This window comes from uncultured Pedobacter sp., assembly GCF_913776295.1.
Taxonomy (GTDB): domain Bacteria; phylum Bacteroidota; class Bacteroidia; order Sphingobacteriales; family Sphingobacteriaceae; genus Pedobacter.
The window spans coordinates 115,343-158,428 of sequence record NZ_CAJYOJ010000013.1; the positions used below are offsets into that span (position 1 = coordinate 115,343).

Sequence of the window (43,086 nt, forward strand, 5' to 3'; positions counted from 1 at the left end):
CTGGCCTTTACTTTGGTATTATATGGTGCTATAAAAGTAATCAAACTCCAGTTTCCCGATCCTTCTTTAATGAGGTTACTTCAACCTTTTGGAAATGCATCGCCAATGGGTCTTGCATGGACCTTCCTTGGTTTTTCTAAAGGTTACAATATTTTTATGGGCATTGTTGAAGTTTCAGCCATCATGCTTTTATTCCGTAGAACGGTAGTGGTGGGTGCCTTTCTTGCTTTGGCTGCAACGGTACATGTCATGACGATGAATTATTTTTTCGATGTTCCTGTGAAAATACTCTCAACGGCATTGGTGGTGATGTGTCTTTTTATATTGGCCCCTCATTCCTTAAAGCTATACCGCTTCTTTATTAGGTATGAAAGTCAGCAGCTTGAGAAAATGTATCGCCCGAAGTTTAAAAAGCAATGGCTTTACTTCACAGCTTATGGCATAAAATACCTGTACATCACAGCTTCTATAGCATTTTTGATATCATCATTGCTTGAACAAAGAAAAACTTACGGTAGTGCGGCACCTAAGCCATTTATGTACGGTATTTACAATGTTGAAAGCATGAAAGTTAAAGGTAAAACCCTGGCGCCTTTAACTACCGATAGCACGAGATGGAGACAAATGATTATCAATTATTCTGGTTATGCACGGATAAAAAAGATGAACGATAGCTCTGCTAATTTCACTACGGTTTTTGATCAGAAGAAAAAAGAATTGATACTCCAATCAACCGAGAAAGACTCCACAAAATATGTTTTAAACTATACTGTCATCGGAAAAGATAAGCTGATTTTATCGGGCCTAAGGGAGAAAGATTCTGTATTGGTAAGTTTTAAACAAAAAGACCTTAAAGAGTTTAAGCTCATTAACAGGGGTTTCCATTGGATAAGTGAATATCCTTATAACCGGTAATCATTTTACGCCCGATTAATTCTTCCTGTACCGTACTTAAAGCGAAATTTATATATTCGCATTATGTCTTCACACCATATTGTAAAAGAAAAACAGGAGCCAGCTTTATATATTGATGAGCTTGGGAATTTTAACGAAGAATTTTTGGGGCAGCTACTTGAATGGAGCCCTACACTTTTGGTTAATGGAGAAAATTACGATAAAATTTTTTCTTTGGGTTTAAAGGTAGATGTTTTGGTAAATGGGAATGGACAGGAAGCACAGGAAGACACCAAGGTTGTTCAGGGACCCGTTGATGCTTTAATGGTAGCCATCAACTATCTGTACGAAGAGAAATACCCAGCGGTAAATGTAATTACGGGGAAATTTGATCTGGAGAAATTTGCTGGATTTGAAGATAAAATTAACCTGGTGGTATTTACTGAAAGGGCAAAGCACTATCCCATAAAATCTGGATTTTCGGTTTGGAAACCTGCTGGAAGTGAATTTCTGATTCATGGCAACAGGTATCTTGAGGTTACCAACCTTGCGCAGAATGAGGAAGAAATTTTTACTGTAGTTAAAGATGGCTTTGTGGAGTTTACCTTTTCAGGACAACCGATTTTCATTAGCGAACCGATATGATCACACTTAGAAAAGCAAAAGAAGATGACATAGCAATCATCAGGGATATTGCTGCAGCCACCTGGCCCTCCACCTATCTTGATATCATCGGCCAGGCGCAGATTGATTATATGTTGGATAAAATGTATAGTAAAGGTGAACTGCTGAAACAATTGATGGAAGGACATATTTTCCTTATTGCAGAAGAAGGCGAAAATCAGGTTGGATTTGCAGGGTATTCCATCATTGATCATGAGAAACGCATTTACAAATTGCACAAGCTTTATGTGTTGCCATCTGCACATGGTAAAGGCATTGGAAAAATCTTAATTAATGAGGTTGTTAACCAGGTTAAAAATGCCGGGGGAAGTGCCCTGCAATTGAATGTGAACAAACATAATAAAGCCAAAGATTTTTACCTGAAAGGAGGTTTCACCATTAAAGAATCGGTAAAACTTGATATTGGTGAAGGCTATTTTATGGATGATTATATAATGGAATATAGGTTTTAAATATTCTCCAATTACCGTCATCCTGAACTTTATTCGGATCTTAACAATAGATGCTGAAATAAACTCAGCATGACGTATGGCTTGAAATATAAAGTAATAAATTCAGGGGTGACGCATAGTCGAAAGGACGGGTAAAAATTACCCCTAATTCTTCATCCTTCCCTGCTCTGCTTCGGTACCTGTTGAGCGGCGACGGGCCGGTTTAATCTCATTTTTGCCAAAGCGATAAGTAAAGCTGACCCGGCCGATTCGGGTTTCATTTTTTTGATGTAATGAGTAGGTTAAACCAGGATAAGCACTTGATAAATTACTTTCAGACATATTAAATACATCCGATAAGGCTAATTTTAAACTTGCTTTTTTATGGAAGAGTGATTTGCTTAAGCCTGCATCAATATAATACCGTGCTTTTAATCTGAGCGTTCCATAATCCAGCGGAGATTCATAGCTGCCGTTTATCTCTCCGGTAAAGCCATCCAGGATGGTAAAGGTTTGCTGAGATTTAAACTGGAAAGATGTTTTCCCGGTTTTTAAAGCACTCCCGGCCAGATCTGGCGCTTCAAAACTTAGGTAAAAAACATTTAGGTTATTATTGGTCTGCCACCATTTTGTAAGTTGAAGCGGCACATTCAGATTAGCATTGTAGTTGCTGTTGGTGGCAATGTTTGCATTGGTTTGATATAACGATCGGCTTGCTGCGTCGGGCAAAATGACCTCTGCAATTACATCATTAACCCTGCTATAACCTATTGATAACATGTACTTTTGCAATAGGGTGTAACTCAGCTCAAAATTGTGGGTATACTGTGGATTTAAAAAAGGGTTTCCTTTGCTATAGGTAAACTCATCCAAATAATAAATAAATGGATTTAAAGCATCATAACTCGGGCGGTCTATCCTTCTGCTGTAAGAAAACCCTAGCTGATTGTTTTTTGACAACTTCTGTTGCACAAATAAAGTGGGGAAGAAATCCCAGTAACTTCGTTCCACAACAGTATTCTTAGTGATCAGGTTCCCTTTCGAATTGGTTTGCTCAACCCTCAATCCGATTTGCACGCTGGTATTTTTAAACTGTTTGTTTATATTGGTATAGGCTGCATTTACATTTTCGTCGTAAACAAACTGATTGCTTCTCCTGGTATCATTCGCCCAGGCACTGTTAACGAACGTTTCTGCCTGTAGATCGTTATCCGTCTTTACCCAACTGCTTTTTAGCCCGGCTTCAAGTTTAACCGTTTTGGTTAGCGAAACATTATAATCGATTTTAAACGCCCTGATATCAATAATAGAAGGAGTATTGTTCCGGGTATAAATGATTGGGCGGATTCTATCACCATTCTGAAAACGGTAATCGTTTTCATAATCAGAGCCATCGTTCCCTTTGTACCTCGAATAATCAACATCTGCTGATATTTCTGAGCCGGCGGTATCTAGAACAGATTTGTAATTTAGATTATAAGAAACATTATTGTATTTGTTTGTCTGCAATGAATTGGTGATCAAAGTGGAGTCTATCTTTTGAAAAGATGGACCGATTAAGGTGTTATTGGTTGACGTTTCATTACCATGGTTAAAATAGCCGTTAACCAATATACCGATGGTGTTTTTCTTGTCGATGAAATAATCCAGTCCGGCCTTCAGGTTATTGTTATATTGTTTTCTATTGCTCTGGCCTACCTGCATAAAGTAAGTATCGGGTGTACCATTCGAAATCCGATCAATAGCAATCAGGTTATCGCGCTCAAATTTGCCATAGCTATAATTCCCAAAAAGATTAACTTTTTGTGTACGGTAGTTGAGGTTTAAACCTGTATTTGCCCTTAGGTTTTTACCATAACCTAAAGATCCGTTTATGCTACCGTTGGTTCCGCCGTTTTTATTTTTTTTGGTTTTGATATTAATGATTCCTGAGTTTCCTGAAGCATCGTATTTAGAAGATGGATTGGTAATCAACTCAATGCTTTCAATGTCGGAACTCTGCATATTGCGCAGCAGGTTGGCCACGTCTGCACTGCTCATGTAGGTTTGCTTGCCATCCAATTGGATTAATACGCCCTGCTTGCCCATCATCGAGATCTTATCGTTTTGATCTACCGTTACACCCGGAGCTTTTTGTAAAACTTCCAGGGCAGTGGAACCGGTCATGATCGAACTGTTAGAAACGTTCATCACAATCTTATCCATTTTTCTTTCAATCAATGGCTTGGTTACCGCTACATTTACCTCTTTTAAGTTTTGTGTATTTGCAACAAGCTGTGCCGTTCCGAAATCTGCTTTCTGATGGTCTTCTGTTAAAACAATGGTTTTACTTTTAAGCGTTTTATAACCCATGTTACTGGCTTTATAATAATAGCCCCCCTTGCCCGAAATAGTGAAATTAAATATTCCGCTTGGATCGGTAAATGCTGTTTTAACTACACTGGAATCGGATGCTTTAAAGAGTACAACGGTAACGTAATCTGCAGGTTTTTTAGTCTCATCTATAATGACCCCGGTAATGTTTGGTTTAGGATTGGTTTGTCCAAAACCTATTGTGATAGTAAAGAGAAGTATAAGGGTAAATATTATTTTGTATAGTGTTTTCATGTTTAGGTATTTATTCTCTAAAAAACGGGCAAAAAAATCCTGTACCGCATTGCATGCGCTTTCAGTTAATTACCTGCTTGTTTTAAGTTTAGCCGGAAGCGAAACGTTCCGATTGTTTAGTTATAGATAAGACGACCGTTTTTAGAAAAGGTTACAGGGATTTTGAAAAAGTTTGAAGTTGACAGTCCGAAGTTCAGTGTACTGAGGCTTAGAGATTAAAAAACGAAGAATAGCTCCATTTAAATTAAGTTTGCGCTATTTGCTCAACCCATTCAATCAATTAAGCAATGTGCCAATTGGCTGCTGATATTACCTTCAAACTAGATAAACCAAAGCAAAAAAAAGCCACTGGCCAGCAAGTAAATACCTGCCGAACAGTGGCTTAAATTTTTAGATTAGAAATATTATTTCACTCCAAGTACATCAACACCCTGTTCGAAAACTACATCGACCGGTATATTCTTTTTGGTTAAACGATCAAGATCTTTCTGCAATTCCGGATGGATAATCGCTTTCTCTTTTTGTGCCTTTTCTACCGCCGCTTTATCGCCATTACCTTGAAGGGTAAGGATGAACCCACTCAAATCATTCATTGCCGATGCAAATTTTTCGAAGTTTACCTTGTAAGTACCTTTAGGTGTACGCTCAAAAGCGCCTTTTTCCTGAAAATAATTGAAGCACTGCATGTTTGCCTTTCCATGTGCCTCAGAAACACCAAAGCGGACTGAGCGTAAAATACCAGCCATAAAGGTGGTGTAATAATCTTTTATATCCCCTTGCAATTCACCCTTTTTAAGCAGTCCGGTTACCATATATAAACCTAATATATCGGCTTTGCCCTCTTCCAGCCAGCTGTATTGCTCTTTTAATGCTGCACGAACAAAACCTTTTCCGGTGATGGTTTTTTTGATGCCTAAACCATGCGCTACTTCATGAAACATAACGTTGGCAAAAAAGGCATCAAACTTAATGTACTGCTGTTGGTCGGCTTCAATTAATTCTTTTGATATGGGTACCAGGATCTTATCAAATTTGGCCTGCATGGCGTTTTTCAACTGCGAACGGCGGGTGCCTTTTTCCTGTTGAATCTTTTCGTCGTTTGGAAGATTAACAGCGATCGTTTTCGATCCGGCATTACAATCACCGGCATAATAAACTACATCATAAGCATTTAGCTCAGAATCGGTTCCAGGGGTTTCTGTTTTGTATTTTGCCGCAACCGGTAGGTTTTTTTGTAAGTCAGGAAGCATTTTTACATATTTCGCCAAACGTTTGCTCCACTCTTTGTCTTTGATTAAAACATAAGCTTCGTAACTGGTACGGGCATTAAAAAGTTTGTCTTCATAATTTTCAATCGGGCCGATAATGATATCCAAGCCATTGGTTTTCATATCCAGCCAGGCATAATCACTCGCAGTAAAATTATCGGTTACCAAAGCATCCGCTCTTAAGTTCAGATATTTTTTTAAACCGCCATCCTCCGCAATCAGAGCGGCCTGTTTCAATAATGAGCTCGCTTTTTGTAATTCGGCAGCAAATAATACGTGATAGGGTACCGTTGATAATTTGCCGGTACTGTCTTTTTGAACAACAGAATAGGCGCCAAATTTATCTTTAAGGTCTGATTTTTCAATGGCTTCCTTTGTAATGCCGTATGGATAAAAGAATGATCCTTCCGGTTTCGGGCCAACACCTTCAACAAATGGTTTATCATTATTTAATCTGTCCCAGGGGCCATAATTGATATTAACAAAATCGCGTGTTTTTTCATCTTTAATAGTAGCCAGCAAACTATCTCTTTGCGGATAGGCCTGTTTCCAGTAAAGTTGATCCATAATTTCAGCTGCCTGAATTAATAAGGGCAAAATTTTACGGTCGTTTACACTAAGCCCGTTAATATTGGTCGTTAACTTTACCCTCTCGTAAATGGGTAGCCGCTGCGCAACATAATTGATGAGGCTATCTTGTTGCACCACCACAGCCTTTTCACCTTTAGATTTACTGTTACCAGTGCAAGACGATAAAGCGCCTACTGAAATAGCGACTGCCGATAAAAACAGGGCTGATTTGTATAAATTCTTCATATTAAAGTATATGGCTGCTAAATTAGTAAATTTTGAAAGCTTTGTATAAAGTTTGATGCATTGGGCGAAGTTTACCATAACTTTGTACCTTCGATCAGCCAACTTTTTATGCTATGTTGTTTTCCAAATTATCAAAATCATTTTCTATTTCTGCTCTCTCTCTGGTACTTATTTTATCTGCATGTGGAAGCAGCAAATACGCTGCAACAGAGAAAATTTACAAGGAAAAGGCTAAAGATTTTTCAAAAATAATAAATGCTACGCCCCCGGTTGGCCAGCTTTACGATTCGTTGGGTGCTGCCAATCAGGAATGGATTGGTTCTGTGAATTTTGGTATACGGAAACCAAATTTTGTAGTCATCCACCATACTGCCCAGGATAATTTGGCACAAACCATCAAGACATTTTTCTCAACCAAGGCAGGTACCAGCGCACATTACGTAATTGGTCGCGATGGTAAAGTTGTACATATGGTTAACGATTACTTACGCGCAAACCATGCCGGTGTAAGTAAATGGGGAAAAGATACCGATCTCAACTCTTCATCCATTGGCATTGAACTAGATAATAATGGCTTAACCGATCCCTGGCCTGATGCGCAGATTAACAGCTTGTTAAAATTGCTTGCAACTTTAAAAAAAACATATAACATCCCAACGGCGAATTTTATTGGTCATGCAGATATTGCACCAGGTCGTAAAAACGACCCCAGAAATTTTCCCTGGAAGCGACTGGCAGATAAAGGTTTTGGATTTTGGTATGATGAGGTTTTAAAAAACCCACCGGTGGACTTTGATACAGAAAGAGCCCTCAAATACATTGGTTATAATACCGCCAACTTACCCGCTGCCATTACAGCTTTTAAAATCCATTTTATCCAGAGTGATATTAAACCTACGTTAACCCCGGTAGATATATTGGTGTTGTATAATGTTTATACGAAATATTAACAGTGGAACGATTGGCGGCTAGCTTAAATAAGTCTGGAACTCGTAGGCCAGGGGGCAGAAGTTTAACCGATCCTTTCCGAACTTTTCGTACGCAAGTTAACCGATGAACTACTGGCTAATGAACCACTGAACAAAAAAAGCACAGACAAACAACATTAAGCTGTATTCATCTGTGCCTGTTTTCAGCCCAAAAAAATAAAATTAATTAGGCTTCTTAAACGTATCTTTAAGTGTTACTGTTCTGTTGAAAACCAAATTATCGGCTGTTGAATCTTTATCTAAACAGAAATAACCTTTGCGGATAAACTGATAGCGGCTTTCTAAATTGGCATCTGCCAAAGCAGGTTCGATATAAGCCTGAGGTAATACCGTTAAACTTTCAGGGTTTAAATAATCTTTAAAATCACCTTCTTCAGCATCCGGTGTTTCAGATGTAAATAAGCGATCGTAGAGGCGAATTTCGGCCGTTTTGGCATGCTGAGCACTTACCCAATGGATCGTTCCTTTAACATTGATGCCGCTGGTATCACTTCCGCTTTTCGACTCCGGAATATAGGTACAACGAATTTCGGTCACATTTCCGTTTTCGTCTTTCACAAAATCTTCGCACTTAACAATATAGGCAAATTTTAAGCGTACCATTGCACCAGGAGCCAGGCGGAACCATTTTTTTGCAGGCACTTCCATAAAATCTTCACGTTCTATCCAAAGCTCATTGCTAAAAGGGATCACTCTTGTGCCACCGCCGTTTTCAGCTTCGGGATTATTTTCACCGATTAAATCCTCTGTGCCTTTTTCATAATTCGTAATGACCAATTTTATCGGGTCTAAAACTGCCATTACGCGATTAGCCGTTTTATTTAAATCCTCACGGATGCAGAATTCCAATAAACTGAGTTCAATTAAGTTTTCGCGCTTGGCAATACCAATGCGTTCGCAAAACTCACGGATACTTTTTGGGGTAAAGCCTCTTCTACGCAAACCACTAATGGTTGGCATGCGCGGATCGTCCCATCCATTTACCAGGTTTTCGTTAACCAATTGAAGAAGCTTACGTTTACTCATTACCGTACTGGTCAGATTTAAACGGGCAAATTCATATTGTTTTGAAGGGAAAATCTCCAATTTTTCAATAAACCAATCGTACAATTCGCGGTGAGAAACATATTCTAACGTACAAATGGAGTGGGTAATATGTTCAATACTATCGCTTTGTCCGTGAGCAAAATCATACATGGGATAAATGCACCATTTATTGCCTGTACGGTGATGTCCGGCATGTTTAATACGATAGATAATCGGATCGCGCATTAACATGTTCGGACTGGCCATATCGATTTTAGCCCTCAGAATATAGGCACCATCAGGAAATTCTCCATTTTTCATTTTAGTGAAAATGGCTAAATTTTCTTCGATGCTGCGGTTGCGATACGGGCTATCCTGTCCGGGCTCAGTTGGTGTGCCTTTTAAAGCTGCAATTTCATCTGCAGAACTCTCATCAACATATGCCAGGCCTTTTTCGATCAGCTTAACGGCAAAGCCATACAGCTCATCAAAATAATCTGAAGCATACAATTCATTTTTCCAGTTAAAACCCAACCATCTGATATCTTCTTGCTGACTGTTTACATATTCTGTTTTTTCGGTAACCGGATTGGTATCATCAAAACGCAGATTGGTATAACCGCCATATTTTTGTGTTAGTCCGAAATTTAAGCATATTGCTTTCGCGTGGCCAATGTGCAGATAACCATTCGGTTCAGGCGGAAAACGCGTAACCAAAGTTTCGTACTTACCACTATTTAAGTCGTTCTCAACAATTTCTTCAATAAAGTTCAATGACTTCTCTTCGCTCATAAAAACCTGTAAATTAGGAATGCAAATGTAAAAAGATTAGCGCAATTCTACTTGTTTTAGTTAATGATTAATTTGAGACTCAAAATCGATACATTTACATCAACTTAATATGAATGATGAGCAAAGTATTAAATCGGCCTATCCGCATTTTAGTAGCTAAAGTTGGATTAGATGGCCATGACAGGGGGGCTAAAGTAATTGCAACTTCCTTACGGGATGCTGGCATGGAGGTAATTTATACCGGCCTGCGCCAAACACCGGAAATGGTAGTGAATACGGCGCTCCAGGAGGATGTGGATGCCATCGGAATTTCTATCCTGTCGGGGGCACATATGACTGTTTTTCCAAAGATTATCCATTTTATGAAAGAAAAACAGTTAGATGATGTGTTGTTAACCGGCGGCGGGATTATCCCTGAAGCTGACCGGTTAAAGCTGGCAGCTATGGGCGTAGGCGAGCTATTTCCACCAGGTACAACAATGGCAAGTATTGTAGAATATATTCAGAATTGGGTAACAGAAAATAGAAATTTTTAAGCTATGGCATATCAAAATTTAATCTCAGAACTAAAGGAAAACATTTTATACGTCACCATCAATCGCGAAAAGGCGCTAAATGCTTTAAACAAGGATACTTTGGCGGAACTGGCGGATGTAATTGCTTATGCAGATAAGAGTGATGCGGTAAGGGGGGTTATTTTGACCGGTGCAGGTGAAAAGGCTTTTGTTGCAGGGGCTGACATTAAAGAATTTTCTGATTATAGCGGTAAACAGGGAGAAGATTTAGCCAAACTTGGTCATAATCGGGTTTTTAATGCTATTGAGAATTCCTCAAAGCCATTTATTGCCGCAATCAATGGTTTTGCTTTAGGTGGTGGATTGGAGTTGGCCATGGCCTGCCACATGCGCATCGCTTCAGACCATGCGAAATTGGGTTTGCCCGAAGTTACTTTGGGTTTAATTCCTGGCTACGGAGGTACCCAGCGCCTCACACAATTGGTTGGAAAGGGGAAAGCAATAGAAATGATTACAACCGCAAACATGATTACCGCTTCAACCGCAGAAGGAATAGGCCTTGTCAATTATGTTGTTCCACAGTCTGATTTGATCAGTAAGGCTGAAGAAATATTAAATATAATTAAGCAACGTGCACCACTGGCTGTTTCAGCTGCAATTACGGCTGTTATTGCAGCCGTAAATAACAACAACGGTTATGCCATCGAAATTGAGGCTTTTGGCAAATGTTTCGAAACAGCCGATTTTAAAGAAGGTGTAAGCGCATTTGTTGAAAAAAGAAGACCAAATTTTTCAGGAAAGTAGTAATGCCGTCATATTAATTTGACATATAACATAACAAAAATGTTGCATAACCTTTTTAAAGTGAGTTTTTTTGAGTAATTATGGCATTTAATTATTAACTCAATATGTTATTTATGCATATGGGTTTTGATGATCATAACGCTACTCATGAAAAAGAAGATACTCATTGTTGACGATGAAATTAGCATCGGCTTATTGCTCTCCAATTTTTTAACTAAAAAAGGATTTGAAGTTTCAAATGTAGCAAGTGGTAAAAAGGTTTTGCAAGCGCTTGAAAAGGAGCGGTTTGATTTGGTATTATGTGATTACCGTTTAGGTGATACAAACGGCAAAGAGATTTTAATTTACATTAAAAAGAATTATCCCAACACCATTGTCATCATTATCACAGGTTATTCGGATATCAAGCTCGCTGTAGAACTGATCAAGTTGGGGGCTTTTGATTATATTGTGAAGCCCCTTTATCCGGATGAGATTTTAAATACCATCAATAAAGCCTTGGAAACACAGGGCCAACTTCAATCTACAGATTTGAAAAACGCTGATAGCCATATTAGCGCCGATCTGCTCAATTGCCCGGAGTATATAAATGGGGAGAGCGATGCTTCAATGTTATTGCTCAAACAAATTCAGCTCATTGCACCAACAGCTTATACCGTTATTTTGACGGGTAAAAGTGGAACAGGAAAAGAATGTGTTGCCAAAACCATACACCTGAATAGTTCTCGTTGCGAGCAGCCATTCGTTGCTATGGATTGCGGATCTTTAACCAAAGATTTGGCCGCCAGTGAATTTTTCGGACATGAAAAAGGAGCATTTACCGGAGCAGCCTTCGTTAAAATCGGCCACTTTGAACAGGCTAATGGTGGTACATTGTTCCTTGATGAGATCGGTAATCTGTCGTACGAGATCCAGGCAACATTGCTCAGGGCAGTACAGGAACGTAAAATAAAGCGGATTGGAAGTACAAAAGAGATTGATCTGGATGTGCGGCTTATTGTAGCTACCAATGAAAATTTAATGGAAGCGATTCAGAAAGGTGCGTTCAGGGAAGATTTATATCACCGTTTTAATGAATTTTCGATACACGTGCCTGCATTAAAAGATCGTGACCAGGATATCCTGATTTTTGCAGAGCATTTTTTGGCCAGGGTAAACATAGAATTGAATAAAAAAATCAAAGGCTTTTCTGATGATGTGAAGGAATGTTTATTGGCCTACCACTGGCCTGGTAACGTACGCGAACTGAAAAATGTAATCAGGCGCATCGCTTTATTAACTGACGATGATTGGATAAAAACCCATGTCTTACCATTTGAATTTGGCATGACTGATTATCGGAAGAAACCGAATGAAAGAAAAGCTATCCTTTTGCCGCTCACGTTAAATCACAATCAATCACTTAATTTGAGGCATGCAGCTAAAGAAGCTGAATATAATGCTATTTTGGAAGTGCTAAAAGCGGTGAATTTTAACAAAACCAAGGCCGCAAAAATTTTAAATATCGACAGAAAAACACTTTACAATAAAATCAAATTTATTGATGCCGACAAGAAAACATAAATTTTAAATCAGGAAAACAAAACCGGCTATTTTAGCATTTAAAGGATAACCTTATTGTCTAAAAATGTCAGTATTTTCTTATAAGCAACGTAATAACATCAATCTGGTTATTATTATTGCGCTTGGGTTGTTAATTGCGTATTCCCTGCAAAGTATCTTTAGTGCTATTTTAAGTACTTTGGTATTATATACGATCATGAGGCCTGCCTATATTCATTTGGCTGAAAATAAGGGATGGAATAAAAGAGTAACCGCTATATTCCTTATTGCCATCTCCGTTATACTTATTGTGATGCCTTTTTATGCATTAAGCACCATGGTAATCAGTAAAATTTCTGAACTGAGGAACAATGAGGTTTTTTTCAGGAATTTACTGATTAAATTGCAGCATCTTATTCCCGTTAAAATTAATCAGGATCTTATCCAGGATGGATTAAACCGTTTAGGCAATTGGGCCACCGATCTTTTTCCCTCTTTGCTATCCAGTGCAGTAAATATCGTATTAAGTTTATTAGTAATGTACTTTTTACTCTACTTTATGCTGATCGAGCGGGAAAGATTTGAATTCTCGCTCATTAAGTATGCGCCACTCAGGGAGCAGAATGCACTTCGATTCGGCGATGAAATGAGGAATACTACCTATGCGAATGTATTGGGACAAGGATTAATCTGTCTTGTACAAGGTTCGCTCGTAAGCCTTTCTTTTTATGTTTTGGGTTATAAAGATCCGATGTTCTGGGGTGTGATTACCACGTTTATCTCTTTTGTACCTGTTTTAGGGCCACCTGTTGTTTTTGTGCCGGCTGCAGTTTTGCAGATTGCAAACGGCAATAATTTTGCGGGCTGGGCCATGCTTATCTTTGGTTTTGTTGTCATCATCAATATTGATAATGTATTGAGATTTATCATCGCAAAAAAAGTTGGTAACATTCATCCCATCATAACTGTAATTGGCGTAATTATTGGTATCCCTTTATTTGGAATACTGGGACTTGTTTTCGGTCCGTTGTTGTTATCTTATTTTATATTGCTGGTTAAGATTTACGAAACCAGCACGCTTGCCTCAGAAAGATTGGAAAGAATTAAAACAAATAACGAGCATGGCGAGTTATAATATAGCTTAACAATAAATAATGTAGTAGTGTTATATTGTACATGATTGTTAAACCCTTAAAATAAATTGATTATGAATGATAACTCAAAAGTTGTAGTTGCGCTTTTAGCTGGTTTAGCTGCCGGTGCAGCCCTTGGAATTTTATTCGCACCAGATAAAGGTGATGAAACCCGTGATAAACTTAGCCAATCGTTAAAAGATCTTGGCGACTCTATCAAAGATAAAGCAGCAGATGAAATTAATAATCTGGCTAGCCTCAAAGATAAAGTAGTTGACTCGATTAAAACTAAATTGAGAAGTGTAGAAGAAGAATATAGCGACGACGTAGAGCACGCATAATAAATAAATATTGCATAGCCGGGTCTGTGCCCGGCTAAATCTCATCTGAACTATGCAAGAGAATAAAGATAAAAGTATTGAAGATCTGATAGATGACGCCAAAGGCTTTTTAGATGCCAGGGTAGAGTATACCAGACTTTATATTGTAGAAAAAGCGTCGAAAATTTTTGCTGATCTGGTAACCAGTACCACTGTTATTGTTTGCTTTATTTTGGCCTTTTTATTTGGTTCTGTAACATTGGCACTATACGTATCCGACCTTCTGGGCAGTTATGCAGGAGGTTTTGGCTGTGTTTCCCTATTCTATATTCTACTGGCCGTTATTGTTTATTTAACGAAAGATAAATACATTGAGAAAGCCATTATCAATATAGCGATCAGGAAATATTTTGATAAACTTGCAGATAAGGAGGAAGATGAGAAGTTATAAAGACATCCGTAACCTGGAAGACTTGCAGGCCAGAAAATTAGAACTTAAGGTTGAGTATACACTTAAGCAGAATATGCTTAAAACAGATACTAAAACTTTCTTTAAACAATTTACGCTTAGTGCATTAATAAAGAAATATGCAACGCCTAATAACTTGTTCAAAGCAGATGAGAAATTAAATATCAGCGGTACAGCCATGTCATTGCTTTTACCTATGGTGATGAATAAAACCCTGTTCAGGGGTGCTGGTTTTTTAACTAAGGCAGCTGTGGGATTCATATCTGGTAAGGTTGGTAAATCGCTTGATGCAGAACATTTATCCGCAATTTTTAATTCTGTTAAAGGCTGGTTCGGTAAAAAGAAAGAGAAAAAAGACAAAAAGTTTATTGACTATGGGATTCCACCTGATAGTGAAACTTATTAGTTCATTGGTTCAGTTGCCATTTGTTTATTATTGAGCAAAATGTCAATGGCCTTAATTAAAGAAAGCCTCTAGATTTTTTAAATCCTGAGGCTTTTTAATATATTATTTACTTTGATCACGACAAGATCTGATTTAAAAAAGATGCTGACAGTGGGGCTGATACGAGACAATTGAAGGTCCTACTTATACTCGTAAAAAATTGTACATGTCGGATTGATTTTACAAATCCGTCTTTATCTTCAGTTCTTTCAATTGTTTTTCGTCAATAGTACTTGGACTATCAATCATCACATCTCTGCCCGAATTGTTTTTAGGGAAGGCAATTACATCACGAATAGAATCCAAACCAGCAAAAATTGAGGTTAAGCGATCGAAACCAAAGGCAATACCGCCATGAGGAGGTGCGCCAAATTCGAATGCATCCATTAAGAAACCGAATTGCTTTTGTGCTTCTTCTGCGCTGAAACCTAGATGTTTAAACATTAAGGCTTGCAATTCCCGATCGTGGATACGGATAGATCCGCCGCCTACTTCCGTTCCGTTAATGACCAAATCGTATGCATTGGCGCGTACTTCACCCGGATTGGTATCCAATAAAGCAATATCTTCAGGTTTTGGCGAGGTGAACGGGTGGTGCATGGCATGGTAGCGTTCTGTTTCTTCATCCCACTCTAAAAGCGGAAAATCCAATACCCAAAGGGCAGAGAACGTATTTTTATCGCGTAAACCTAAACGGTTACCCATTTCTAAGCGAAGTTCATTTAACTGTTTACGTACTTTATCGGTAGAACCGGCCAAGATCAATAATAAGTCGCCTTTTTCTGTTGTGAAAGCCTCACTCCATTGTTTAAGATCTTCCTCATTGAAGAATTTATCAACAGATGATTTTATAGTTCCATCATCATTATGACGCGCATAAATCAAGCCTGTGGCGCCAATTTGCGGGCGTTTGATGAAATCTGTTAATTCATCCAGTTGCTTGCGTGTATAGCCTGCTGCACCTTTAGCATTAATACCTACCACTAAGTCAGCGTTATCGAAAACAGGAAAGCCCTTACCTTTAACCAGGTGGTTAAGTTCTACAAACTGCATGGCAAAACGGGTATCCGGTTTATCAGAACCATACAAACGCATGGCATCTGCATATTGCATACGGGGTACTTCCGGTAAATCGTAGTTACGTACTTCTTTAAATAAAGTACGGATCAAGCCTTCAAAAGTATTTAAGATATCTTCCTGTTCAATGAACGACATTTCGCAATCGATCTGCGTAAATTCCGGCTGACGGTCCGCCCTTAAATCTTCATCCCTGAAACATTTTACAATTTGAAAATAACGGTCGAAACCCGAAACCATTAACAATTGTTTAAAAGTTTGTGGCGATTGAGGCAAGGCATAAAACTCACCTTCGTTCATGCGGCTGGGCACCACAAAATCTCTTGCTCCCTCAGGTGTCGATTTGATTAATACAGGCGTTTCCACCTCAATAAAATCTAAGCCATCTAAATAACGGCGAACCGATTGTGCCATTTTATGACGTAAAACGAGGTTATTACGTACCGGGTTGCGGCGTAGATCCAGATAACGGTATTTCATACGCAACTCATCACCACCATCTGTTTCATCATCGATCATGAATGGAGGTAATTTCGCCGCGTTTAAAATCTCTAAAGCAGTAACTTTAATTTCTACATCGCCGGTAGCCATTTTCGGGTTCTTGTTGCTTCTTTCTACAACAGTACCAACCGCTTTGATTACAAATTCACGACCTAAAGTGCGTGCAGTTTCACAAAGCTCACGATTATCGTCCATGTTAAAAACCAACTGAGTAATGCCATAACGATCACGGATGTCGATAAAAGTCATACCGCCTAAATCTCTTGATTTTTGTACCCAACCACATAGCGTAACACTTTCGCCTAAGTTATTTAGGTTTAATGCACCACAAGTTACTGTTCTTAACATATATATAATCTAAAATGAGCGGCAAAAATACCGATTTTGTTTTAAAGTTTAGGATAGAAGATTTAAGGAAATTTTACGATAAACCATTTGTCGATTTTTGATCGCAAAAGCACAAAGATCACAAAGAAAAATGATGGGACAATTTCTTCAAATCACGATTAGTCGTCATTCCCGCGCCGTCGAAACCACGCAGTGCTCAGCGAAGCTGATCTTAAGATACCACATTGCAAGTACTCATGAGTTTTTGCATAGTTATGCTTAGAAACAAATCATCTCATCTGATAATTATTGGATCGGGATGCCTAAACCGATCGCTGGCAGTTTTACAAAAAATAGCTGTTGTTTATATTGACTTTAATAAATCAATGATCGTTTTATGTTTTAATATTTTTCTTCCAGCACAATTTCCAGGGCAGTTACCTTCCATTCTCCCCTAACATTTTTCCAATGATAAACTTCTTCCGTTTGTACAGTCTGTTTTTTTGAAAAAATAAGAAGGTTTGGTTTTATAATGACCGATTTACGCGCGATTTTTTCGGTAAAAATCTCATGCTCAACTGAAGATTTAATCCTGTAATGGCTGGTTTGTATGGTTTTGGCCCCGCTGAGATATTTCTTTAAATCGATGGTAAAATCACGCTTATTTATCGCCGGTTTTTCAAAAGGTGTAAAACTCAAATCGTCAGTAAATATTGCTGTATATGCGGTAAAATCTTTATTTTCTAAAGCCTGATCTGCTTTTTTGTGTATTTCGTTTATTACTGAAATGATTAAGTCGGTTTCCATAACATGAAGTTAAGGGTTTGGATCAGGGATTTCAAATTTATGATGATTTCGAAGCTGATTTTCAACAAATGTTAAAGTGCAGCATCACTCATTTCTCATCAATAATAAGATGTTCTTTCTTTTTTTGGAAATGAAAGGCAGCATTTCATCAGTGCTGTAGTCCCGCCATACGCTTATAGTCCTCATTTCGTTGCTCTCCATTCCGGGCTATCCGCTGCTGTCGGATTTACTAACAAGGGTTTGTTTTCCAGGCACTGACCCGGGTTAAACAAACCCGATTGTCGGGAGGAGCTTCCGGTCCTTCACCGGAACTCGTACCAAAAGCGGGACTAAAATGGCCAAAAGTGCAGAACCACGCATTTCCTGATACTTATTAATCATTTTAACTTTTTGGAAATGAAAGGCAGCATTTCATCGGTGCTGTAGTCCCGCCATACGCTTATAGTCCTCATTTCGTTGCTCTCCATTCCGGGCTATCCGCTGCTGTCGGGTTTACAAACGAAGGTTTGTTTACAATAGCTATTTTAAACGTTATTTAAAGATTTGCGTTTCTAGCACATGCTTAGGTTAAATAAACCTGATCGGACGGACGCCAATTTCCTTCAAATTGGCTGGAGGGAGAGCAGGACTGAAAATGCCAAAGGCACAGAACCCCTCATTTCCAAAAACCTGAAATCAATAGTCATCTATTGAAATAGTGCTTTAAAAGAGTCTAATTTATATGTGTTCGTCATGCTGAATTTATTGCCGATTCAGAAGTGAAAATATCTTACCTGAGATAATTTAAATATACTGTTTTTCAAATATTTCCCCAGTATTAATATGAAATTAGGATATTTTGAAATTTTTTCTACCTTGATGCAACGTTTTAAAATCACTGATGTCTTATTATCAGAATATTCGAAATTTTGGAAGCCGTATACATCGATAAAAACCTCGAACTCGTAAAAAAATGCATGCAGGGCAGTCGCGCAGCACAGTTTGAATTATACAAGCTGTACGCAAAGGCCATGTATAATGTGGCGCTGCGCATTTTAAATTATGAGGAGGAGGCAGAAGATGTTTTACAGGAAGCATTTTTAGATGCGTTTACCAGAATTGTAGATTTTAGGCAGGAAACAACTTTCGGGCTTTGGTTAAAGCAGATCGTGATCAACAAGTCCATTAATTACCTGCGTAAGCGCAAGATGGAATTTGTAAGTACGGATGAAATATCGGAAGTGCCTGATGAAGATAGTTTTGATTATAGTGAAATGCAATTAAAGGCCGAAGAGATAAGACAGGCCATTACCCAGTTGCCAGACGGTTACAGGGTAGTATTGAGTTTATACCTTTTGGAGGGTTACGACCATGAGGAGATTGCACACATTTTAAAAATAAGCGAAAATACAAGCCGTACGCAGTACATGAGGGCTAAAAAGAAGTTAAAAAGTATTTTAGAAACGAAAGGGATGAGAGATGAACAATAGATTAGAAACATTTGTAAAAGAAAACCGGAAAGCTTTCGATATCATGGAGCCATCGGCAGAACTTTGGGCAAAAATTGAACAGGGTTTAGATAACAAAAAGAAAAAAAAGCCGGTAAAACTGTATTTATGGATGAGTGCAGCGGCAGCTATAGTGGTCGTTTTCGGTTTAGCCTGGTTATACGCAGGAAGATTACAAAACAAAGATTTAGAGATAGCCGACGTTAGTGCCTCATATGCCAAAAAAGAGATTCATTTTACTGGTTTGATTTCCGAAAAGAGAGATAGCCTGGCCATTTTTGCCTCTGCGAATCCAGAACTTTATAAAAAATTTACAGCTGATTTAAGAAAACTCGATGAAGATTACGAAAAATTAAAAGCAGAGTTGCCAACCTCACCCAACCAGACTTTTGTGGTAAAGGCTATGGTAAAAAACCGCGAAATACAGTTACAGCTATTAAAACAACAATTGTTGATTATTAACCAGGTTGACGATTATAAAAGAGTTAACCAGATTTAAAAATAGAATAAACAACTTTGATATCAATATCGGTCTTGATACTTGATTCACGGAACTTGATACCTGATTCACGCGACTTGATACCTGATACTCAGAAAGGAGCGCTCACTACATTGAAAGCTTATGGCCAGCCGGCAGGTTTTAGGCGTATAGATGTTTAATATTTAACAACATGAAAACAATAAAAATATTTTTAGCCTTTTTGGCTCTAATCGCCGTAAAAACCAATGCGCAAGGAGTGATGGTAAATGAATCTTCGGAAAAAGTATTTGTAGAAAACGCCGAAAGATCATCGATGGTAGCAATGGTGAATACAACAAAGTATCAGGAAACCGGGGGCGATGCCGAACGATCAAAATCATTTAGTAAGAGTTTTAATGTAGATAGAAACGATAAGGTGAATTTAAATAACCAATTCGGATCTATCGTAATTAAAACCTGGGATAAAAAAGAGGTGCGGGTAGATGTAGATATTAAAGCCTATGCTAACTCAGACAGTGATGTACAGAAATTAATTGATGGTGTGAGTATCGATGCCACAAAAAATGGTGATATGGTTTCATTTAAAACCAGCATGGGCGACAGAAACGGACGTTATGGGCGCGGAATAAAAAATGGCGTAACCACGTGGCGAAGGGAAGTAAAGGTGAATTATACGGTATTTATGCCGGCAGTAAATCCTTTGACTGTGCTACAACAATATGGAAATGTTGAAATGGGCAATTTCGCCGGACCAACCTCATTGAAAGTGGAATATGGCAATCTTGTAGCAGGCAACTTGAGTAATGCCAACAACTATATTAATGTTCAGTACGGAAAATGCGATATTCAGGATTTAAATGCTGCCGTAATTAGGCACGAATATAACGGACCTGTCACTATCGGTGCTGTGGGCACTTTAGAACTCGTTGCTGAATATGTAGCCGTAAACATCAATACCATCCGAAAATCTGCAGATATCAAAGTAGAATATGGCAAAGGCTTAACGGTTGGCACTATAGGCGGCAACTTGCTCTTGAATGCCGAATATGCCAAAGTTAACATCAATACGGTTAAAGGCAATGCGGTAATTAAACAAGCTTATGGCGACTTAAATATTGCATCAGCAGGAAAAATTGCAGTCAATGCAGAATATTCTAACGTTACTTTAGGTACGTTGAATGGTGATGCAAATATCAAAATGGATTACAACCGCTTAAATGTAAATGAAATTACTCCAGCCTGTAAAAATTTCACTTTCGGAGGTGAATATGCAAGCGTTGGATTGGGCTTCGCAGACCGTTATAATGGTAATTTCAATGTTTCGACATCTTATGCAGGCTTTAAATATGGTTCAAACATAACATCAAGTTTGGTGAGTAAAGATGATGAAACCAAAAAATATGCGGGAAAAATAGGTGGCGGCGGGGTTGCAAACGTGTCAATCAGATCTGAATATGGCTCCATTACCTTTAAATAAGATTTTCTAAACCAAACAAATCCTGAAGTCCTGCCGTAATGGCCGGACTTTTTTTATATTTATTGCTGATGAAAATTTATCTGATCATTCTGTTAAATATCTTTTCTTTTACCACGCTGGCTCAGGACGCCCCGGTCAGATGGGCTACGCAGGAAACTTTTTTCGAAGATTTGATTGGTAATAATTTACCCGCTTTTAATGGTATAACAATCAATAAAAAGCCATTCTCCAATATAGATCTAAAAAACCAGGTGGTAGTAATCAACTTCTGGTTTGAGAAATGCCCACCTTGTATAGCCGAAATGCCCGAGTTAAATAAACTGGTGGATAAATATGGTAAAAAAGCAGTCCGGTTTATCGGCATTACCCATGATCGCCCATCCAGTGCCAAACGATTTCAAAAACGGAACGACTACAGATACGAAATTGTATCGTTAAGTAAAGATGAGATCAGAAAACTAAATATTAATCATGGTTTTCCATCGAATGTATTGGTTGGAAAAGATGGCAAAATTATTTATGCCACAGCCAACATTTCCTTTTCTGATCCGCAATTTAAAGCTAAATCGACTCTTTTTGAAGAAAAACTGAAAGCGGTGTTAAACGATTAACAGAAATGATTTAAGAAAGACTTAAATTAAAGAACGTATTCGTCATTGATTGGTTTAACAGGCTCCGGAATATCTTCTTCTTCAAGCATTTGCAACAGATTGATCTCGATCGTTCTGGTAATTTGATTTAGCGGAACACCTGCCGAATTATTTTCGAAGGGGTTAACGAGGCTCATTCCATTAATCTGGGTAGATACAAATACGAAACCGATTAACCAGCCTAAAAATATGGCTGCTGGCCCTGCATCCTGACTGATGACCAAGGTAAATGTAACCACAAACAGCCAGATAAATACCTTTGTCAGGTAAGAATAAGTAGTAGGAAAAATGGTGTTTTTTATCCGTTCACTCATACCCATTGAATCCGAAAACCGGGTAAGCATTTCATTTATTTCGATAAAACGGAATCCATCAATTGCATTTGATTTTGATAACTTTTGCAAATCTCTCGATTGGATACTTAAAAGGGCATTGTGCTTATTGTTATGTCTTTTTATTTCCTGTAAATCTGCCTCGTCTAAATATTTGGTGTAAATTTCATCTACCGCCCCCCTCAAACTTGCTTTTAAAGCATATAAAAAGGCAATATGCCTGTAAACCATTCGTTTTACGCTTTCTTCATCACCGTCAACATAATTAATCAAAGCCCTTGCATAGGAGCGTGAATCATTTACCAAAGCACCCCATACCTTTCGGGCTTCCCACCATCTATCGTAAGCCTGGTTATTATTAAAACCGATAAAAAAAGCAATGGCTGTACCCAAAACCGTTGGAATAATGGATGGAATCGAAAAGTGATGCGCAATTAAATAAGCGCGTATAAAATAAGCTGCGGTACAAGACGCAATCATGATCAGATCAATGTGCCATGTATTTCTTAAAATTCTACTTAATCTGATATTTTGTATTAACAGCATATAATATGATGGAAAATGAATGAGTTACGGATGAAATTACAAAACTAAAGCCAAAATGTTTGATCATGTAACAAATTAAATGAGAGATGGTACAGGTTGCCAATTGTCATTCAAATGTTTATCTTGGAAAACCAAATATTTCTGACCATTTATGAGCGACAATTTACCCCAGAACAATATTTTTAAAGTAATCGGTGCATCCTCTCTGGGTACCTTGATTGAATGGTACGATTTTTACATTTTTGGCAGCCTTGCGGTGATCATTGGTCACCAGCTGTTTCCGGAAGATGCAGGTGCATCAGCTTTGATCAACACCCTGGCTATTTTTGCAGCGGGCTTTATTGTTCGGCCGTTTGGCGCGCTGGTTTTTGGCAGGCTTGGTGATTTAATTGGCCGTAAGTATACTTTTCTGCTCACGTTGGTACTGATGGGTGGATCGACATTTTTTATCGGTTTAATCCCATCATACAAAAGCGTTGGCTATGCTGCACCAATTTTGGTTCTGATATTAAGGTTAATTCAGGGTTTGGCTTTGGGTGGCGAATATGGTGGTGCCGCTACCTATGTAGCAGAGCATGCGCCAAAAAACAAACGCGGCTTTTTTACCAGCTGGATCCAGACTACCGCTACACTAGGATTATTCCTTTCGTTAGGGATTATTGTGATCACAAAAAATATCCTAGGTGCCGAAACGTTTGGAAACTGGGGTTGGAGAATCCCTTTCCTTTTATCAATTGTACTGGTTGTGGTATCGATTTATATCCGCATGAAAATGCACGAGTCGCCACTCTTTTCTAAACTGAAAGCGGAAGGAAATATATCTAAAAATCCTTTGAAAGAGAGTTTTAACAACAAAGCGAATTTTAAAATGGTACTCCTGGCACTGTTTGGCGCTACTATGGGGCAAGGCGTAATCTGGTATACGGGTCAATTTTATGCACAATCATTTTTGGAAAATACCTGTAAACTGGATTTCAACGATTCGCGATACATTTTACTCTGGGGAATTGCTTTTGCTACGCCGTTTTTTGTGGTTTTTGGTGCATGGAGTGATAAAGTAGGCCGGAAATGGATCATGTTAAGCGGTATGCTTTTGGGTATTCTTTTTTACCGCCCAATTTATCAGATCTTTTTAGATGATACCGATTACAGTAAAATTGAACAGGCCGACATTTTATCTGTTACACCGGCTCCGGTAACTACTGTTTTAATGGAAAGCTCAACCGATAGTTTACGAACAGTTTCTACTAAAGTTAGCCTTAAAAATGGAGGCGCTTTTAACAGGGTGCAAACAGATACCGTTTCTGCAACAAAAGGGATTCTTCTAGGCAAAGAAATCATAAAAGATAAAGTTTTGCCCACACCAATGTTCTGGAAATTTGTTGGATTGATCTTTTTCCAGATTTTGTTAGTCACCATGGTTTATGGGCCAATTGCAGCTTTCCTGGTCGAATTATTCCCTACCAAAATCAGGTATACTTCTATGTCACTGCCTTATCACATCGGCAATGGTGTTTTTGGCGGACTGGTGCCATTTATTGCCACATTAATTGCAAGTTTTTCAGGCTCAACACCCTTATCCGGCCTTTGGTATCCGATTGGGGTAGCGACACTAAGTCTGGTTATTGGCGCAATCTATTTATCAAATAAAAGAGACGAAAAAATTAACGACTAAATAAGATGAATACGTTAAAGAAATTTTTAGGCCTGGTTTGGATGGTTTTAGGACCATTAATGATGACTTTTTTGTTTATCCAGGCGATAGATAAGATTGGATTAACGCATAGCGATATCGAACGGACCAATGCGATATTACAGTGGGCAATTATCCTGTTTATTTTCCTCCCGATTAGTTTGGGTTTAATGATTTTCGGCTTTTATGCATGGAAAGGTGAGTATGATCGCCTGCCAGAAAGTTCTGAAGAATTATAGCTCTCTTATCTTATTCGCCGGTCCCTTCGGCGGCGGCGAGCCGAGGCAAGACCGGTGGTAAAGAAAAAGCATTACTCATATTGATTTTTGTTCAATAAATTACCGTCGGAATGATGATATTTTATTAGATTATATAAAAATAAGCTTTTTGATAGCCTGATACTATGCAATCGTTCCCGACATCGTTTGCAAAGTTTAATTTCGGAAAAAACTCATTCCGGTAAATTTTAATGGTTAAAATTGCGCATCATATATTTTTAGAATACGGCTGCGTAATGAAGTTTATCCTCTTACGTGGCCGGTTTTAGTTTTAGTCTAACCGAATTTGATATGAAAGCCATCACCTTATTCTTGTTGCTCGCATTTTCGTTTGTTGCAAATGCCGCTGATGTTAAACCCGATTTTATAGTGGCTGCAGATGGAAGCGGAAATTTTAAAACCGTACAGCAGGCTATCAACGCGGTGCCTGATTTTAGAAATAAAACAACTATAATCTTAATCAAAAAAGGCATTTATAAAGAAAAATTAATATTGGCTGCTTCTAAAAGAAATGTGAAATTTATTGGCGAAAGTTTAACTGAAACCATTTTAACTTATGATGACTACGCCCGGAAAAAAAATATTTTTGGCGAAGAAAAAGGTACATCTGGTTCATCAAGCTTTTACATTTATGGCGAAAACTTTTCTGCAGAGAACATTACTTTCGAAAATTCGTCAGGCCCTGTAGGGCAAGCTGTAGCCGTTTGGGCGGGTGGCGATAAATTAATTTTTACCAACTGCAGATTTCTGGGCTTTCAGGATACACTTTACACTTACGGGGCGAACAACCGCCAGTACTATAAAAACTGCTATATTGAAGGTACGGTTGATTTCATTTTCGGAGCCTCAACGGCCTGGTTCGAAAGCTGCACCATTTTCTGCAAAAAAGCAGGTTATATTACGGCTGCCTCAACTCCTGATACCACAAAATTTGGTTATATTCTCAACAAATGTAAAATCAAGGGTGATGCCCCAGTCAATAGTTTTTACTTAGGGCGCCCATGGAGGCCTTATGCCAAAGTGGCCTATCTTAATTGCGAACTGCCTGATTTGATCCGTCATGAAGGATGGAATAACTGGGATAAAGAGAGCAATGAGAAAACAGCTTATTTTGCTGAGTATAAAAGCACTGGAAGAGGAGCTGATTCTAAAAGCAGGGTAAAATGGTCGCACCAGTTAACAGATGAAGAATATAAGACCTATATTTTAGAAAACGTTTTCCATGGTTGGAATCCGGAAGCGAAATAAAAGTATAAGCAACTGATATTCTGTGTTTAACCCCCTGTTTACTGCATTGATTTTGCTTATTTTTCCGGCAACGATTGCATAGATTTCTCTTCTGTTTTAGCTGTAAACAACGTACACTTGTTATTACAATAACCAAGTATAATTTAACAGCACAAATAATGAAGCATATTTCGGGTGGTTTATGCCGTATAAAAGTAGTTCTCGCATGCTTAATTTTATCTTCTGCAACTGCTGGGGCTCAACAAAAGCAAAGCTTACCTGTTATTCAGCAGGTTAAATTTAAAGAAGATACGACGAGCATTGTTAATTTCGGGGCAAAGGGTGATGGAATTAACTTAAATACCGAAAGCATTAATAAAACCATTGCCAGTGTTAGCCAAAAAGGTGGAGGTGTGGTATTAATCCCTTCGGGTGTATGGTTAACCGGTCCTATCGAATTAAAAAGCAATGTAAATCTGCACCTTAAACGCGATGCCATCCTTCAGTTTACGGCAGATTTTAATCAATACAAACTGGTACAGGGAAATTGGGAAGGGCAGCCGGCGTGGCGGAACCAAAGCCCGATTTCAGGCATGAACCTCGAAAACATTGCCATTACCGGGACAGGGATTATCGATGGGAATGGGGGCGCCTGGCGTATGGTTAAAAGAGATAAACTTACTGAAACACAGTGGAAGAATCTCGTAGCATCCGGAGGCATCGTTAAAGCCGACGGAAAGATATGGTACCCATCTGAAAAAACCCTTAAAGGCTCGAATACCAAAAATGCCGGTGTAATTGAAGCGGGCAAAACTGCCGCAGACTATGATGATATCAAAGATTTTCTTCGTCCGAATTTATTGGTGTTGACGGGCTGTAAAAGAATACTTTTAGAAGGTGTTACCTTTCAGAATTCGCCGGCGTGGAATTTACACCCTTTGCTTTGCGAAGACCTCACCTTAAGAAATTTGCAGGTAAAAAACCCCTGGTTTGCACAAAATGGCGATGGTGTTGATGTAGAGTCATGCAAAAACGTGTTGATTGAAAGCAGCACCTTCGATGTGGGAGATGACGGGATCTGCATTAAATCTGGTCGTGATGAAGCAGGCCGTAAGCGGGGTATTCCTACCGAAAATGTAATCGTCAGAAACAATATGGTTTACCACGCACATGGCGGTTTTGTAATCGGTAGCGAGATGAGCGGTGGGGCAAGAAATATCTGGGTGTACGACTGTTCTTTTATCGGTACTGATATTGGCTTACGTTTTAAAACTACCCGAGGCCGTGGCGGTGTGGTCGAAAATATCTATATCAATAACATCAACATGATCGATATTCCTGGTGAGGCGATTTTGTTCGATATGTATTATGCGGCGGTTGATCCGGTTCCTTTGGCGGGCGAAAAACGGGAAGCCATTAAAACCATTACCGTTCCTGTTACCGAAGCTACTCCGCAGTTCAGAAACTTTTACATTAAAGATATAGTGGCCAATGGTGCCGAAAAGGCAATATTTTTTAGGGGGTTACCAGAAATGAATATTAAAGATATCCATTTGGAAAATGTAACCATTAAAGCCAAAAAAGGTATCGAAATTATTGAGGCTACCGGAATTTTTCTGAAAAATATCAACATCATTGCCGAAAATACCGATCCGGTGGTGATGATCCAGAATGGATCAAATATTAATATCAGCAGCTTAAAGTACCCTGATAACAGCAAATTGCTTTTTGACGTTTCCGGCGAAAAAACCAAAGCTGTAAAAATTGTTGCAACGGATGTTTCTAAAGCTAAAACAGCTGTCATTTTAGGTACAGGCGTAGCTAAAAAAGCACTGGAAATTTCAAAATAACAACATGATGAAACAATCAATCTTATATACAATAGTTGCATTTATTGGTTTTTCTATTTTAACACATCGTGGGTTTGCCCAAAAAAAGTTATCTGAACAGTTAACTTTAACTGCGATGGAAAAACTGTTTCAGGATACAACGCTGCTAAAAGGTGCTAAAGGCCCCAAATGGACTTACGACATGGGGGTTGTTTTGGAAGGCGCTGCTGCCGTTTGGCGCAATACCGGCAACGGACAATATTTTAAGTATATCCAAAGTTCGATGGATGCTTACCTGGATAAAGAGGGCAATATTGCCACTTACAAACCGGATGATTTTAATATCGATAACATTAAAAATGGTCGCTCGTTACTACTCTTATATAAAGTTACCGGACAGCAAAAATACCTGCTGGCAGCAAATAAATTATATGATCAATTGCAGAAACAGCCACGTACTAAGGAAGGTGGTTTTTGGCATAAGAAAATTTATCCAAACCAGATGTGGCTGGATGGTTTGTATATGGGCGAACCTTTTTATGCAGAGTATGCCAGGCTGATGAAGAAGGATGCTGCTTTTGACGACATTGCCAAACAATTTATTCTGATGGAGAAAAATGTCCGCGATGCTAAAACGGGATTACTTTATCACGGTTACGATGAAAGCAGAGCAGAACGTTGGGCCGATAAAAAAACAGGGCGTTCGCCAAATTTCTGGGCCAGGGCAATGGGATGGTACATCATGGCTTTGGTAGATGTGCTGGATAACTTTCCGACCGATCACCCAGAGCGAAAAGAGTTAATCGCTATTTTAAACCGTACAGCAACTGCTGTTGTAAAATATCAGGACTCGAAATCGGGTGTTTGGTTCGATATTTTAGATATGCCTGCCCGTAAAGGAAATTACCTGGAAAGTTCGGCTTCCAGCATGTTTGTATATGGCTTGGCCAAAGGCGTACGTAAAAGTTGGCTGGCGCCATCTTTTATGGCTGCGGCAAATAAAGGCTATGCCGGCTTGAAGAAAGAATTTATCGAGAAAGCAGGCGATGAAAGAGTAAACCTTACCAAAACAGTTTCTGTATCCGGGTTGGGTGGAAAGCCTAAATACCGCGATGGAAGCTTCGATTATTATATTAGTGAAAAGGTAATCACCAACGATCCGAAAGGCGTAGGCGCATTTATCTGTGCTGCTGCTGAAATGGAAACAGATCAGTTACCAAAACCCGGGAAAGGTTTAACTGTTACCGTCGATAATTTCTTTAACAATGAATATATGGTTGGCCCAACAGGAGATAAAATTCCGTTTCATTATTTATGGGAAGAAGACGATAACAATGGATTTTCTTTATTTGGAAAAGTTTTTGACGATGCGGGCGTGAAAACCACTACACTTAAAACTGCACCAACAACAGTAAATCTAAAAAGAACAAATATTTACATTATTGTAGATCCGGATACTGAAAAAGAAACGGCCAATCCTAACTATATGGATGCTGAGCATGCGAAGCAAATTGCAGCCTGGGTGAAGGCTGGTGGCATTTTGTTGTTGCTCCTAAACGATGCAGGCAATTGCGAAATTTCAAAATTCAATTTACTTCCCGAAACCTTCGGCATCCATTTTAACGAAGATAGCCGTAATAAAGTTCAGGGTACGAATTTCGAACAAGGGGCAATTAAAATCCCAGATGGTAATGCTATTTTCAAGACCGCCAAAAAAATCTATATCAAAGAAATATCAACTATTCAAGTTAAAAGTCCGGCTGTTTCTGCCTTAACTGATAAAGGCGATGTGATTGTGGCCATCGCAAAATATGGCAAAGGAACAGTTTTCGCGGTGGGCGATCCGTGGTTTTATAATGAATACATTGACGGCCGAAAATTGCCTGCTGAGTTTGAAAACTTTAAAGCTACGAATGATTTAGTGAACTGGTTGATTAAGCAGGTGCCGGGGAAGAAATAGGGTTTGTTAACCACAGATGAAATGGATGAACAAAAATAAGTATTGGTTCGTGTCTCCACGAACCATGGCATAAGAGAAAGAAAAGTACGCCGTTCTAATCTGTGTCTCCGTGGCAAAAACTAAGTATGGTGTAAAATAAAATTAGTGGTCTGTGATGACACAGGCTACGGCACAAACAAAATGATGAAAATAAAATTATGGTTAACCCTAATATGCAGCACTTTATTGCTGTCGTGTTATGCACAACAATCTGTTGATTCTACAGCAGATAAAATGCTGGTTTATCAATTAGGCAATGGTGGCTGGCCCAAGCAACTGGAAGATAAGAGCGTGGTAAATTATGGCGCAGCTTTAACACTTGGCCTTTTAGCCAAAATAAAGGCAACTAAAGATTTGCACGCCACTTTTGATAATAAAGCCACCAGCAGAGAGATTGTCTATCTGGTTAAAGCTTATAAAAACACGCAGAACAAAACCTATTTAGCTGCTGCTGAAAAAGGTCTTGATTATATTTTTTCGGCACAGTATGCCAATGGTGGCTGGCCACAATATTATCCTGATCAATCTTCCTACCGCTCAGAAATTACTTACAACGATGATGCAATGATCAATGTTATGAATATTTTACAGGATGTTGCCACGCAAACAAACGATTTTGACTTAGTAAATCCTGCTTACATCAAAAAGGCCGAAAAAGCGGTTGCCAAAGGCATCGATTGCATCTTGAAAACACAGGTAAAACAAAATGGTGTGCTAAGCATTTGGGCTGCGCAATATGATAAGGACACGATGCTACCTGCAAAAGCCAGGGCTTTTGAACCGGCCTCATTGAGTACAAGCGAATCGGTAGGGATTGTCAGCTTTTTGATGCGGATCAAAAGTCCTTCAGCTGCAGAAAAAGATGCCATTACAGCGGCAGTAAAATGGTTCAATGCCTATAAAATCGTAGGTTACCGTTTTGACAGGCCCAAAAACCCTAAAGCCAATGTTAAAGCTGCGGCTTTGGTTGCCGATCCCAATGCGGTTGCCTGGGCACGCTTTTACGACCTTGATAAAAATACCCCGATTTTTGGTGATCGCGACAATGCCATTAAAACAAAATTAGAAGAATTAAGCCTTGAAAGGCGTAATGGATATGCCTGGTATGGCAACTGGGCGCAAAAGTTAATCGAAAAAGAATACCCGAAATGGTTAAGTAAACATGGTAGATAACAAAATTATCAGCCGTTAGGAAGAAATATAAATCTCACCTTCCGCATTTATGTATTGGTGGTCAAATCACATGAGTAATGATTTTAAACAAAGAAAATCTAAAAAACATTAACGGCGAAAAGGTTACAAAACCTACTGCTGAAATTTTAGCATTACCTGAGCGGGTAATCCAGTTTGGTACAGGTGTTTTACTGCGTGGTTTACCCGATTATTTTATTGATAAAGCCAATGAGAAAGGAATTTTCAATGGTCGTGTACTGGTTGTTAAATCTACAGCAAAAGGTGGTGCTGACGCTTTTGCGAAACAGGATAATTTGTACACGCTTTGTGTAAAAGGCATTGAAGATGGTGTGAATGTTGAAGAAAATTCGATAAATGCTTCAATAAGCCGGGTTTTAGCAGCTTCGCAAGATTGGACAGAAATTTTAAAAGCCGCCCACCAGCCCGACATGCAGGTCGTAATTTCTAATACCACAGAAGTAGGCATTGTAAAAAGCGAAGATAAAATCACTGATCATCCCCCACAATCCTACCCGGGCAAACTGCTTGCTTTTTTGCATGAGCGATATAAAGCCTTTAACGGATCGGCAGAAAGTGGTATGGTGATCGTGCCAACAGAACTCATTAGTGATAATGCAGATAAACTGAAAGAAATTTTGCTTGATCTGGCGATCCAGAATAAATTAGGCTGGGATTTCGAAAACTGGTTAAAAACGGCCAATCATTTTTGCAAAACTTTGGTGGATAGGATTGTACCTGGGAAACTTCCCGAAGAAGCGCAAAAAGCCATTGAAAGCGAACTGGGTTACGAAGACGAACTGATGATTATGGCCGAACCTTTCAGGCTCTGGGCAATTGAATCATCAAGCGAAAAAGTAAAGGAGGTACTATCTTTTGCAAAAGCTGATAAAGGAATTTTCATTGTTCCTTCCATCGATAAATTTAAAGAACTCAAACTCCGCTTGCTTAACGGTACGCATACCATTAGCTGCGGTCTAGCTATTTTAGCAGGTTTCGAAACCGTAAAAGAGGCGATGGCGAATAAAGATTTCTCGGCCAATGTATTAAAATTGATGAAAGATGAAATCGCACCTGTAGTGGTGAATGAAGACATCAGCTCCAATGAAGCAATCGCATTTGCAGAGAGCGTGGTTGACCGCTTTAGTAACCCATCTTTAGCACACCAGTGGCAGGCCATTACGCTAAATTTTACCTCAAAAATGCAAATGCGTAATATGCCGCTCATCAGGAGATATTATGCTTTGAAGAATGAGGTGCCACAGCTTACCGCTTTGGGTGTAGCCGCTTATATTCTTTTCATGAATGTCAACCAGGAAGGTGAAACCTTTACCGCGAACGTAAACGGAAAAACCTACCCGATACAGGATGAATTTGCGGAAGTATTATACAAATATTGGAAAGATCCCGAAACTGTTGTAGATCAAACGCTTGGCGATATACGACTTTGGGGCAAAAACCTGAACGATTACCCGGGATTTAACGCAGCCGTAAAATCGTACGTTGATTTATTACAGAACAAAGGTGCAAAAGAAACTTTAAGTAACTTGCATTCAGAAACAGCAATTTAAAATGGTTACTAGAATTTTAAAAATCCATCCTAACGATAATGTATTGGTTGCTTTGCAAAACCTGGCAAAAGGCGAAACTGTTATCCACGAAGGGCAGGAATATATTTTACAGGATGATATACCGGCCAAGCATAAATTTTTTATGCAGGATATGAATCCAGGCGATCACATCATGATGTACGGCGTATTGGTGGGAAAAGCACAGCACTTCATCCTTAAAGGTGGATTAATGCACACCGAAAATACGAAACACGCCTCTGATCCTTTCGAATTTCGGCCTTATCATTACGAGTGGCAGGCGCCTGATGTTTCGAAATTTGAAGGCAGAACTTTTAACGGCTATATCCGTAGCGATGGCAGGGTAGGTACTGCAAACTATTGGCTATTTATACCTACCGTTTTCTGCGAAAACCGCAATCTGGATGTCATTCGTGAAGCCTTACATAATGAGCTGGGCTATGCAGTAACAGATAAATACAAATCATACGCCCACGAATTAGTTGAGGCTTATAAAAACGGCGAAATTTTAGCTGAGGCTGATCCTGGTTCAATAGGCCTGGCAAATCCCTCTGCCAGCCGGGTGTTTAAAAACGTTGATGGGATTAAATTTTTAAATCACCAGGGTGGTTGTGGCGGTACCCGGCAGGATGCTGCTGTGCTAAGTAAGTTATTGGCTGCATATGCCGATCATCCTAATGTGGCTGGTGTAACGGTATTGAGTTTAGGCTGCCAGAATCTGCAGGTTCACGATTTTATGGAAGACCTTAAACAACGTAACTCTAATTTCGATAAGCCATTATTTGTTTTTGAGCAGCAACAATCGCAAAGCGAAGAACAGCTGATTAAAGAGGCTATTCGTAAAACTTTTATCGGTTTAACCGAAATCAATAAAATTGAGCGTCAGCCGGCGCCGTTAAGCAAACTGGTGTTGGGTGTAAAATGTGGCGGGAGCGATGGTTTTAGCGGAATTAGTGCCAACCCTGCTGTTGGTTATACCTCCGATTTATTGGTGGCTTTGGGCGGTACCGTGCTTCTTGCTGAGTTTCCGGAACTTTGCGGAGCAGAACAACAGTTGATTGATCGTACCAAAGATGAGACCGCCGCCCGTAAATTCATCCAGTTAATGACGGCTTACAATCAATCGGCAGAAAATGTAGGTTCCGGATTTTTTATGAATCCATCACCGGGTAATATTAAAGACGGTTTAATTACTGATGCCATTAAGAGTACGGGAGCAGCTAAAAAAGGCGGAACATCGCCGGTAGAAGATGTGTTGGATTATACCGAACCTGCCACAAAACCTGGCTTGAACCTGGTTTGTACGCCAGGAAATGATGTGGAGGCCACTACAGGCAAAGCTGCATCAGGTGCAACCTTAATTTTGTTCACCACTGGTTTAGGAACACCAACGGGAAATCCGGTTTGTCCAACCATCAAGGTATCAACTAATAACGCACTAAGCAAACGGATGAGCGATATCATTGATATCAACTGTGGTCCGGTTATCGAAGGCGAAAAATCCATTGAACAAATGGGAGAAGATATCCTGGAATATTGCATTAAAGCGGCCAGTGGTGAAGTGATTCCCAAAGCTGTATTGCTTAACCAGGATGATTTTATCCCGTGGAAACGGGGGGTTAGTCTATAGTCCGAAGTCGGAAGACCGAGGTCGGAGGTTTGCGTGGCTATCCTTGCAATCGCCTTTAGCTTGCAGTTGCCGCTGTCTGTGTCCCCACAGACCACAAAATGAATAGGGTTCCGGTCTGTGGGGACACAGACCGGGGTTAAAAAAATAAATAGATAAGTATTTTAATTGTCGTGGCCTGTGTCGCGTCGCCGTGGTCTGTGTCCCCACAGACCACCAACAGATAAAATACAAATTGAGTTCCGGTCTGTGAGGACATAGTCGGAGCATAAATAGAACATGAATAGATAAGTGTTTTGATCATCTCAAATCTACTGTCTCAAATAACATAGAATGAAACCTTTTTTAGACGAAAATTTTCTTTTGCAAAGCAAAACTGCTGAAAAGCTTTATCACCATTTTGCAAAACCGCTACCCATTATCGATTATCATAACCACCTGATACCGGAGCAGATTGCCAACAATACCCAGTTTGCGAATATCAGTCAGGTTTGGCTTGCAGGCGATCATTACAAATGGAGAGCGATGCGCGCCAACGGTGTGGATGAAAAATACATCACCGGAGTAGGATCTGATTTTGAGAAATTTGAAAAATGGGCCGAAACCGTTCCTTATACCTTGCGCAATCCGCTATACCACTGGACACATTTGGAGCTTCAACGTTATTTCGGTATTACCGATCTGCTCTCAGGCAAAACGGCGCAGAAAATTTACGATGAATGTTCTGCGAGACTGCAAACGCCTGAATATTCCGTGCGTGGTTTGTTGGCCAAAATGAATGTAGAGGTTGTTTGTACTACTGATGATCCTTTAGATAGCCTGAACTTTCATCAGCAACTGGCCAGAGAAGGGGCAAACTTAAAAATGTTGCCAGCTTTCCGTCCGGATAAGGCCATGAACAGTGATGATATTGAAGGCTTAAATGAATATATCGACAAACTGGAAACGGTTGCCGATAAAAGCATTAGCAGTTTACAGGATTACATTGATGCTTTAAAAAGCCGCCATGACTACTTTGCCGCAAATGGTTGTTCGGTTTCCGATCATGGTTTAGAGCAGATTTATGCTGAAGACTACACCGAAGCTGAAACTGCATCAATCTTTAATAAAATCCGCAGTAAACAGACTATTTCCTATCAGGAAAACCTGAAATTCAAATCGGCTATGCTGGTTTATTTTGCAGAATGGGATCATGAAAAGGGCTGGGTACAACAATATCACCTTGGTGCTTTGCGTAACAACAATGCCCGAATGTTAAGACAATTGGGACCTGATACCGGTTGGGACTCAATCGGCGATTTTAGCCAGGCCCGTATGCTATCGAAATTCCTAAATCGCCTGGATAACCAGGATAAATTGGCTAAAACCATTATCTATAACCTTAACCCGGCAGATAATGAGTTGATTGCCACCATGATTGGTAACTTTAACGATGGTTCGGTAGCCGGTAAAGTGCAGTTTGGTTCAGCCTGGTGGTTTTTAGACCAAAAAGACGGGATGATCAAACAGTTAAATGCCTTATCAAACATGGGACTTTTAAGCCGCCTGGTAGGTATGCTTACCGATTCGCGCAGTTTCCTTTCCTTTCCCCGTCACGAATATTTCAGAAGGATTGTTTGTAACCTGTTTGGTGAAGATATGGAGAATGGAGAATTACCTAACGATTTGGAGTGGGTGGGCAAAATTGTACAGGATATTTCGTATTTTAACGCAAAAAATTACTTTAAATTTTAACCAAAATCGGGCTTTAGAAAGGTATTTTGTTGGAATAAAATCATTTCAATCGTTTTCCTTTCATTTTCATCCGCTTGCCGAAAACAGGATGAAATATGCCGATCAGATATAAAATGAGCAACCAAATATTCGCTTCATCACAAAAAGGAAAAAAAGTTTTAAGCTTTGGTGAAATACTTTTACGCATCTGTCCGGATATGGACGGACAATGGTTAAAAGAAAATAAATTACCGTTTTACGTGGGTGGCGCCGAACTCAATGCAGCCACGGCCTTAGCCTTGTGGAATGTGCCTTCAGCCTACCTGTCGGCTGTGCCAGATAATGCGGTAACCCGAGAGATTATTGATTATCTTAATTTCCGCAATATCGATACCAGTCCTATGGTTTACCATGGCGAACGGCTGGGTTTGTATTATTTGCCTAAAGGAAAAGATCTTAAAAATGCAGGGGTAATTTACGACCGGGCCAACTCGGCCTATGCCGGTTTAAAAGTTGGACAGATTAACTGGGACGAAGTTTTCGAAGATGTGGCCTGGTTCCATTTTAGTGCCATTTGCCCGGCCATTAACCAAAATATTGCTGACGTGTGTTTGGAAGCCTTAAAAGTAGCTAGTGCAAAAAATATCACCGTTTCACTTGATTTAAACTATCGGGCAAAGCTTTGGAAATATGGGAAGGAACCGATTGATATTTTGCCCGAGCTGGCTCAGTATTGCACACTGATTATGGGGAATGTTTGGGCAGCGAATAAAATGTTGGGCACTGCGCTTCACGAAGATTTGACACCCACCGAGGGTTATGCAAAGGAAACGTTACTGCAACAGGCAACCGATACCTCCAAAGAAATATTAAGTTTGTTTCCGGCATGTAAAGCTGTTGCCAATACTTTCAGGTTCGATCATGGAAAGGGCATACGGTATTATACTGCGATTTATACAGACAATGAATTAACCGTTTCTGAAGAATATGTTTCTGAAGAGATTTTGGATAAGGTGGGTAGTGGAGATTGTTTTATGGCTGGCCTGATTTATGGCTTTTACAACCAGTTACCGGCCAAAGAAACCTTAAGCTTCGCTACAGCAGCAGCATACGATAAATTATATATTCCTAGCGATGCTACAACCAGTACTGTAGCTGATATAGAAAAAAGAATAATACGCAATGATTAATAACAAGCACAAAATTTTAGATGCCATTTTAGAACAGGGCATGTTACCCCTTTTTTATCAGGACAGTGAATCGGGTAGTATTGAAATATTACGCACTTTGTATAAAGCTGGCGTCCGTGTTTTTGAATATACCAATCGTGGCAAATCGGCATTACCAAATTTTAAAAAGTTAAAAGAAATACGAGATGCAGAAATGCCCGATCTTTATTTAGGTATCGGAACCATTAAAACTCCGGCTGATGCCAATGCCTTTATTGAAGCCGGAACTGATTTTATTGTGGCCCCGATCGTCAATCCGGCGGTTGCCGAAATTGCAAATAAGATTGGCATGCTTTGGGTACCAGGTTGTATGACGCCGACTGAAATCAGCATTGCACAGGAACACAAAGCTATGCTGATTAAAATTTTTCCGGCAAATATTTTAGGCCCTGAATTTATTTCATCAATTAAAGATCTTTTCGCCGGACAGCTGTTTATGCCAACCGGAGGTGTAGAAATTAATGCCGATAACCTTAGAACCTGGTTTAAAGCTGGTGTTTGTGCCGTTGGGATGGGCAGCAAATTAATTAGTAAGGATGTAATGAGCAAAGGGCTTTACGATGAGCTTTACGACAATACTCAACTGGCACTTGAACTCATTAAGCAAAGTAAATAAACCACAATAACTAACCACATCTAACCAAAATGAGCCAACCAAAAATCAGCAATTACAGATGGACGATATGTGCACTGTTATTTGTTGCAACTACCATTAATTATTTAGATCGACAGGTACTCTCGCTTACTTGGAAGGACTATTTTGTTCCAGAATTCCATTGGACCGATAGTGACTATGGAACCATTACAGCGTTATTCTCTCTTTTTTATGCCGGATCGATGTTGGTTGCAGGACGGTTTGTGGATTGGATGGACACGAAAAAAGGTTTCCTATGGGCAATTGGAATCTGGTCAGTAGGTGCCTGTATTCATGCTTTTTGCGGTATTGCTACTTCAGGGATGATTACCGGTACATGGCCCATGAGTTTTGCGGGTGCGAAAGACGCACTCTCTACAGTTGGTAATACCACGCTGATTCTATCAACCAGCCTTTCGCTGTTTATTTTTGCCCGTTTTGTACTGGCATTAGGGGAGGCCGGAAACTTTCCGGCTGCGATTAAAGCGACTGCAGAATATTTTCCTAAAAAAGACCGTGCATTTGCCACCAGTATTTTTAATGCAGGTGCAACAGTTGGTGCCTTGGCAGCCCCGGTTACGATCCCTTACATTGCCGATGCTTATGGCTGGGAGATGTCGTTTATCATCATCGGTGCCTTAGGTTTTATCTGGATGTTTTTCTGGATCTTACTTTATGGCAATCCCGAAAACCACTCAAGAGTAAGTAAGGCTGAACTGGCTTATATCCAGCAGGATATTGTGGCGCATGATCAGGTGAGCGAAACGGTTACCGCAGCATCGCCCGTAAAAAAACTTTCCTTTGTGGATTGCCTTAAGTTTAAACAAACCTGGGCCTTTGCTTTTGGTAAATTTATGACGGATGGTGTCTGGTGGTTTTATCTCTTTTGGTCGCCCGCATACCTGAAGGATATTTATAAAATGAGCGGTACCGAAAGTGCTTTTCCCCTATTTATACTATATGTAATTACCTTGTTATCCATTATTGGAGGCTGGCTGCCATCCTATTTTATCGATAAAAAAAACATGAACCCTTACGATGGCAGGATGAAATCCATGCTGATTTTTGCCTTTTTTCCGCTGTTAGCCTTATTGGCTCAACCCTTAGGTCACTATACCTATTGGTTGCCTGTAATTATCATTGGTATTGCAGGTGCAGCACACCAGGCATGGTCGGCCAATATATTCACCACCGTAAGTGATATGTTTCCCCGTCAGGCCATTGCAACCGTAACCGGGATAGGTGGTATGGCTGGAGGCGTAGGATCATTTTTCATCAACAAAGGTTCTGGAGTACTCTTCACCTATGCCGGCGATACGCAAATGACTTTTATGGGTTTTCAAGGTAAAGAAGCCGGTTATTTTATCGTTTTCTCCTTCTGTGCGGTGGCTTACCTTCTTGGCTGGATCGTAATGAAGACACTTGTCCCAAAATATAAAGTAATAGAAGTTAAATAATTCAATCTCAAAAATATTTAGGCAATATTATTGTGCCTAAATATTTAATATCTTTTTTAAAGCGTTAATCTATACTTAAACTATAGATTTAACATTAATTTAACCTAACAATAATAAAATTGAATACCGCGCTAGACCTCGAAAGTATTTTCGTTGAAGAGAGCCAGATTCCAGATGAATTTAGGCTTAAGGAAGAAATCAATCAAAAAGAGTTTCTCTCGAACGGAGAAATGAAGCCATGGAATGGACCGTTTAATGAAGTGTTTTCGCCTGTATGCATAAAAACCCCTGAAGGTTTAAAACGAAAACGCATTGGTAGTTTCCCTGTTTGTACAGAGAAAGAGTCGGCAGAAGCATTGGATGCCGCCGTAGCTGCTTATGATAATGGTAGGGGGCAATGGCCAACCATGAGTGTTGCAGACCGCATTATCTGCGTAGAAAACTTTACGCATAAGATGATTGAGCAAAAGGAGATTGTTGCCAAACTGATTATGTGGGAGATCGGCAAGTCGTATGCTGATTCGGTTAAAGAATTTGATCGTACGGTTGAATACATCTATGCCACCATTGATGCACTGAAAGATATCGACAGGCAATCATCCCGTTTTGAAATAGAACAGGGAATTGTGGCCCAGGTGCGCCGTTCTCCGCTAGGTGTGGTGCTTTGCATGGGGCCATTCAATTATCCGTTAAACGAAACTTTTACCACGCTTATTCCGGCTTTGATTATGGGCAATACGCTCTTATTCAAACCACCTAAGCACGGTACCTTATTGCATTATCCTTTGTTAGAGGCTTTCCGTTCCAGTTTCCCTAAGGGTGTGGTGAATACCATTTATGGCCGTGGTAATACCATCGTTCCCGGTTTGATGAAATCTGGTAAAATCAATGTGCTTACCTTAATTGGTTCAAGTAAGGTTGCCAACGAACTGAAAAAACTACATCCAAAGGTAAACCGTTTGAGGGCGATTTTAGGGCTGGATGCCAAAAATGCAGCCATCATCACCAAGGATGCCGATCTTGATCTGGCCGTTTCTGAAACGGTGCTGGGTTCGCTTTCTTTTAACGGACAACGGTGTACCGCCATTAAAATTGTTTATGTACACCGCAGTTTGGCGCAGGAATTTTTAAAACGCTTATCCGCAGAGGTAGAAAAACTAAAATTTGGCATGCCTTGGGAAAAAGGCGTAAACCTTACACCACTGCCCGAACTGAACAAACCTGAATATTTGAAAGAATGTATTGATGATGCCGTTGCACACGGTGCTAAGGTGATCAATAAAAATGGCGGACAAACCTTAGAAACTTTTGTTTATCCGGCCATTGTTTATCCGGTAAACGGTAATATGAAGCTCTACCGTGAAGAACAGTTTGGTCCGATTGTTCCGGTTGTGCCATTCGATGATTTGGAAGAGCCTATCGAATATTTAATTGATTCGCCGCATGGCCAGCAGGTCAGTATTTTCAGCAACAACGCTGCGGTAATTTCATCGTTGATTGATCCGTTGGTCAACCAGGTAAGTCGCGTAAACATCAACTGCCAATGCCAACGCGGACCGGATGTTTTTCCTTTCACCGGTCGCAAAGATAGTGCTGAAGGCACACTTTCGGTAGTGGATGCATTGCGTTCGTTCTCGATCCGTTCTTTGGTAGCAACCAAATTTACAGATGATAATAAAAAGTTATTGAACGAAATTGTGAAAGGGGATGATTCGAACTTTTTAAGTACGAAGTATATTTTTTAGTGGCTAGTTTACTAGCATAGATCGTCATTGCGAGGAGGAACGACGAAGCAATCTTTATGCGTAAGCTCATAGCGATCGTTGTAAGATTGCCAGCCTGTTGCCGGCAGGCTTCGTCGGCTGAAAAAGCCTCCCCGCAATGACGATTTTTCAATTTCGTATTCTCAGCTGTCATTCTGAACGCAGTGAAGAATCCTTAATAGCCGACTTTATAATGATCCTTAAAGAGGATTGTGAAATCCGCATTTATAATGCGGGATAATGTGCTTTTTGGCGATACAATCGCCTTTCTCCTTCATCCCCGTTGCAAACAAGGACGATAAGCGCATTATACATCACTTGGTATACATTTATCTATCACTCTGTGATAAAGAAAAGATCCTTCCCTAAATTTAGGATGACAAACTATATTTTATTTCAAATGCTTAGCTAAACTCAACTTTAACTCCTTAAATCCTTTTACCACCAAGCCAGCAACCTGTTTAGCACCCTCGGGACTTAGATGCGTATCATCTTTTTTGCCTATTGGATAATTTACATTTCCAGAATCAACATAGTTAAATAATTTGACGGATGGCTTATCTCCAAGGCGGGTCAATAAACTTTCGGTTTTTACCAGCATATCAATTAAAGGTACTTGCAGTGAATCGGCCACCTGACGGGTTATGCGCGGATAATCACCATGTGAATCTACCAGCACACCGTTTTTAAAACTTCTGCGGGAGATTGGCGTGAGTAAAACCGGAAACGCTTTTTTGCTTCGGGTTTCTTCAATGTAGTTAATCAGGTTGGTTTTAAATTCAGTTAATGTAACGCCTACGGCTGGTTTATCAGTTTTTTCATCGTTATGCCCAAATTCTATAAAAACGTAATCGCCGGGATTTAACTGAGCCAATATCGGATCCCAATGTTTTTCGGCCCTGAAAGATTTGGTACTCCTGCCGTTCAACGCACGGTTATCAACCGTCACATCGTTTTTAAAATAAGATTGTAATGCCATTCCCCAACCCGTTTCCGGGTATGCCTTTTGTGCCTTATTGGCGGCAGTAGAATCGCCTATGATGTATAGTTTCGTTTTCTTTTGAAGGAGGGTAAAAGAACAGAAAATAGCTAAAGCTCCGGCCGTAAAAATATTAAAGAAATTTTTTCTCATTTTATAATTTTTTGATTGGATCCCATTGGTCTACACCACCTAAAATATTTTCTAAAGTATAGCTTTTTGCCTCTTGATCTGTGAGCTGTTTTGTCCAGGGCAATCTCGTTTTAGGGGAGGCGCCATCTCCTTCACTTTTATATTCAGCATAAAAAACCGTCAGTTCTTTATCCGGAAACATCTTGTCGCCTTTCCACGGATTCCAGCCTTCAGGCAAAATATGTTTACCCAAATCACATTTAATGAATACCGTTTTTGCATAAGGCCGCCATGGTCTGCCGAGATAGGCTTTTGTAACCGTTGAATCTGCAATAAGTTTGCAGTTAAGAAAAACAAATCCAAATTTTTGTTGTGCTGAAGTTGAGGCTGCCGTAATGTAAGAATCGCTTAAGCTTTTGATGGTACAATTTTGAAAGACGACTGTAGCCTTGCCAAAGATAAAATCGGTTGTGCCTTCGATATAACAGTTTAAATAATACTGACGGCTATTTTCAATTGCTGCGTAAAGCGTATCCTGATTGCCCCTAAAACTGCAGTTTTTCGCTGTAAAACGATCGCCTTCTACATGCAAGGCAACGGCCTGGCCAACCCTACCTGCAGAATTGATGATATTTAAATTTTCGAGATGAATATCGTTCCCCTGAACCAATACGGTAAAAGAAGTATATGTGCTAAATTTAACATTGCCAAATTGGTCTTTGCCATCCGGGTTTGGCTTCCCCGAATAATCATTGCTGGTAATGATGGTATTTTCGGCACTTTCACCAATTAAAGCAATTTTGGTTTTCCATGATGGGATAATCAGCTTTTCTTTGTAAATGCCATTTTTAATATAAATTTTAACTTCCTCTTCGCCCAAATCACGTACTGAATTGACCGCCTCTTGTATGCTTTTATAATTTCCACTTCCGTCCTGGGCAACGGTTATGCTCGATGGATATTTGGGATCCTGAGCATAAAGGCTTGAACAAACACTGATGTAAAGCAGCAAGGCAGCAGCGATGTGGAGTATTGTTGATTTCGTCATTTGATTGAAAATTCTTAACCCTAAATTTCAACAAAATGAGGCTGTATCATAAATAATTGTCATCCTGAGGGATAATTTATTGTATAAAAATCAATATGATTGACGTACAGTTGTTTTCTTTTAGTCCTACGGCGCAATCTTGCCTCGGCTCACCGCCGCCGAATGGCTCTTACTTTTTGGCATCAAAAAGTAACAAAAAATGCCGGCTGAAAATTTTTCTTTCAAAGCCAGTAATAGGGCTCGGTCAGTGGAATCCGAAAAATTTGTTAGGCCGGACT

Annotated in this window: 36 protein-coding genes (1 of these 36 running past the window's edge); 28 read left to right on the forward strand and 8 right to left on the reverse strand. The window is 39.6% G+C overall.

The genetic code is table 11. From position 1 onward, the window contains the following. The 3 genes from QZ738_RS02835 to QZ738_RS02845 form a co-directional block, all read left to right on the forward strand. Positions 1-915, forward strand: the 3' portion of a protein-coding gene (locus QZ738_RS02835; RefSeq protein ID WP_293784252.1) for a hypothetical protein. Its footprint begins 378 nt before the window's first position; only the last 915 of its 1,293 coding nucleotides appear in the window; its start codon lies beyond the left edge, outside the window; it ends in the stop codon at positions 913-915. Positions 916-978: 63 nt separating this feature from the next. Beyond that, positions 979-1,539 (forward strand): thiamine pyrophosphokinase, encoded by a 561-nt coding sequence (locus tag QZ738_RS02840; RefSeq protein WP_293784255.1) that lies wholly within the window; start codon positions 979-981, stop codon positions 1,537-1,539. Continuing rightward, complete coding sequence (locus tag QZ738_RS02845) at positions 1,536-2,030, forward strand: GNAT family N-acetyltransferase (protein WP_293784258.1); 495 nt, start codon at positions 1,536-1,538, stop codon at positions 2,028-2,030. Before QZ738_RS02840 ends, QZ738_RS02845 begins: the two co-directional genes overlap by 4 nt. Before the next feature lie 144 nt (positions 2,031-2,174). Here QZ738_RS02845 and QZ738_RS02850 read toward each other — a convergent pair whose 3' ends face one another. Further along, positions 2,175-4,616 carry a TonB-dependent receptor gene (locus QZ738_RS02850; protein ID WP_293784261.1) on the reverse strand — a complete coding sequence of 814 codons (2,442 nt, stop codon included), beginning with the start codon at positions 4,614-4,616 and terminating at the stop codon, positions 2,175-2,177. 404 nt (positions 4,617-5,020) lie between these two features. Next, complete coding sequence (locus tag QZ738_RS02855) at positions 5,021-6,700, reverse strand: Zn-dependent hydrolase (RefSeq protein WP_293784264.1); 1,680 nt, start codon at positions 6,698-6,700, stop codon at positions 5,021-5,023. A 113-nt stretch (positions 6,701-6,813) separates the two neighbouring features. Here QZ738_RS02855 and QZ738_RS02860 point away from each other — a divergent pair, with 113 nt between their 5' ends. Next, positions 6,814-7,650 carry an N-acetylmuramoyl-L-alanine amidase gene (locus QZ738_RS02860; protein ID WP_293784266.1) on the forward strand — a complete coding sequence of 279 codons (837 nt, stop codon included), beginning with the start codon at positions 6,814-6,816 and terminating at the stop codon, positions 7,648-7,650. A 201-nt stretch (positions 7,651-7,851) separates the two neighbouring features. On the opposite strand, the gene QZ738_RS02865 is transcribed toward QZ738_RS02860, so the two are convergent. Further along, a complete protein-coding gene (locus tag QZ738_RS02865) occupies positions 7,852-9,507 on the reverse strand; it encodes a glutamine--tRNA ligase/YqeY domain fusion protein (protein ID WP_293784268.1) in 1,656 nt (551 codons plus the stop codon). 113 nt (positions 9,508-9,620) lie between these two features. Here QZ738_RS02865 and QZ738_RS02870 point away from each other — a divergent pair, with 113 nt between their 5' ends. The 7 genes from QZ738_RS02870 to QZ738_RS02900 all read left to right on the forward strand — a co-directional run bounded on the left by QZ738_RS02870 (position 9,621) and on the right by QZ738_RS02900 (position 14,696). After that, on the forward strand, positions 9,621-10,043 hold the full coding sequence (locus QZ738_RS02870) for a cobalamin B12-binding domain-containing protein (protein WP_293784270.1): 423 nt from the start codon (positions 9,621-9,623) through the stop codon (positions 10,041-10,043). Positions 10,044-10,046: 3 nt separating this feature from the next. Beyond that, entirely contained in the window at positions 10,047-10,826 is a 780-nt protein-coding gene (locus QZ738_RS02875; RefSeq protein WP_293784272.1) for an enoyl-CoA hydratase-related protein, read from the forward strand. A gap of 147 nt (positions 10,827-10,973) precedes the next feature. Continuing rightward, entirely contained in the window at positions 10,974-12,389 is a 1,416-nt protein-coding gene (locus tag QZ738_RS02880; RefSeq protein ID WP_293784274.1) for a sigma-54 dependent transcriptional regulator, read from the forward strand. Positions 12,390-12,453: 64 nt separating this feature from the next. Beyond that, entirely contained in the window at positions 12,454-13,503 is a 1,050-nt protein-coding gene (locus QZ738_RS02885) for an AI-2E family transporter (RefSeq protein ID WP_293784276.1), read from the forward strand. 72 nt (positions 13,504-13,575) lie between these two features. Next, positions 13,576-13,842 (forward strand): YtxH domain-containing protein, encoded by a 267-nt coding sequence (locus QZ738_RS02890; protein ID WP_047800161.1) that lies wholly within the window; start codon positions 13,576-13,578, stop codon positions 13,840-13,842. A 52-nt stretch (positions 13,843-13,894) separates the two neighbouring features. Next, positions 13,895-14,272 carry a hypothetical protein gene (locus tag QZ738_RS02895; RefSeq protein WP_090981047.1) on the forward strand — a complete coding sequence of 126 codons (378 nt, stop codon included), beginning with the start codon at positions 13,895-13,897 and terminating at the stop codon, positions 14,270-14,272. Continuing rightward, positions 14,259-14,696, forward strand: a complete 438-nt coding sequence (locus QZ738_RS02900; protein ID WP_293784278.1) for a hypothetical protein — start codon at positions 14,259-14,261, stop codon at positions 14,694-14,696. The genes QZ738_RS02895 and QZ738_RS02900 overlap by 14 nt, the downstream gene beginning before the upstream one ends. A 219-nt stretch (positions 14,697-14,915) precedes the next feature. Here the strand turns inward: QZ738_RS02900 and aspS are convergent, their stop codons facing one another. Together aspS and QZ738_RS02910 are read right to left on the reverse strand one after the other, a co-directional pair. Then, positions 14,916-16,661, reverse strand: coding sequence for an aspartate--tRNA ligase (aspS, locus tag QZ738_RS02905; RefSeq protein WP_293784280.1), 1,746 nt, complete (start codon positions 16,659-16,661; stop codon positions 14,916-14,918). Between the two features lie 381 nt (positions 16,662-17,042). After that, the gene (locus QZ738_RS02910; protein WP_293784282.1) at positions 17,043-17,447 is read right to left on the reverse strand and encodes a hypothetical protein; all 405 of its coding nucleotides are present in this window, start codon (positions 17,445-17,447) and stop codon (positions 17,043-17,045) included. 908 nt (positions 17,448-18,355) lie between these two features. On the opposite strand from QZ738_RS02910, the gene QZ738_RS02915 reads away from it, so the two are divergent. The 4 genes from QZ738_RS02915 to QZ738_RS02930 all read left to right on the forward strand — a co-directional run bounded on the left by QZ738_RS02915 (position 18,356) and on the right by QZ738_RS02930 (position 21,503). Continuing rightward, positions 18,356-18,916: an RNA polymerase sigma factor gene (locus QZ738_RS02915; protein ID WP_293784284.1), complete on the forward strand. Its 561-nt coding sequence runs from the start codon at positions 18,356-18,358 to the stop codon at positions 18,914-18,916. Continuing rightward, positions 18,906-19,433 carry a hypothetical protein gene (locus QZ738_RS02920; RefSeq protein ID WP_293784286.1) on the forward strand — a complete coding sequence of 176 codons (528 nt, stop codon included), beginning with the start codon at positions 18,906-18,908 and terminating at the stop codon, positions 19,431-19,433. Before QZ738_RS02915 ends, QZ738_RS02920 begins: the two co-directional genes overlap by 11 nt. Before the next feature lie 172 nt (positions 19,434-19,605). Then, positions 19,606-20,892: a hypothetical protein gene (locus QZ738_RS02925; protein ID WP_293784288.1), complete on the forward strand. Its 1,287-nt coding sequence runs from the start codon at positions 19,606-19,608 to the stop codon at positions 20,890-20,892. Between the two features lie 68 nt (positions 20,893-20,960). Beyond that, on the forward strand, positions 20,961-21,503 hold the full coding sequence (locus QZ738_RS02930) for a TlpA disulfide reductase family protein (RefSeq protein ID WP_293784290.1): 543 nt from the start codon (positions 20,961-20,963) through the stop codon (positions 21,501-21,503). Positions 21,504-21,529: 26 nt separating this feature from the next. Here QZ738_RS02930 and QZ738_RS02935 read toward each other — a convergent pair whose 3' ends face one another. Continuing rightward, complete coding sequence (locus QZ738_RS02935) at positions 21,530-22,420, reverse strand: bestrophin family protein (protein WP_293784293.1); 891 nt, start codon at positions 22,418-22,420, stop codon at positions 21,530-21,532. A gap of 151 nt (positions 22,421-22,571) precedes the next feature. Between QZ738_RS02935 and QZ738_RS02940 the strand changes: the two genes are divergently transcribed. From QZ738_RS02940 to QZ738_RS03000, 13 genes are all read left to right on the forward strand, one after another. Further along, positions 22,572-24,095, forward strand: a complete 1,524-nt coding sequence (locus QZ738_RS02940; protein WP_293784296.1) for an MFS transporter — start codon at positions 22,572-22,574, stop codon at positions 24,093-24,095. A 5-nt stretch (positions 24,096-24,100) separates the two neighbouring features. Continuing rightward, positions 24,101-24,352 (forward strand): DUF6814 family protein, encoded by a 252-nt coding sequence (locus QZ738_RS02945; RefSeq protein WP_293784298.1) that lies wholly within the window; start codon positions 24,101-24,103, stop codon positions 24,350-24,352. A 330-nt stretch (positions 24,353-24,682) separates the two neighbouring features. Further along, complete coding sequence (locus QZ738_RS02950; RefSeq protein WP_293784300.1) at positions 24,683-25,639, forward strand: pectinesterase family protein; 957 nt, start codon at positions 24,683-24,685, stop codon at positions 25,637-25,639. A 158-nt stretch (positions 25,640-25,797) separates the two neighbouring features. Then, positions 25,798-27,468, forward strand: coding sequence for a glycoside hydrolase family 28 protein (locus QZ738_RS02955; RefSeq protein WP_293784302.1), 1,671 nt, complete (start codon positions 25,798-25,800; stop codon positions 27,466-27,468). A gap of 4 nt (positions 27,469-27,472) precedes the next feature. After that, positions 27,473-29,407 carry a glycoside hydrolase family 88 protein gene (locus tag QZ738_RS02960; protein WP_367268556.1) on the forward strand — a complete coding sequence of 645 codons (1,935 nt, stop codon included), beginning with the start codon at positions 27,473-27,475 and terminating at the stop codon, positions 29,405-29,407. A 180-nt stretch (positions 29,408-29,587) separates the two neighbouring features. After that, entirely contained in the window at positions 29,588-30,619 is a 1,032-nt protein-coding gene (pelA, locus tag QZ738_RS02965; RefSeq protein WP_293784304.1) for a pectate lyase, read from the forward strand. A gap of 77 nt (positions 30,620-30,696) precedes the next feature. Continuing rightward, positions 30,697-32,208: a tagaturonate reductase gene (locus QZ738_RS02970; RefSeq protein WP_293784307.1), complete on the forward strand. Its 1,512-nt coding sequence runs from the start codon at positions 30,697-30,699 to the stop codon at positions 32,206-32,208. A gap of 1 nt (position 32,209) precedes the next feature. Next, the gene (locus tag QZ738_RS02975; protein WP_293784310.1) at positions 32,210-33,856 is read left to right on the forward strand and encodes a UxaA family hydrolase; all 1,647 of its coding nucleotides are present in this window, start codon (positions 32,210-32,212) and stop codon (positions 33,854-33,856) included. Positions 33,857-34,186: 330 nt separating this feature from the next. After that, on the forward strand, positions 34,187-35,587 hold the full coding sequence (uxaC, locus tag QZ738_RS02980) for a glucuronate isomerase (protein WP_293784313.1): 1,401 nt from the start codon (positions 34,187-34,189) through the stop codon (positions 35,585-35,587). A 113-nt stretch (positions 35,588-35,700) separates the two neighbouring features. Next, positions 35,701-36,756, forward strand: coding sequence for a sugar kinase (locus QZ738_RS02985; protein ID WP_293784315.1), 1,056 nt, complete (start codon positions 35,701-35,703; stop codon positions 36,754-36,756). Then, a complete protein-coding gene (locus QZ738_RS02990; protein WP_293784317.1) occupies positions 36,749-37,411 on the forward strand; it encodes a bifunctional 4-hydroxy-2-oxoglutarate aldolase/2-dehydro-3-deoxy-phosphogluconate aldolase in 663 nt (220 codons plus the stop codon). The genes QZ738_RS02985 and QZ738_RS02990 overlap by 8 nt, the downstream gene beginning before the upstream one ends. Before the next feature lie 29 nt (positions 37,412-37,440). Beyond that, complete coding sequence (locus QZ738_RS02995; protein ID WP_293784320.1) at positions 37,441-38,886, forward strand: MFS transporter; 1,446 nt, start codon at positions 37,441-37,443, stop codon at positions 38,884-38,886. Positions 38,887-39,005: 119 nt separating this feature from the next. Beyond that, a complete protein-coding gene (locus tag QZ738_RS03000; protein ID WP_293784323.1) occupies positions 39,006-40,631 on the forward strand; it encodes an NADP-dependent glyceraldehyde-3-phosphate dehydrogenase in 1,626 nt (541 codons plus the stop codon). Between the two features lie 409 nt (positions 40,632-41,040). Here the strand turns inward: QZ738_RS03000 and QZ738_RS03005 are convergent, their stop codons facing one another. Beyond that, positions 41,041-41,781, reverse strand: coding sequence for a rhamnogalacturonan acetylesterase (locus QZ738_RS03005; protein ID WP_293784326.1), 741 nt, complete (start codon positions 41,779-41,781; stop codon positions 41,041-41,043). Position 41,782: 1 nt separating this feature from the next. Next, entirely contained in the window at positions 41,783-42,808 is a 1,026-nt protein-coding gene (locus tag QZ738_RS03010) for a pectinesterase family protein (RefSeq protein WP_293784329.1), read from the reverse strand. Between the last annotated feature and the right edge of the window lie 278 nt (positions 42,809-43,086).

Bases quoted from the DNA above. Each gene is read 5' to 3' on its own strand.
- QZ738_RS02840 (WP_293784255.1), top strand. From the start codon at position 979: ATGTCTTCACACCATATTGTAAAAGAAAAACAGGAGCCAGCTTTATAT.
- QZ738_RS02845 (WP_293784258.1), top strand. From the start codon at position 1,536: ATGATCACACTTAGAAAAGCAAAAGAAGATGACATAGCAATCATCAGG.
- QZ738_RS02850 (WP_293784261.1), bottom strand. From the start codon at position 4,616: ATGAAAACACTATACAAAATAATATTTACCCTTATACTTCTCTTTACT.
- QZ738_RS02855 (WP_293784264.1), bottom strand. From the start codon at position 6,700: ATGAAGAATTTATACAAATCAGCCCTGTTTTTATCGGCAGTCGCTATT.
- QZ738_RS02860 (WP_293784266.1), top strand. From the start codon at position 6,814: ATGTTGTTTTCCAAATTATCAAAATCATTTTCTATTTCTGCTCTCTCT.
- QZ738_RS02865 (WP_293784268.1), bottom strand. From the start codon at position 9,507: ATGAGCGAAGAGAAGTCATTGAACTTTATTGAAGAAATTGTTGAGAAC.
- QZ738_RS02870 (WP_293784270.1), top strand. From the start codon at position 9,621: ATGATGAGCAAAGTATTAAATCGGCCTATCCGCATTTTAGTAGCTAAA.
- QZ738_RS02875 (WP_293784272.1), top strand. From the start codon at position 10,047: ATGGCATATCAAAATTTAATCTCAGAACTAAAGGAAAACATTTTATAC.
- QZ738_RS02880 (WP_293784274.1), top strand. From the start codon at position 10,974: ATGAAAAAGAAGATACTCATTGTTGACGATGAAATTAGCATCGGCTTA.
- QZ738_RS02885 (WP_293784276.1), top strand. From the start codon at position 12,454: ATGTCAGTATTTTCTTATAAGCAACGTAATAACATCAATCTGGTTATT.
- QZ738_RS02890 (WP_047800161.1), top strand. From the start codon at position 13,576: ATGAATGATAACTCAAAAGTTGTAGTTGCGCTTTTAGCTGGTTTAGCT.
- QZ738_RS02895 (WP_090981047.1), top strand. From the start codon at position 13,895: ATGCAAGAGAATAAAGATAAAAGTATTGAAGATCTGATAGATGACGCC.
- QZ738_RS02900 (WP_293784278.1), top strand. From the start codon at position 14,259: ATGAGAAGTTATAAAGACATCCGTAACCTGGAAGACTTGCAGGCCAGA.
- aspS (WP_293784280.1), bottom strand. From the start codon at position 16,661: ATGTTAAGAACAGTAACTTGTGGTGCATTAAACCTAAATAACTTAGGC.
- QZ738_RS02910 (WP_293784282.1), bottom strand. From the start codon at position 17,447: ATGGAAACCGACTTAATCATTTCAGTAATAAACGAAATACACAAAAAA.
- QZ738_RS02920 (WP_293784286.1), top strand. From the start codon at position 18,906: ATGAACAATAGATTAGAAACATTTGTAAAAGAAAACCGGAAAGCTTTC.
- QZ738_RS02925 (WP_293784288.1), top strand. From the start codon at position 19,606: ATGAAAACAATAAAAATATTTTTAGCCTTTTTGGCTCTAATCGCCGTA.
- QZ738_RS02930 (WP_293784290.1), top strand. From the start codon at position 20,961: ATGAAAATTTATCTGATCATTCTGTTAAATATCTTTTCTTTTACCACG.
- QZ738_RS02935 (WP_293784293.1), bottom strand. From the start codon at position 22,420: ATGCTGTTAATACAAAATATCAGATTAAGTAGAATTTTAAGAAATACA.
- QZ738_RS02940 (WP_293784296.1), top strand. From the start codon at position 22,572: ATGAGCGACAATTTACCCCAGAACAATATTTTTAAAGTAATCGGTGCA.
- QZ738_RS02945 (WP_293784298.1), top strand. From the start codon at position 24,101: ATGAATACGTTAAAGAAATTTTTAGGCCTGGTTTGGATGGTTTTAGGA.
- QZ738_RS02950 (WP_293784300.1), top strand. From the start codon at position 24,683: ATGAAAGCCATCACCTTATTCTTGTTGCTCGCATTTTCGTTTGTTGCA.
- QZ738_RS02955 (WP_293784302.1), top strand. From the start codon at position 25,798: ATGAAGCATATTTCGGGTGGTTTATGCCGTATAAAAGTAGTTCTCGCA.
- QZ738_RS02960 (WP_367268556.1), top strand. From the start codon at position 27,473: ATGATGAAACAATCAATCTTATATACAATAGTTGCATTTATTGGTTTT.
- pelA (WP_293784304.1), top strand. From the start codon at position 29,588: ATGATGAAAATAAAATTATGGTTAACCCTAATATGCAGCACTTTATTG.
- QZ738_RS02970 (WP_293784307.1), top strand. From the start codon at position 30,697: ATGATTTTAAACAAAGAAAATCTAAAAAACATTAACGGCGAAAAGGTT.
- QZ738_RS02975 (WP_293784310.1), top strand. From the start codon at position 32,210: ATGGTTACTAGAATTTTAAAAATCCATCCTAACGATAATGTATTGGTT.
- uxaC (WP_293784313.1), top strand. From the start codon at position 34,187: ATGAAACCTTTTTTAGACGAAAATTTTCTTTTGCAAAGCAAAACTGCT.
- QZ738_RS02985 (WP_293784315.1), top strand. From the start codon at position 35,701: ATGAGCAACCAAATATTCGCTTCATCACAAAAAGGAAAAAAAGTTTTA.
- QZ738_RS02990 (WP_293784317.1), top strand. From the start codon at position 36,749: ATGATTAATAACAAGCACAAAATTTTAGATGCCATTTTAGAACAGGGC.
- QZ738_RS02995 (WP_293784320.1), top strand. From the start codon at position 37,441: ATGAGCCAACCAAAAATCAGCAATTACAGATGGACGATATGTGCACTG.
- QZ738_RS03005 (WP_293784326.1), bottom strand. From the start codon at position 41,781: ATGAGAAAAAATTTCTTTAATATTTTTACGGCCGGAGCTTTAGCTATT.
- QZ738_RS03010 (WP_293784329.1), bottom strand. From the start codon at position 42,808: ATGACGAAATCAACAATACTCCACATCGCTGCTGCCTTGCTGCTTTAC.